This is a genomic window from Prevotella sp. P2-180, assembly GCF_002251435.1.
Taxonomy (GTDB): Bacteria; Bacteroidota; Bacteroidia; order Bacteroidales; family Bacteroidaceae; genus Prevotella.
Map to the genome: position 1 here is coordinate 230,686 of NZ_NPJI01000110.1, position 57,671 is coordinate 288,356.

Annotated in this window: 55 protein-coding genes, 2 tRNA genes and 4 pseudogenes (2 of these 61 only partly in view); 24 read left to right on the forward strand and 37 right to left on the reverse strand. The window is 45.2% G+C overall.

The genetic code is table 11. From position 1 onward, the window contains the following. On the forward strand, positions 1–703 hold the 3' portion of the coding sequence (locus CIK98_RS16155; protein ID WP_094386234.1) for an ATP-binding protein. 644 nt of this gene lie to the left of the window's left edge; 703 of the gene's 1,347 nt are visible here — the last part of the coding sequence; the start codon falls outside the window, past its left edge; its stop codon occupies positions 701–703. A 595-nt stretch (positions 704–1,298) separates the two neighbouring features. Here CIK98_RS16155 and CIK98_RS16160 read toward each other — a convergent pair. The 10 genes from CIK98_RS16160 to CIK98_RS16205 form a co-directional block, all read right to left on the reverse strand. Beyond that, a complete protein-coding gene (locus CIK98_RS16160; protein WP_094386067.1) occupies positions 1,299–2,621 on the reverse strand; it encodes a pyridoxal phosphate-dependent aminotransferase in 1,323 nt (440 codons plus the stop codon). A gap of 1 nt (position 2,622) precedes the next feature. Beyond that, complete coding sequence (locus tag CIK98_RS16165; RefSeq protein ID WP_094386069.1) at positions 2,623–3,927, reverse strand: phenylacetate--CoA ligase family protein; 1,305 nt, start codon at positions 3,925–3,927, stop codon at positions 2,623–2,625. Between the two features lie 41 nt (positions 3,928–3,968). Continuing rightward, the gene (locus tag CIK98_RS16170) at positions 3,969–4,370 is read right to left on the reverse strand and encodes a PaaI family thioesterase (RefSeq protein ID WP_094386071.1); all 402 of its coding nucleotides are present in this window, start codon (positions 4,368–4,370) and stop codon (positions 3,969–3,971) included. Further along, a complete protein-coding gene (locus tag CIK98_RS16175) occupies positions 4,357–5,922 on the reverse strand; it encodes a sodium:solute symporter (RefSeq protein ID WP_094386073.1) in 1,566 nt (521 codons plus the stop codon). The genes CIK98_RS16170 and CIK98_RS16175 overlap by 14 nt, the downstream gene beginning before the upstream one ends. A 47-nt stretch (positions 5,923–5,969) precedes the next feature. Continuing rightward, positions 5,970–7,064 carry a porin gene (locus CIK98_RS16180; RefSeq protein WP_094386075.1) on the reverse strand — a complete coding sequence of 365 codons (1,095 nt, stop codon included), beginning with the start codon at positions 7,062–7,064 and terminating at the stop codon, positions 5,970–5,972. 69 nt (positions 7,065–7,133) lie between these two features. Continuing rightward, positions 7,134–7,559, reverse strand: a complete 426-nt coding sequence (locus CIK98_RS16185; protein ID WP_141210576.1) for an amino acid-binding protein — start codon at positions 7,557–7,559, stop codon at positions 7,134–7,136. A gap of 9 nt (positions 7,560–7,568) precedes the next feature. After that, positions 7,569–8,903 carry a phenylacetate--CoA ligase family protein gene (locus CIK98_RS16190; protein WP_094386079.1) on the reverse strand — a complete coding sequence of 445 codons (1,335 nt, stop codon included), beginning with the start codon at positions 8,901–8,903 and terminating at the stop codon, positions 7,569–7,571. Positions 8,904–8,947: 44 nt separating this feature from the next. Beyond that, on the reverse strand, positions 8,948–9,517 hold the full coding sequence (locus CIK98_RS16195) for an indolepyruvate oxidoreductase subunit beta (protein ID WP_094386081.1): 570 nt from the start codon (positions 9,515–9,517) through the stop codon (positions 8,948–8,950). A gap of 46 nt (positions 9,518–9,563) precedes the next feature. Then, positions 9,564–11,186: a thiamine pyrophosphate-dependent enzyme gene (locus CIK98_RS16200; protein ID WP_094386083.1), complete on the reverse strand. Its 1,623-nt coding sequence runs from the start codon at positions 11,184–11,186 to the stop codon at positions 9,564–9,566. 297 nt (positions 11,187–11,483) lie between these two features. Continuing rightward, complete coding sequence (locus CIK98_RS16205; protein ID WP_094386085.1) at positions 11,484–13,535, reverse strand: HD family phosphohydrolase; 2,052 nt, start codon at positions 13,533–13,535, stop codon at positions 11,484–11,486. Between the two features lie 148 nt (positions 13,536–13,683). Between CIK98_RS16205 and gltX the strand changes: the two genes are divergently transcribed. Beyond that, positions 13,684–15,201: a glutamate--tRNA ligase gene (gene gltX, locus CIK98_RS16210; protein WP_094386087.1), complete on the forward strand. Its 1,518-nt coding sequence runs from the start codon at positions 13,684–13,686 to the stop codon at positions 15,199–15,201. Between the two features lie 7 nt (positions 15,202–15,208). Continuing rightward, entirely contained in the window at positions 15,209–16,429 is a 1,221-nt protein-coding gene (locus CIK98_RS16215) for a 3-deoxy-D-manno-octulosonic acid transferase (protein ID WP_094386235.1), read from the forward strand. 20 nt (positions 16,430–16,449) lie between these two features. Here CIK98_RS16215 and CIK98_RS16220 read toward each other — a convergent pair whose 3' ends face one another. Together CIK98_RS16220 and CIK98_RS16225 are read right to left on the reverse strand one after the other, a co-directional pair. After that, entirely contained in the window at positions 16,450–17,328 is an 879-nt protein-coding gene (locus CIK98_RS16220) for a hypothetical protein (protein ID WP_094386089.1), read from the reverse strand. Positions 17,329–17,332: 4 nt separating this feature from the next. Beyond that, entirely contained in the window at positions 17,333–18,250 is a 918-nt protein-coding gene (locus CIK98_RS16225; RefSeq protein ID WP_094386091.1) for a site-specific tyrosine recombinase, read from the reverse strand. A gap of 55 nt (positions 18,251–18,305) precedes the next feature. Between CIK98_RS16225 and aroQ the strand changes: the two genes are divergently transcribed. The 4 genes from aroQ to CIK98_RS16250 all read left to right on the forward strand — a co-directional run bounded on the left by aroQ (position 18,306) and on the right by CIK98_RS16250 (position 23,215). Further along, positions 18,306–18,734, forward strand: a complete 429-nt coding sequence (gene aroQ, locus CIK98_RS16230) for a type II 3-dehydroquinate dehydratase (protein ID WP_094386093.1) — start codon at positions 18,306–18,308, stop codon at positions 18,732–18,734. 94 nt (positions 18,735–18,828) lie between these two features. Then, positions 18,829–19,464 carry an O-methyltransferase gene (locus CIK98_RS16240; RefSeq protein WP_094386095.1) on the forward strand — a complete coding sequence of 212 codons (636 nt, stop codon included), beginning with the start codon at positions 18,829–18,831 and terminating at the stop codon, positions 19,462–19,464. A gap of 109 nt (positions 19,465–19,573) precedes the next feature. Beyond that, complete coding sequence (locus tag CIK98_RS16245) at positions 19,574–22,378, forward strand: pitrilysin family protein (RefSeq protein ID WP_094386097.1); 2,805 nt, start codon at positions 19,574–19,576, stop codon at positions 22,376–22,378. 90 nt (positions 22,379–22,468) lie between these two features. Then, positions 22,469–23,215: a glycosyltransferase family 32 protein gene (locus tag CIK98_RS16250; protein ID WP_094386099.1), complete on the forward strand. Its 747-nt coding sequence runs from the start codon at positions 22,469–22,471 to the stop codon at positions 23,213–23,215. Here CIK98_RS16250 and CIK98_RS16255 read toward each other — a convergent pair. Next, positions 23,193–24,158 carry a glycosyltransferase family 2 protein gene (locus CIK98_RS16255; protein WP_094386101.1) on the reverse strand — a complete coding sequence of 322 codons (966 nt, stop codon included), beginning with the start codon at positions 24,156–24,158 and terminating at the stop codon, positions 23,193–23,195. The two genes, CIK98_RS16250 and CIK98_RS16255, sit on opposite strands and share 23 nt — an antisense overlap. A 360-nt stretch (positions 24,159–24,518) precedes the next feature. On the opposite strand from CIK98_RS16255, the pseudogene CIK98_RS16260 reads away from it, so the two are divergent. After that, positions 24,519–24,797, forward strand: a pseudogene (locus CIK98_RS16260) (IS1380 family transposase); the annotation flags it as partial. Between the two features lie 447 nt (positions 24,798–25,244). On the opposite strand, the gene CIK98_RS17760 reads toward CIK98_RS16260, so the two are convergent. From CIK98_RS17760 to CIK98_RS16285, 6 genes are all read right to left on the reverse strand, one after another. Next, entirely contained in the window at positions 25,245–25,487 is a 243-nt protein-coding gene (locus CIK98_RS17760; protein ID WP_141210577.1) for a hypothetical protein, read from the reverse strand. Between the two features lie 31 nt (positions 25,488–25,518). After that, entirely contained in the window at positions 25,519–25,707 is a 189-nt protein-coding gene (locus CIK98_RS16265) for a hypothetical protein (RefSeq protein ID WP_094386103.1), read from the reverse strand. A gap of 14 nt (positions 25,708–25,721) precedes the next feature. Then, positions 25,722–25,838: a hypothetical protein gene (locus CIK98_RS16270; protein ID WP_094386105.1), complete on the reverse strand. Its 117-nt coding sequence runs from the start codon at positions 25,836–25,838 to the stop codon at positions 25,722–25,724. A gap of 9 nt (positions 25,839–25,847) precedes the next feature. Continuing rightward, the gene (locus CIK98_RS16275) at positions 25,848–26,168 is read right to left on the reverse strand and encodes a hypothetical protein (protein WP_094386107.1); all 321 of its coding nucleotides are present in this window, start codon (positions 26,166–26,168) and stop codon (positions 25,848–25,850) included. Between the two features lie 202 nt (positions 26,169–26,370). Next, the gene (locus tag CIK98_RS16280; protein ID WP_172410001.1) at positions 26,371–27,849 is read right to left on the reverse strand and encodes a hypothetical protein; all 1,479 of its coding nucleotides are present in this window, start codon (positions 27,847–27,849) and stop codon (positions 26,371–26,373) included. Between the two features lie 215 nt (positions 27,850–28,064). After that, positions 28,065–28,298: a hypothetical protein gene (locus CIK98_RS16285; RefSeq protein ID WP_094386111.1), complete on the reverse strand. Its 234-nt coding sequence runs from the start codon at positions 28,296–28,298 to the stop codon at positions 28,065–28,067. A gap of 186 nt (positions 28,299–28,484) precedes the next feature. Here CIK98_RS16285 and CIK98_RS18785 point away from each other — a divergent pair. From CIK98_RS18785 to CIK98_RS18790, 6 genes and pseudogenes are all read left to right on the forward strand, one after another. Next, a pseudogene (locus CIK98_RS18785) lies at positions 28,485–28,628 on the forward strand (IS1380 family transposase); the annotation flags it as partial. Positions 28,629–28,811: 183 nt separating this feature from the next. Next, positions 28,812–29,015, forward strand: coding sequence for a helix-turn-helix transcriptional regulator (locus tag CIK98_RS16290; RefSeq protein WP_094386113.1), 204 nt, complete (start codon positions 28,812–28,814; stop codon positions 29,013–29,015). Between the two features lie 33 nt (positions 29,016–29,048). Further along, positions 29,049–29,798: an AAA family ATPase gene (locus CIK98_RS16295; protein ID WP_094386115.1), complete on the forward strand. Its 750-nt coding sequence runs from the start codon at positions 29,049–29,051 to the stop codon at positions 29,796–29,798. A 3-nt stretch (positions 29,799–29,801) separates the two neighbouring features. Then, a complete protein-coding gene (locus CIK98_RS16300) occupies positions 29,802–30,692 on the forward strand; it encodes a DUF4435 domain-containing protein (RefSeq protein WP_094386117.1) in 891 nt (296 codons plus the stop codon). Positions 30,693–31,282: 590 nt separating this feature from the next. Continuing rightward, a pseudogene (dinD, locus tag CIK98_RS16305) lies at positions 31,283–31,939 on the forward strand (DNA damage-inducible protein D); the annotation flags it as partial. Positions 31,940–32,110: 171 nt separating this feature from the next. Continuing rightward, positions 32,111–32,272, forward strand: coding sequence for a hypothetical protein (locus CIK98_RS18790; RefSeq protein WP_253249765.1), 162 nt, complete (start codon positions 32,111–32,113; stop codon positions 32,270–32,272). 306 nt (positions 32,273–32,578) lie between these two features. On the opposite strand, the gene CIK98_RS16315 is transcribed toward CIK98_RS18790, so the two are convergent. Genes CIK98_RS16315 through CIK98_RS16325 form a run of 3 tightly spaced genes read right to left on the reverse strand, consistent with a single transcriptional unit; the run spans position 32,579 to position 34,522 of the window. Next, positions 32,579–33,352: a hypothetical protein gene (locus CIK98_RS16315; RefSeq protein WP_094386121.1), complete on the reverse strand. Its 774-nt coding sequence runs from the start codon at positions 33,350–33,352 to the stop codon at positions 32,579–32,581. Further along, positions 33,343–33,822 carry a hypothetical protein gene (locus CIK98_RS16320; protein ID WP_094386123.1) on the reverse strand — a complete coding sequence of 160 codons (480 nt, stop codon included), beginning with the start codon at positions 33,820–33,822 and terminating at the stop codon, positions 33,343–33,345. Before CIK98_RS16320 ends, CIK98_RS16315 begins: the two co-directional genes overlap by 10 nt. Position 33,823: 1 nt before the next feature. Then, positions 33,824–34,522, reverse strand: a complete 699-nt coding sequence (locus CIK98_RS16325) for a hypothetical protein (protein WP_141210578.1) — start codon at positions 34,520–34,522, stop codon at positions 33,824–33,826. An 823-nt stretch (positions 34,523–35,345) separates the two neighbouring features. Here CIK98_RS16325 and CIK98_RS16330 point away from each other — a divergent pair. After that, positions 35,346–35,837 carry a hypothetical protein gene (locus CIK98_RS16330; protein ID WP_094386127.1) on the forward strand — a complete coding sequence of 164 codons (492 nt, stop codon included), beginning with the start codon at positions 35,346–35,348 and terminating at the stop codon, positions 35,835–35,837. Between the two features lie 80 nt (positions 35,838–35,917). On the opposite strand, the gene CIK98_RS16335 is transcribed toward CIK98_RS16330, so the two are convergent. Further along, a complete protein-coding gene (locus CIK98_RS16335) occupies positions 35,918–36,523 on the reverse strand; it encodes a hypothetical protein (RefSeq protein WP_141210579.1) in 606 nt (201 codons plus the stop codon). Between the two features lie 152 nt (positions 36,524–36,675). On the opposite strand from CIK98_RS16335, the pseudogene CIK98_RS18800 reads away from it, so the two are divergent. The 3 genes and pseudogenes from CIK98_RS18800 to CIK98_RS16345 all read left to right on the forward strand — a co-directional run. Beyond that, positions 36,676–36,825: pseudogene (locus CIK98_RS18800) on the forward strand (IS1380 family transposase); the annotation flags it as partial. Between the two features lie 132 nt (positions 36,826–36,957). Then, positions 36,958–37,140 carry a hypothetical protein gene (locus CIK98_RS16340; RefSeq protein ID WP_094386131.1) on the forward strand — a complete coding sequence of 61 codons (183 nt, stop codon included), beginning with the start codon at positions 36,958–36,960 and terminating at the stop codon, positions 37,138–37,140. A gap of 63 nt (positions 37,141–37,203) precedes the next feature. Next, on the forward strand, positions 37,204–37,449 hold the full coding sequence (locus CIK98_RS16345) for a hypothetical protein (protein ID WP_094386133.1): 246 nt from the start codon (positions 37,204–37,206) through the stop codon (positions 37,447–37,449). A gap of 78 nt (positions 37,450–37,527) precedes the next feature. On the opposite strand, the gene CIK98_RS16350 is transcribed toward CIK98_RS16345, so the two are convergent. The 10 genes from CIK98_RS16350 to CIK98_RS16395 form a co-directional block, all read right to left on the reverse strand. Beyond that, complete coding sequence (locus CIK98_RS16350; RefSeq protein ID WP_094386135.1) at positions 37,528–38,001, reverse strand: hypothetical protein; 474 nt, start codon at positions 37,999–38,001, stop codon at positions 37,528–37,530. A 471-nt stretch (positions 38,002–38,472) separates the two neighbouring features. Further along, positions 38,473–39,912, reverse strand: a complete 1,440-nt coding sequence (locus tag CIK98_RS16355; protein ID WP_094386136.1) for a transposase — start codon at positions 39,910–39,912, stop codon at positions 38,473–38,475. A 523-nt stretch (positions 39,913–40,435) separates the two neighbouring features. Further along, the gene (locus CIK98_RS16360; RefSeq protein WP_094386138.1) at positions 40,436–41,011 is read right to left on the reverse strand and encodes a Panacea domain-containing protein; all 576 of its coding nucleotides are present in this window, start codon (positions 41,009–41,011) and stop codon (positions 40,436–40,438) included. Between the two features lie 139 nt (positions 41,012–41,150). Next, complete coding sequence (locus CIK98_RS16365) at positions 41,151–41,945, reverse strand: alpha-1,2-fucosyltransferase (protein ID WP_094386140.1); 795 nt, start codon at positions 41,943–41,945, stop codon at positions 41,151–41,153. Further along, positions 41,920–42,708 carry a glycosyltransferase family 2 protein gene (locus CIK98_RS16370; RefSeq protein WP_094386142.1) on the reverse strand — a complete coding sequence of 263 codons (789 nt, stop codon included), beginning with the start codon at positions 42,706–42,708 and terminating at the stop codon, positions 41,920–41,922. Before CIK98_RS16370 ends, CIK98_RS16365 begins: the two co-directional genes overlap by 26 nt. A gap of 83 nt (positions 42,709–42,791) precedes the next feature. Further along, positions 42,792–43,724, reverse strand: coding sequence for a M14 family metallopeptidase (locus CIK98_RS16375; protein ID WP_094386239.1), 933 nt, complete (start codon positions 43,722–43,724; stop codon positions 42,792–42,794). A 23-nt stretch (positions 43,725–43,747) separates the two neighbouring features. After that, positions 43,748–44,686 (reverse strand): M14 family metallopeptidase, encoded by a 939-nt coding sequence (locus tag CIK98_RS16380; protein ID WP_094386144.1) that lies wholly within the window; start codon positions 44,684–44,686, stop codon positions 43,748–43,750. Next, positions 44,683–45,456 (reverse strand): transglutaminase family protein, encoded by a 774-nt coding sequence (locus CIK98_RS16385; protein WP_094386146.1) that lies wholly within the window; start codon positions 45,454–45,456, stop codon positions 44,683–44,685. The genes CIK98_RS16380 and CIK98_RS16385 overlap by 4 nt, the downstream gene beginning before the upstream one ends. Continuing rightward, positions 45,453–46,151, reverse strand: coding sequence for an alpha-E domain-containing protein (locus CIK98_RS16390; RefSeq protein WP_094386148.1), 699 nt, complete (start codon positions 46,149–46,151; stop codon positions 45,453–45,455). Before CIK98_RS16390 ends, CIK98_RS16385 begins: the two co-directional genes overlap by 4 nt. Positions 46,152–46,175: 24 nt before the next feature. Next, the gene (locus CIK98_RS16395) at positions 46,176–47,510 is read right to left on the reverse strand and encodes a circularly permuted type 2 ATP-grasp protein (RefSeq protein WP_094386150.1); all 1,335 of its coding nucleotides are present in this window, start codon (positions 47,508–47,510) and stop codon (positions 46,176–46,178) included. A 353-nt stretch (positions 47,511–47,863) separates the two neighbouring features. Here CIK98_RS16395 and CIK98_RS16400 point away from each other — a divergent pair, with 353 nt between their 5' ends. The 3 genes from CIK98_RS16400 to CIK98_RS16410 all read left to right on the forward strand — a co-directional run bounded on the left by CIK98_RS16400 (position 47,864) and on the right by CIK98_RS16410 (position 49,892). Then, entirely contained in the window at positions 47,864–48,487 is a 624-nt protein-coding gene (locus CIK98_RS16400; RefSeq protein ID WP_094386152.1) for a flavodoxin family protein, read from the forward strand. Between the two features lie 197 nt (positions 48,488–48,684). After that, positions 48,685–48,915 (forward strand): hypothetical protein, encoded by a 231-nt coding sequence (locus CIK98_RS16405; protein WP_172410002.1) that lies wholly within the window; start codon positions 48,685–48,687, stop codon positions 48,913–48,915. Positions 48,916–49,043: 128 nt separating this feature from the next. Then, on the forward strand, positions 49,044–49,892 hold the full coding sequence (locus CIK98_RS16410; RefSeq protein ID WP_094386156.1) for an OmpA family protein: 849 nt from the start codon (positions 49,044–49,046) through the stop codon (positions 49,890–49,892). Positions 49,893–50,084: 192 nt separating this feature from the next. On the opposite strand, the gene CIK98_RS16415 is transcribed toward CIK98_RS16410, so the two are convergent. From CIK98_RS16415 to CIK98_RS16425, 3 genes are read right to left on the reverse strand one after another with little or no spacing between them, the layout of a single operon-like run. After that, positions 50,085–50,855: a CPBP family intramembrane glutamic endopeptidase gene (locus tag CIK98_RS16415; protein WP_094386158.1), complete on the reverse strand. Its 771-nt coding sequence runs from the start codon at positions 50,853–50,855 to the stop codon at positions 50,085–50,087. After that, positions 50,852–51,790: a bifunctional riboflavin kinase/FAD synthetase gene (locus CIK98_RS16420; RefSeq protein ID WP_094386160.1), complete on the reverse strand. Its 939-nt coding sequence runs from the start codon at positions 51,788–51,790 to the stop codon at positions 50,852–50,854. Before CIK98_RS16420 ends, CIK98_RS16415 begins: the two co-directional genes overlap by 4 nt. Beyond that, a complete protein-coding gene (locus CIK98_RS16425; protein ID WP_094386162.1) occupies positions 51,787–54,342 on the reverse strand; it encodes a calcium-translocating P-type ATPase, PMCA-type in 2,556 nt (851 codons plus the stop codon). Before CIK98_RS16425 ends, CIK98_RS16420 begins: the two co-directional genes overlap by 4 nt. 161 nt (positions 54,343–54,503) lie before the next feature. Between CIK98_RS16425 and CIK98_RS16430 the strand changes: the two genes are divergently transcribed. After that, a tRNA-Ile gene (locus CIK98_RS16430) sits at positions 54,504–54,577 on the forward strand. 107 nt (positions 54,578–54,684) lie between these two features. Here the strand turns inward: CIK98_RS16430 and CIK98_RS16435 are convergent. Further along, positions 54,685–55,335, reverse strand: coding sequence for a hypothetical protein (locus CIK98_RS16435; RefSeq protein ID WP_094386164.1), 651 nt, complete (start codon positions 55,333–55,335; stop codon positions 54,685–54,687). 178 nt (positions 55,336–55,513) lie between these two features. On the opposite strand from CIK98_RS16435, the gene CIK98_RS16440 reads away from it, so the two are divergent. Together CIK98_RS16440 and priA are read left to right on the forward strand one after the other, a co-directional pair. Then, a tRNA-Arg gene (locus CIK98_RS16440) sits at positions 55,514–55,588 on the forward strand. 49 nt (positions 55,589–55,637) lie between these two features. Beyond that, on the forward strand, positions 55,638–57,671 hold the 5' portion of the coding sequence (gene priA / locus CIK98_RS16445; RefSeq protein WP_094386166.1) for a primosomal protein N'. It continues 240 nt past the right edge of the window; 2,034 of the gene's 2,274 nt are visible here — the first part of the coding sequence; the start codon lies at positions 55,638–55,640; its stop codon lies off the right edge, out of view.

Consider the following 57,671-nt stretch of genomic DNA (forward strand, 5'->3'; position numbering starts at 1 on the left):
GAAAGCCATTCTAAGGCTTTACGAGGTGGACATTGCCAAGTACGACCCCAACCGAAAGTTGTATATCCGTGAGATATTCAACCTTATACCGCCTGAGCTGAATGCAAAAAACAAGCGGTTCATACTTAAGAACCTTAACGAGAAAATAAAGTTTTCACGCTACGAAAACAGTTTTATATGGCTGAAGGATGCAGGAGTCGCCTTGCCTACATTTTCTGTGGAGGCACCTACATCGCCTCTTGCCTTGTCGCGTTCGAGAAATCTGTTCAAACTGTTTCAGAGCGACGTGGGCTTGCTGGCAGCGACATACGCCGACGGAATACAGTTACGAATCCTTGACGATGATCCCGACATCAACTTTGGTGCCATTTACGAGAATCTTGTAGCGCAGGAATTGCATTGCCATGGTTTCGACCTTTATTATTTCAACAGCAAGAAACAAGGAGAAGTCGATTTCATTGTGGAGAAATCCGGTTTTGCCTTGCCTATAGAGGTGAAATCCGGCAAATCGTACCAGCGTCACAATGCCTTGTCGAACATCATGTCAGACCAATCGTACAACATCCGTGAGGCGTTGGTCTTGTCGGGAGTCAATCTGAAAGTTATCGACAGAATCAAATATCTGCCGATATACATGCTGATGTTTTTGGAGAAAGACAAACCGATGGAAATCTTTGTCAGAGTGGATTTGCCAACGCTTTAGAAAGTCCCAATACGTCACGGTCGTACCATAGCTGGTGTCACGGTCGTACCATAGCTGGTGTCACGGTCGTACCATAGCTAGTATCACGACCGTTCCACAGTTATGGAACACTCGTTATATCAGTCATGGAACGACCGTCCCAACAGTTATGGAACGACCGTCTCAACAGCGATCCTTATGGATTACCAACAGCGTTCCTTGCTGGTTAATAACTAAGGACGTGTTCGACGTAAAGGTTGTCTGCCCTTGGCATCCTTCGAGGAAGCACATCGCGACGTTCGTCCACAGGTTATTCATCTATTCATAATTTTCCATCGTTTTTGAGCGTTTTTCCTTGAAAATAGTCCCCCAAAACAGCGGAAATGCATAAAAAAGGGCAGAAAAATCACTATCATCATCACCAAGAAGCCCTATAACGATGCGGTCTTAGCCCCTTTTTTAGAACCTCTGTCACCATAAGGAAAAGTCAACATACTGGTAAACAGCAACTTGAGAAAGATAGGTGACAGTGACAGACGTTTTGAAACTTCTTCATGCAAGTTTTATTTGCCAGTTAGCAATAATATGGTAGCTAACTGGCAAATATTTTTTCATTCTATTTACGATGGGTGTGGAACGCCTCTATACGTTCGCGGAAAATGTCACGAAGGCTGTCGGCGAAGAATGAAGTGCAGACGCGCACTCCCTGTTGGGTGGAACCCATAGTGTCGAGGGGATAGACTGCTATGCCGTAGTACATAAGCTCACGGGTGAGCTCAAGGTCGTTCATGCCGGGATATTGAACGGTGAAGTAGAATCCGTCGGCAAGGGGGGAGCCAAGGTCGTTGTCGTATACAAGGTAGAAGCCGTTGGCCAGAAGCACTTCTTTCATGAATTTGGCACGACGGCCGTATTCGCGCACGTCGTCGAGGAAGTTGTAGGTTCCGCTTGTGGCGGCTTCCATCAGGGCTGCCATGGCATGCTGGACACTGTGGGTTGTGCCGCTGGAGAAGGTGTACATGAGGCGGTTGGCAAAGAAATTGCCAAATTCACCCACGCCAAACCGGTTCTGCAGGTTGGGGTAGACGCGGTGGTACAGTTTGTTGCTGATGCAGCATACTCCGATGCGTTGTCCTGCATAGGAGAACGCTTTCGAACCTGATACGGAAAGCATGTAGTTGTCGGTGTATCGTGCCACTGTGGCCTGATATGGCGGCTGGTAGGGATGTGACAGGTCGCGGCGGAAGTCCATAGCGAAATATGCGAGGTCTTCGAGCACAATGAAGTCATACTTGTTGGCTAGTTGGCCGATGCCTTCGAGCTCCTCTTCGTTGAAGCACACCCATGAGGGGTTGTTAGGGTTGGAGTAAACGATGCCGCAGATGTTTTCCTTGCTCACTATCTCTTCCAGTTTTGCGATGAGAGCCTCGCCACGGTAGTCGTGTATGTCGAGACCGATGTGGCGTATGCCGATCACGTCGCACTGTGTGGTCTGTACGGGAAAACCGGGATTGATGAAGAGAACAGTAGGCTCACCTTTTTCGTTTGCGGAGAAAGCATGACGCCAAATGGTGAATGTGGCGAACGTCCCCTGCATGGAGCCTGTGGTAGGGATGCAGCAGAGAGGGTCGATGTCTACACCGATAAATGCTTTCACGAATTCCGATGCCGCATTCTTTATTCGCGGTATTCCTCCGTTGGGAGGATATATGGTGGCGCAGCCGTTGGCCAGGGCTTCCTGTTCGGCCTTCAGTGCTATGTCTGACGGTTTTAGGCCTGGCACGCCCATCTCAAGATGTATTACCGGTTGTCCGGTTCTTTCTTCCAGAAGTCTCGACAGACTTTGTATGTCGCGTATGGTGGCTTCCGAGAAGTCACCGAGGTCCATCTCGTTGATGGCCTCGGTCACTATGTCATAGTCTAATGGTGTATTCATAATATTAGTGGAATTTCCTCTTGTCGTTTACGTGTTTTGCCTTTCCGATGGAGCGCTCTATGGCTCCAGGCTCCTTGATGTGGATGTTTGGCTTGATGCCTACCATTGAGACGATGCGGTCGTAGAGAGGCTTGATGTATGGCATCTGCTTCGACGGGTTGGGCGAGAAGAACTCGCTGCGCAGCTCGACGTCGAGGTCGAAGGTGTCTTCGTTGTTCTTGCGGTCGACGGTAATGAAATACTGGGGTGTGAAGGCGGGGAACTCTGTGAGGCAGGTTTCTATCTGACTTGGGAACACGTTGACACCTCGAATGATCATCATGTCGTCTGAACGGCCGAGTATTCGGCCCATGCGTACTGCCGTTCGTCCGCATTCACACTTGTCGTAGATGAGGCGTGTGAGGTCACGTGTGCGGTAGCGTAATATAGGCATTGCCTCTTTGCAAAGGGATGTGAAGACGAGTTCGCCGAATTCTCCCGGCTCAACGGGTTCGAGTGTGTCGGGATTGATAATCTCGGGATAGAACATGTCTTCCCAGAGGTGAGTGCCGTTCTGGCATTCGCATTCGCCTCCTACGCCAGGCCCGCACATCTCGGTTAGTCCGTAGATGTCGATAGCCTTTATGCCAAGACGCTCTTCGAGTTCCTTGCGCATTCCTTCAGTCCAAGGCTCAGCTCCGAAGAATCCCACTTTGAGTTTCAGGTCTTCCTTTTTCACACTGTCACTTTTCTCTATCACCTCAGCTAAGTGGAGTGCGTAAGACGGTGTGCAGCACAGTACTGTAGAGCCAAAGTCTTTCATGAGCATTATTTGTTTTTCAGAGTTGCCTGCTGAGGTGGGCAGCTGGACGGCGCCGAGAAGTCCTGCCGCGTCGTGTGCTCCCAGTCCGCCGGTGAAGAGGCCGTAACCGTAGCTCACCTGTACGATGTCGCCCTTGGTCACATTGCCTGCTGCCATTACTCGTGCTGCACCCTCTGCCCACATGGCGAGGTCGTTTTTGGTGTAAGTGCCCACCACGGGTTTTCCGGTTGTGCCTGAAGAGGCGTGAATGCGCACGACTTCGCTTTGTGGCACTGCCTGTAGTCCGAACGGATATTCATCGCGCAGGTCGTGTTTGGTAGTGAAAGGTAAACGATGGATGTCGTCGATAGACTTGATGTCTTCCGGTTTGATGCCCATCTTGTCCATCTTCCTGCGGTAGAACGGCACCTTTTCATAACATGTCTTGACGGTTTTGATAAGACGTTCTGTCTGTAATTTGCGCATAGACTCGCGGTCCATGCATTCCATTGCTCTGTTTAGTATCATATTTATTATGTTTTTGATGATTTCTTACTCATCTCACCTCTCTACCTCCACTCTTTTTTCGTCCGATAAGCTGAACCGGTGACCACACACAGCAGGTCGCCGTTTTGGTTGGTAACACGAATCTCGCAGAAAGGGAGGCGGTGATGGTTGAAGGTTTCGGTGGCTTCGGCTATTAGTGTGTCGCCTTCATGTGCTGACTGAAGGAAGGTGATACTGTTTTGAATGCCAAGAGTCACTATGCCGCGACTGTTGGTCACGGCGGCGAAGGCAAGGTCGGCAAGGGTGAAGTATGCTCCACCTTGACATACGCCTGCTGCGTTAAGATGACGATTCTCCACCTTCATTTCCGCGCGGGCGAAACCTTCGCGTACTTCAGTGAGTCGTATGCCGTTGGTGGAGGCATAGCGGTCGCCCTGATTGAGGAAATCCTTAATGTTTTCCATAACAACTGAATATTGAGTTTACCTTGCCAGGCTCAATCTTTGGCGTTACAAGGCTTACGAGGAACACTACGGCAAAACCGCCTACCATGGCCACTGCACCGCAGTCGATGGGATTGAGGATGGCGTTGCCGAGCATCATGTTCAACACAGTGAGTCCGACACCCCATACGAAGCAAGCCCAGACAGATATGCGTGTGACGCCTCGCCAGTATAGTCCGAGGAGGAATGGAGCAAGGAATGCTCCTGCCAATGCTCCCCAAGAGATGCCCATGAGTTGGGCTATAAACTGTGGTGGATTGAGGGCGATCATAAGCGAAAGGGCTATGAAGAACACTATGAGAACACGCATGATAAGCACTTTGCGACGCTCTATTTTTTCGGAAACAGTGTCGTCAATCTCGCCATTCTCCACTTCGCCCGCTAAAGACTTCTTGTCGCGGTAGATGAGGTCGAGGGTCATGGTGGACGATGAGGTGAGCACGAGCGAAGCCAGGGTAGACATTGAGGCTGACAGAACGAGGAGCACGACGAGGGCGATCAGCACGTCGGGCAGAGTCTCGAGCATGGAAGGCACAATGCTGTCATAGGCATATTTGTGTTTGTCGGGGTTGAAGGCCGGTTCTGGAAACAGTCGGCCGAAGCCTCCGAGGAAATAACATCCTCCTGCCACGACGAGTGCGAAGAGGGTGGAGATGATTGTGCCGCGGCGGATGGCCGACTCGTCGGTGATGGAGTAGAACTTGCCGACCATCTGTGGCAGTCCCCAGGTGCCAAGTGAGGTGAGCACCACTACACCGAGAAGGCTCAGAGGGGCAGGGCCAAACCATGAGGCAAAGTCGCCAGAATGAAAATTGGCAAACAGGCCAGACTTGTCTTCAAGGTCGTGGGCTGTGGGCACTGCCTCGCCCATGCGGTGTATGGCTTCAGTCAGTCCGCCTTGGCTGTTCAGCACTACGGCTATGACGGTGGTGATACCGAAGAGCATGATGATGCCCTGTATGAAGTCGTTGATGGCGGTGGCCTTGTATCCACCGAGGATTACGTAGACGGCGGTGAGCAGTGCCATGATGATGGCGCAGTATTCGTATGGAATGCCGAATCCCATTTCAAAAAGTTTTGATATGCCCATGTATACTCCAGCGGTGTAGGGAATGAGGAATATGAAGGCTATGATAGACGCTGCCAATCGCAGTCCCTCGTCGCCATAGCGTGTGCCGAAGAAGTCGGGCATGGTGCGGCTTTGTATGTGTTGTGTCATGAGTTTTGTGCGTTTTCCAAGCACGAGCCATGCCAGCAACGACCCTATGACAGCGTTGCCCACTCCTATCCAAGATGCCGACATGCCGTATTTCCAACCGAACTGTCCGGCATAACCCACAAACACAACGGCGGAGAAATACGAGGTGCCGTAAGCAAATGCCGTGAGCCATGGACCTACGGAACGTCCGCCGAGCACGAAACCGTCGACAGACTTTGCCTGTTTTCGGGAAATTATTCCCACTGCCACTGTTATGCAGAGGAATATTATTGTAAGTAATATCTTTATGAACATGGCAATAATATATTTTTTTAATTTTTAATTTTTAATTCTTTAATTCTTCAAAACGCCACCTGTATCTGTGTCTGGATGATGCTTTGGTTGTTGCCCTGTATGGCTTTCATTGCGTCGCTACGAAGACTGTATGTATATTGCGCCTGTAAGCGGCATTTTTTGAATATCCAGTACTGTAGGCCTGCCATGAGATTGGTTTTCTTCAGACCGTTGTCGGTATTGTAGTTCATATAGTCTGCCATTGCAACGATGTCGAGTCCCTTGTATACAGGAATGGATGTGGCGGCGTATATGCCGAAGCTGTTGCAGTCGCCGTCTTTTCCTCCGAGAATCTCAGAACGCAGTGTGACACAACGGTTTTTGTGGTAGTCGTTGCCGGTGGCCTTTGATTTCCATTCAAATCCTGCTGCATAGCGGTTTTGCTTGTAAGTCTGTCCTTCTACGACAGAGGTGTTATATAAAGAATTGGTTACAGCAGTGCAATATCCAAGTTGTCCTGAAGCTGAAAGCTTAAAGTTTGGCACTGGTTTAATTTCAAGTTTTGCTATTAGGTTTTTCTTGTTGTCGCGGTCGGAGGTGTTTATTGTCCCCCCGTTGACAGCCTCCAGCACGTAATGGATTTTTCCTTTTATGAGGTCGCCATATATCATGAGTCCCATGTCGCGTCCTGACGGGTTGCCTGTCAGCGGGTCGCCACCGCATAGCCATCCCACGCCTTGCGACATTGGCCCGATGCTTTCAAGCACGGTGGGCGAGATGGGATTTTCCATGGAGTATTCGATTTTCGATTGCCCGAATCTTATTCTGAACTCTTTGGACGGCCTGTATTCAAGATAATACTCCTGCATGTCCTTGGTTTTGAATTCGTGCATGAAGAAAGCGTAAAACTCCGGAGTGATGTTGGCTGCAACCATCAGAACGGCACGCTTCATGTCGAACGTGTTTGTCGACTTGCCTTCTTCCGGTATCGTGGCCGTGTAGCCTGCCTGGGCATATCCTGTGACTTTTACCCTTGAAGCCACGGCTTTTGTCCAGTATTTCAAGTCGTTTTCCTCGGTTGTCTCGGGTGGCCTTGTAGTTTTCGCCCATAGTGTGGAGGCGGTGAGCAGTATAACTGCCAAGATTGAGAAAGATTTTCTCATAATAAAAATATTAACCAGTAAATGTTTGCGTTATTTGATAAAATGGGGATAAAGCACATTCAGAGTGCCTTATCCTCTTAGTTCCTCTTCGGTGATATAGTCTAACTTCTCAAGCATTACCACTTCCTCGGCCTTGTCGGTGTTGTCTGCCCGGAAGACAACAATACCGTTGCCGGCAAACATGAATGAGTACATGTATTTTATGCCAACACCCGCCTTGGTGATTTTCTCCACCACTTCAGCGGCGGCTCCCGGGCGATTGTCGGCAAGTCTTATGGCATACACATTAGAGATGGTGACAGAGAGACTCTTGTCGCGAAGTATTCTAAAAGCCTTCTCTGTGTCGCTACATATCAGACGGTAGATGCCGAATCCGTCGGTATCGCCGAGCGTGCTCACTACGATGCTGATGCCGTTGTCGCGCAGCATCTCGAGAATGCGCAGCAGGGCTCCGCTGCGGTTTTCCATGAAAATGGATAATTGTTTTATTGTCATAGGGCCTTATTATTTATAAACCGTTCGTTTGTCAACTACTCTCACAGCTTTGCCGTCGCTTACCGGCAGTGTGCCCTTTGGCACTAGTTTAACAATAGGAGTGAGCAGAATTTCGTCTTTCAATGCTCTTGTTATCGACTTCTGAAGTGCGGTAAGTCGCTGGAAGTCGTCGGTGAAGAGCTGTTCGAGTTCCACCTCCACGGTCATGTTGTCGTTGTTTTCATCGGTAGTGAGAGTTATGAGGTAGTTGTTTGCGAGTTCCTTAAATTGCATGAGAATCTTCTCGATTTGTATTGGGAAGATGTTCACTCCGCGCAGTACCATCATGTCGTCGCTACGTCCGCGCATGCGGTCGAGTCTCACGTGGTTTCGTCCACAAGGGCATGAGCGTCCGAGCACTCTCGTGAGGTCGCGTGTGCGGTAGCGCAGTAGCGGCATGGCCTCGCGGTTAAGGGTGGTAAGCACGAGTTCGCCTATCTCTCCGTCGGGTACTGGTTCGAGTGTTTCCGGGTCTACTATTTCCACTATGTAGTAGTCTTCCCAGAAGTGCAGTCCGTTTTGTTCCTTACATTCAAATCCCACTCCCGGTCCACACATTTCCGACATGCCGAAAGAGTTGTATGCTTTCACTCCCATCATCTGTTCTATTCGTTTCCGTTGTTCCTCTGAGTGTGGCTCTGCTCCTATGGCAAGTACGCGAAGTTTGGTGTCCCTACGAGGGTCGATGCCTTGTTCGGCCATTACCTCATGAAGTCGTGTGACGTAAGAAGGCACGGCATGAACGGCTGTGGTGCCGAAGTCGGTCATGAACTTTATTTGTCGGAGGGAGTTGCCGGCAGCGGCAGGTATGGTGAGCATTCCGAGTCGCTCGGCTCCATATTGAAATCCGAGACCGCCAGTGAACATGCCGTAGCCAGAAGAGTTTTGAAACACGTCGTCGGGACGCAGACCGACCATCCATAGGTTGCGTGCCACTTGGTTGGCCCACTCGTCGAGGTCTTTCTGTGTGTGAAGTATGACGGTGGGATTTCCCGTGGTGCCTGATGAGGAATGCAGTCTTACGCATTCTGTCAGGGGTACTGATGCGAGTCCAAAGGGATAAGTGTCACGTAGGTCTTGTTTTGTCGTGAACGGAAGTCGTCTGACATCGTCGACTTTATTGATGCTTTCAGGAGTCACCCCCGCCTCTTCAAGTCTTTGCTTGTAGACGGGGTTGTTCATGCATTGTCTTACTGTGGAACGCAGTCGTTCCACCTGTAACTTCTCGATCTCTTCCCTTGACATTGTCTCTTGTTCCGGGTCGAGATATTCTGATTTCCAGTCAGGTAATGGTCTTCTATACATAGTATTTTTTTTAAGAGGAGTGTGGAGAGAGAAGTGTATCCTCTTTACTCTTTCCCCATATCAAACGCTTTGAGATTGGCTTCCACTACGGCTTCTCCCTTTCTTGCGAAAATGGTGGCGACGGCATTGCGTAATGCTTCCGTAGAGATGATGCCGATATATTTTGCAGCCATGCCAAGCAGTACGACGTTGGCGGAGCGTGCAGAACCAGCTTCCTTGGCCGCTGCCTCGATGTCGAGCATTACAACCTTGTTTGGCAATGAGTTCAGCTCGTCGAAAAGAGCCTGTTCGTCGGGATAGTTCGGAATGTTGACAAACGGCTTGTTGCTTGTCACTATCACACCGTCCTTGGCGAGATAAGGCAGGTAGCGCAGTGCTTCCATAGGTTCCATGGAAATAATAAGGTCGGCGCCGCCCTTTTGTATCAAGTCGCTGTAGATGGTGTCGGTGGAGAGGCGGAGGTTTGACTGAACGTCACCGCCTCGCTGGCTCATGCCGTGTACCTCAGCCTGCTTGAGATTAATGTTTGCCTTTGTGGCGGCTTCGCCTATGATTGTAGCGACGGAGAGAATGCCTTGTCCTCCCACACCGCAAAGTATAATGTCTTTTTTCATAACTCGTTTTTTTTCGTATTATCTCAACTTTCAGGGAGTTAAGGAGTTATCCTTTCGCCTTTCTTTCCTTTGCGTGTCTTGCCGCAGTCTGTATACATTCGCGGCGAGGGATGATGACCGACACTCCGTTGTATTCTATTTCTTCACGTATGGTGCGTGTGATTTCCTCCATATTTTTTGGAAGAGGCACTACCACTCTTACGTGTTCGGGCTCAACGCCCAGTCCGATGCAGATGGCTTCAAACTTGTTTGTTCCCGCAGAGTCCTGGCCGCCGGTCATACCAGTGGTGAGGTTGTCGGATATGATGACGGTGATGTTCGACTTGTCGTTTACAGCGTCGAGCAGTCCAGTCATGCCCGAGTGTGTGAATGTGGAGTCGCCGATGACTGCAATGGCTGGGAATAGTCCTGCGTCGGCAGCACCCTTTGCCATAGTGATGGACGCTCCCATGTCAACACAGCTTGACAATGCCTTGAAAGGAGGCAGTGCGCCGAGGGTGTAGCAGCCGATGTCGCCGAAGATGCGATGGTCGGGATATTCCTCTGCTACCTTGTTGAGTGCGGCATACACATCGCGGTGTCCGCATCCCATGCAGAGCTGTGGAGGACGAGGCGCAAGGTTTTGTGCTGTGGGCAGTATTTCGGGAACTTCCACTCCAATGGCAGCTGCCACACAGTCTGGTGTGAGCTCTCCGGTGCGTGGCAGGTCGCCAGTGAGTCGTCCTGTCACCTTGTATCCCGTTCCGAGCATACCCTTTACCATTTCTTCCACAACAGGTTGTCCGTCTTCAACGACGAGCAGTTTCGCACTTTCAGCGGCAAGATGCTGTATGCGCTCTTCTGGTATAGGATACTGCGACACCTTTTCTATATTATATAAGGCCTGTTGCTCTTCTGGCAGTTGCGCGAGAGCCTCTTTCACGTAGTTGTAGCCAATGCCGCAAGCCACGATGCCGGTTTTCTTTTCTTTGTTGTCGGATTCGGATATCTCTGTGCGGTTGAAGTCAGACACCTTGCTGGCTTCAATCATGGCGTTCTGCTTTTCTATGAGAACCTCATATTTCCTTCTTGCAATAGCAGGCAGTAGCACCCAAGCGTCAGTAGAGATGTGAATGTCGTTTTGCTTGCGAGGCTCCTTGATGTTCACACCGGCACGAGAGTGGGCGAGGCGTGTAACGACGCGAAGCAAGACAGGTTCCTTTATAGCTTCGGAATAGTCGAAAGCTGCTGCCATCATGTCGTAGGCCTCCTGCTGATTGGAAGGTTCAAACACTGGTATGAGGGCAAACTTGCCATAGAAGCGAGAGTCTTGTTCGTTCTGGCTTGAGTGCATTGAAGGGTCGTCGGCTGCAAGCACCACGAGGCCGCCTTCCACACCAGTTATGGCGCTATTGATGAATGCGTCGGCGCATACGTTCATGCCCACATGTTTCATGCACACAAGAGCACGCTTTCCGGCGTATGACATACCAAGAGCCGCTTCCATTGCGGTTTTTTCGTTTGTACACCAGCGTGAGTGAATACCACGCTCCTTTGCTAAGGGATCATTTTGGATAAACTCAGTGATTTCTGTTGATGGAGTGCCAGGATAAGCATACACGCCGCTAAGTCCGGCATGTATTGCTCCCAAGGCAATCGCTTCATCTCCAAGAAGAAGTTTTTTTACCATTTTGTTGATATTTAGTTTTTATTTTTTTTATTGGTTGCAAAGATACGCTTTTTTCTTTTATCAGCAATAAAAAAACTGTTTTTTTGCAATAATAATATTGTTTTGTCAATAAAATATGTATTTTTATACTAAAAACTACATAAAAACTTCTTTTCTCAGAATAGGTTTTGTCTTGTGTAGGTGCAGGCTATCGTCAGCAATATTTTATCCAGGGCGTCGTTTCGCTTTGCCCTGGACTAAGTTTTATAGGGATTAACTCCTTTAACTTCCCTTTATTACGAAAGTTGAGTAAATAAATTATGCTTTTGCCGTGGGATAACTGACGCGGGCATGATAGATGGTCTTGAGCTTTTCGCACAACACTGTCTTGGCGTAAGTGATATCGCGGAAGGTGATAGGACACTCACGGAAAAATCCTTCGGCCACCATGCCGTCAATAAGTCTGTTTACAAGTTCGCGTATAGACTTCTCAGTGTAGTCGGGCAGCGAACGTGAGGCGGCTTCAGTGGCATCTGCCATCATGAGTATAGCCTGCTCGCGTGTAAAGGGGTTTGGACCGGGATAGGTGAAGAGAAGTTCGTCGACCTCTTCGTCAGGATGTTCGTTTTTATATTTCACATAAAAATACTTTGCCTTGCCCTGTCCATGGTGTGTACAGATGAAATCTTTTATTATGGATGGTAGTCCCGACCGTTCAGCCATTTTCAGTCCTTCGGTGACATGGCTGATGATTATTTGTGCGCTTTCAATATATGACAAGTCCTCATGAGGGTTGATGCCTGACTGGTTTTCGGTGAAATATATAGGGTTGATGGTCTTGCCTATGTCGTGATATAGCGCACCGGTTCTTACCAGTTGTGCCTTTGCGCCTATCTTGTTGGCTATTTCCGAGGCAAGATTGCCCACCTGTATGGAATGCTGGAATGTGCCTGGAGCCACCTCACTCATGCGGCGAAGTAATGGGTTGTTGGAATTTGACAGCTCGATGAGCGTAATGTCGGAGATGAAGCCGAAGGTTTTTTCAAGAAGATAGAGTAGGGGATAGGCAAACAACAGGAGGATGCCATTGATGATGAGATAGTTGTAATAGCTCATGTCAAACTCTGAGAATGCGGACATGCGGATGAGGTCGAAGGCGAAGTTCATGGTCATAGCCACTATGGTGACGATGATGGCGGTCTTGAACAGCTGTGACCTGAATTGCAGGTCTCTGAGACTATATACGGCTGCCATGCCAGCCAATGTTTCCACCACGATAAATTCCATGGGGTGTTGCAGCATAAGGGCACATATGAGAACCATGGCTACGTGGGTGATGATGGCTGTACGAGAGTCCATGAACACACGTGTGAAAATGGGCACCATAGCATAGGGAATGATATACACGTGGGCTATAGTATTGCGCACCATGAGTCCGGTGAGCAGTGAGAAGATGACTATCAGGGAGTAGAGCATGGCCACGTTGCGGGCTTTCTCGAAATAGTCCTTTCGGAATAGGGTGAGGTATATGGTGAAGAAAAGAATTATTACGAAGACATATAGGGCCTTGCCTAAGAGTGTGAGCCGCTGTTGTGTCTCGTCGCTATTGCGTCGTTCGTTTTCTTTTTTGAATGATTCAATGGTCCGGTAAACATTCTCGTCTACAATCTCGCCGCGGTCGATGATTTTCTGTCCTTTTTGTGCTATGCCGCTTGCCAGCGGGACACTGCTTACGAGGTCGCGCATGCTTTCCTCGCTTCTGTCCTTGTCGTAGATGATGTTCGGCACGATATAGTTGTTGAGGTTGCATTTCTGCAACTGGCTGCGGTGCTGTTCGAGAATGTTGTCGAGAAATAGCTGCTCGTATGCTTTCTTGGTAGACAAGAACTGTGCCATAACCATCGACGTGGCGTTTTTGCCGTTGACAATCCTTACCATGCGGGTGGTGTCGGAAGCGAAGGTGCTATAATCCGACGAACTGACAATACCAATCTGATATATGCGGTGGAGACGGTTGGCAATGATGCTGATATAATCGTCTGAAAGTCCGGGTATGCCCTCTGAGTGGTCGGTGACAAACTTCCTTACCATGTTGCCCTCTATGTCCTTGTTGTAATTGAAATACGGTTCGTATTCTTTGAGAAGACTGTCTTTCTCTTTTTTTACTGCCAACTCGGATTTGTAGATAGGAAAGTCGAAAGGAGCGGTGAAGTCAGCATATTTCCATGGCTTCCCCTGCTCTACATAAAAATAGTTTTGGCCGTCCTGAGGCATTAGCCAAACAATGATAGCCACCGTTGCCAAGACGATGGCGCTTCTTGTAAGGATATCATGCCAAGTGACGTCTTCCTTGAAGTTAAAACTGCTCATGTTGATGTGGTTTATTACTTTTCGAGGGCGAAAATACTAAAAAAATAGCAGAAACACAAAGATAAATGGAAAAAAATGTTTAAAAGTGGATTTTATTTATTACTTTTGCAAAAATTATTTTCTGATTACATCGAAATAAGCAACAAAAATGGCAGAAAGAAGAGTAAGGGTGCGCTTTGCACCAAGCCCTACGGGGGCATTGCACATTGGCGGTGTACGTACCGCGCTTTACAACTATCTTTTCGCACGTCAGCATGGCGGCGACATGATTTTCAGAATAGAAGACACAGACTCCAATCGTTTCGTGCCTGGAGCGGAAGAGTATATCATTGAGTCGTTCCGTTGGCTCGGCATCAACTTTGACGAGGGTGTTTCATTTGGCGGCGAGCATGGGCCATACAGGCAAAGCGAGCGACGCGAAATATATAAGAAGTATGTCGGTCAACTTCTTGAGTCTGGCAAGGCTTATATAGCTTTCGACACTCCAGAGGAGCTTGAGGCTAAGCGCGGCGAGATTCAGAATTTCCAGTACGACGCTTCTACGCGACTGTTGATGCGCAACTCTTTGTCGATGCCAAAGGAAGAGGTGGATAGGCTTATCGCAGAGGGACAGCAATATGTGGTGAGGTTTAAAATCGAGCCTGGAGAGGCTGTACATGTAGACGACCTCATAAGAGGCGACGTAAAGATCATGAGCGACATTCTTGACGACAAGGTGCTGTACAAGAGTGCCGACCAACTGCCTACATATCATTTGGCCAACATCGTTGACGACCACCTGATGGAGGTCACCCATGTAATTAGAGGCGAGGAGTGGTTGCCAAGCGCACCGCTTCATGTGCTTCTCTACAAGGCGTTTGGCTGGGAAGACACTATGCCGCGTTTCGCCCACCTTCCGCTGCTGCTCAAGCCAGAAGGAAAGGGAAAACTCAGTAAGCGCGACGGCGACAGACTGGGATTTCCTGTGTTCCCCTTGGAATGGCATGACCCGAAGACGGGAGAGGTGTCGGCGGGATACCGTGAGAGTGGCTACTTCCCAGAGGCGGTCATCAACTTTCTCGCGTTCCTCGGATGGAATCCAGGTACCGAACGAGAGATGTATTCCCTCGACGAACTCGTGCCATTGTTTGACATAACGAAATGCAGCAAGGCAGGTGCCCGTTTTGACTATCAAAAAGGTATTTGGTTCAACCATGAATATATTCTTCAGAAAACACCATCGGAAATTGCCGAGCTCTTCGCTCCCATAGTAAGGGCGAACGGGGTGGAGACATCTATTGAACGTGTGACAAAGGTGGTGGAGATGATGAAAGACCGTGTGAACTTCGTGAAGGAGCTATGGCCTCTATGCTCGTTCTTCTTCGTGGCTCCTACGGAGTATGACGAGAAGACTCGCAAGAAAAGGTGGAAAGAAGACTCGGCCCAGGCTATGGGCGAACTTGCCACGCTGATTGAAGAACTCGACGACTTCTCGGTGGAAGCACAGGAGAAAGCTGTCCATGAGTGGATAGAACAGAAGGGGTATAAGCTTGGCAACATCATGAATGCCTGGAGACTGACGCTTGTAGGCGAAGGCAAGGGACCGGGAATGTTTGATATTTCCGCTTTCCTTGGCAAGGAGGAAACACTTGCCAGAATGAAACGTGCAATAGAATCATTAGGTTGAGAATATGCTGTATAATTTGGCGATATACTTCTATCTGTTGGGTGTGGCCATTGCCAGCATCTTCAGTTCCAAGGTGAAGAAGATGTGGCGCGGCGAACGAAAGGCGTTTGACGTGCTGAAGGCAAAGGTAGACCCTGCAGCGGAGTATATTTGGGTGCATGCCGCGTCGCTTGGAGAATTTGAGCAAGGACGTCCCATAATCGAACGCATTAGGGCTACACATCCAGAGTACAAGATTCTTCTTACGTTTTTCTCGCCTTCAGGATATGAAGTTAGGAAAAACTATGAAGGTGCAGACATCATCTGCTATCTGCCGCTCGACACTCCGATAAATGCACTGCGTTTCCTTCGTCTTATACGCCCTAAGGTGGCATTTTTCATCAAATATGAGTTTTGGTACAACTACCTTCATATTCTCAAGCACCGCAATGTGCCAACATATAGTGTTTCAAGCATCTTCCGGCCTGACCAGATATTCTTCCGTTGGTATGGGCGGCATTATGCAGGAGTGCTGCGTTGCTTCACACACTTCTTCGTGCAGAACGAGCAGAGCCGACAGCTGCTGGAGAAAATCGGCATCACAGAGGTGAGCATAACTGGTGACACGCGTTTTGACCGTGTGCTGCAGATAAAGGAGCAGTCGAAGCATCTGCCCATTGTGGAGTCGTTTGTGAAGGGTGCTACCCACGTGTTTGTGGCAGGAAGCAGTTGGTCGCCCGACGAGGATATCTTTATACCTTATTATAATAATAAGGAAGACTGGCGGATAATAATCGCCCCTCACGTGATAAGCGAGGAACACCTACAGCAGATAGAACAGAAATATGGCGATGGCGTGGTGAGATACACCAAGACCGACGAGCAGAAGGTTTCCGGAGCCCGTTGTCTCATCATCGACTGTTTCGGACTACTTTCGAGCATATATCATTATGGCAATGTGGCTTATGTAGGTGGCGGCTTCGGCGTGGGAATACACAATGTGCTGGAAGCGGCAGTTTGGGACATACCCGTGATATTCGGTCCGAACAATAAGCATTTTCAGGAAGCCCAGGCTTTGATGGCTTGTGGAGGCGGTTTTGAAATTTCTGATGCCAATGCCTTCGGCAAGTTGGTGGACAACTTTGCCGAAGACAAGCATTATCTGAAGTACTGTGGCGACAAGGCTGGCCACTATGTGAAAAGCCAGGCCGGAGCCACGGAAATGATACTCAATGAAGTGAGACTTTAGGGGAGAAAGGTCTTGACTCCTTAACTTTCTATGAAAGTGTCGATGAGCTTTTGGGTCTCGGCACTTTCAAGCTTTTTAAGACCTTCGTCCTCCATGTCTATCCTGTTGGCAAGGAAGAGGATGTTGTCGTAGCTCAGCGGTAATACCGCCTTGTGGATAATCATGGAAAGGATAATGACCATACGGTCGGTCATGAGGAATCTTTCGCATAAGGAAGGGTTGGCTTTCAGATATTCCTCTACAGGCGAAGAAAAGCCCTCGCTCTTAAACCTTATGCGCATCTTGTTGCGCATCATCGCCCGATAGTTACCCCTGTGACAGTTTTCAACAGCCATCTCGCGGAACAGGGATCGCATTGACCACTCGGCGGTCTCAAGCTGAGCAATGAGTCCGTTGAGTATTCTTGACTGAGAGTCATATCCTTCCCAGTCTTTCTTGCATTTGTAGCGCATATCATGTTCCACTTCGTGCCATCCTTCAGAGAAAACGGTGCGTATCTGTATCTCGTATGTACTGTCGATGTATTTAGCAAACTCTTCGGGAAGAGCCTTGCGGAAGTCGTCGATGTATTCCTCTGGCAGGCTTCGGGTGATGTTTAGGCGTTGCGGGCGGAAGGTCGAAGTGTCGAATTCGTCGATGCTTTGTTTCACCACGTCGCCGCAACCGAAGAATGTGGAAAGCACATCAACATCGTCGGGGAAATAAACAACGATGCGCAGTCCGATGATGTCTTGTATCAGGCCTTGGCCGCTAAGATACTGTTCGCCTTTTAATGCCATCTTGTGGCGTATTGACTCAATGGATTTCACTCTCCAGAAAAGCCGGAACATAAGTCCGCTTTTTTCTATTTGCCGCGACAGGTCTTGTTGCAGCTGGTCTGCAATGTCTTTTATTGTCATATTGTTATTTGTTAAAGTTTCTCATGTTGCGAGGATGATGCGCCATCACTTCCTTACGTATTGTCGTATCGTCGAGATGAGTGTAAATCTCGGTAGTGGAGATGTTCTCGTGACCTAACAATGCCTGTATGACACGAAGGTCGGCACCGCCTTTCAGCAGTGCGGTGGCAAAGCTGTGGCGAAGGGTGTGAGGACTGATGGTCCGCAGGATGCCTGCTTCAAGAGCCTGACGTTTTATCATTATGAGAATCATGGTGCGAGTGAGTTGGCCGCCTCTTCGGTTCAGGAACACAAAGTCTTCGCTACCTGGTTTTATTTTCATGTGGCTGCGGTCGACAAACCAGTATTCCAGTTCCTTGATGGCTTTGTCAGAAATAGGGACGAGCCGTTCCTTTGAGCCTTTCCCCGTCACTCTTACATATTGCTCATCAAGGTAAAGGTTAGAGAGCGTAAGAGATACCAGTTCGCTCACTCGCAGTCCGCAGGAGAAGAGCACTTCAATAATGGCCCTATTGCGTTGTCCTTCCCATTTCGTGAGGTCTATGGAGTCTTCCAGTCGGTCAACCTCTTCCGTAGACAGCACCTCAGGCAGGTGTTCGCCAGTCTTTGGCGACTCAAGCAGTTCTGTGGGGTCATCGTCGCGATAGGCGTCGAGCTGCAAGAACCTAAACAGCGACCTTACTCCGCTGAGAACCCTGCATTGTGATATTGCACCAATGCCTATGTCGTGGAGCTGGGCAGCAAACTGTTGAAGGTCGTCGAGAGTCATCGTGATGATGTCAAGACCCTTATCATCGCAATAGATCAGAAGCTTTTCTACATCGTACATATATGCATCAATGGTGTTTGAAGAGAAATTTCTTTCCAATTTTAGGTATCTTTTATACCGTTTGATGATATTTTCTGTTGTTTTCTTGCTCATTTATAGAGTTTTTTGTACTTTTGCGGTGCAAATATAATCATTTTTTTTTGAATATATGAAAATACAGATAATAAATGGGCCAAATCTTAATCTTTTGGGTACCCGCGAGCCAGGAATATATGGTTCAAACACTATGGAGACGTATTTGGAAACACTTCGTGCGCGCTATCCGGATATGGAGATTGACTACTATCAGAGCAATGTTGAAGGCGAACTGATAAACAAGCTGCAGGAAGTGGGATTCAGTTGTGACGGCATAGTTCTGAATGCCGGTGCATATACTCATACAAGCATAGCGCTCCAAGACTGCATACGCTCGCTTAAGGCCCCTGTAATTGAGGTCCATATTTCCAATGTTCATAAGCGTGAAGAATTTCGTCATCATTCTTTTATCTCCTGTGCATGCCTCGGAGTGATTTGCGGATTCGGCATGGACTCCTATCGACTGGCGGTGGAGGCTATAAAAATGAAGAATGAAGAGTGAAGAATGAAGAGTGAAGAATGAAGAGTGAAGAATGAAGAATGAAGAGTGAAGAATGAAGAGTGAAGAATGAAGAATGAAGAGTGAAGAATGAAGAATGAAGAATGAAGAATTGGAGAAATATGTGCTTTCGCATATAGATGCAGAAGGCGACTACCTGTATCGGCTTTACAGGGCGACAAACATACACTTGCTTCATGGACGAATGGCAAGCGGACACCTGCAGGGACGTTTATTGAAAATGCTCGTGGAAATGGTGAAACCGGAGAATATTCTTGAAGTGGGAACGTTTAGCGGATATAGCTCCATATGTCTGGCTGAGGGACTTGCAGAAGGTGGAAAGGTATATACATTCGAGATAAACGACGAACAGGAGGATTTTACCAGGCCATGGATTGAAGGATCGCATGTGGCAGACAAAATTGAGTTCATAATAGGCAACGCCATTACTGAGGCGCCACGGCTCGGTATAACATTCGACATGGCTTTTATTGACGGAGACAAGCGCACATATATCGAGACCTATGAAATGGCATTGAAGGTGATGAGGCCCGGAGGATTCATTGTTGCTGACAACACCCTTTGGGACGGACATGTGGTAGACCCGGCATACGATCACGACCAGCAGACAATAGGCATTAGAAACTTCAACGACCATATTTCACGTGACCCGAGAGTGGAAAAGGTCATACTTCCATTGCGCGACGGACTGACGCTGATAAAAATACTATAACCCACCCAAAGTTCAAAAAACATAAAGAAGTTGAAAAAAACTCAATAGAAGTAACTTTTTATACCGGCGTTTCGTATAATGAATATAATAATATAAAATAATAAAACAAATGAAGAAACTTTTTTTTGTTGTATTGATGATTGCTTCTGCCATCACTTCCTTTGCGCAGATGCCACCGATACCAGTAGACACGGATGTCCGAATAGGTAAACTACCAAATGGACTTACATACTACATCCGTCACAACAACTGGCCCGAAAACAGGGCTGAGTTCTACATTGCACAGCGAGTGGGCTCCATTCAGGAAGAGGACTCACAGCGAGGTCTCGCTCACTTCCTTGAACACATGTGCTTCAATGGTACAAAACATTTTCCCGGCGATGGAATAATACGCTACTGCGAGTCTATCGGCGTGAAGTTTGGTGCCGATCTTAACGCTTACACCGCCATCGACGAGACTGTATACAACATCAGCAATGTGCCTACAAATAATATCAACAACATAGACTCATGCCTGCTCATACTCAGCGACTGGGCTGACGGTCTGTTGCTTGAGACAGAGGAAATAGACAAGGAGCGTGGCGTGATTCACGAGGAATGGCGCTCACGAAACTCAGGAATGCAGCGAATGCTTGAACGCAACCTGCCAGCCATCTATCCCAACAGCAAGTACGGATACCGCATGCCTATCGGCACCATGGAAGTGGTGGACAACTTCAAGCCGCAAGTCCTACGCGACTATTATGAGACTTGGTATCGTCCAGACAACCAAGGCATAATTGTTGTCGGAAATGTTGACGTTGACTATGTAGAGAAAAAGATAAAGGAACTTTTTGGCGGAATTGTCATGCCAGAGAACGCAAAACCAGTAGTGACTGAAAAAGTGCCCGACAACAACGAGCCAATCATCATTCTTGACAAAGACAAGGAGCAGCAGATGACTGCACTTATGATGATGTTCAAGCATGATGCAGTACCAAATGAGGCTAAGGGAACCATTGACTACATGATGCTTAACTATGCCAAGAGCATTGCGGCATACATGCTTAACTCACGTCTTGCAGAGTATGCACAGAAACCTGAAAGCCCATTCGTGGGAGCGGAGGTTGGCGATGGCAACTTCTTGTTTGCCAACACAAAGGGAGCATTCAGCTTGGAAGCAACACCAAAAGACGGACAGATAGAGGCCTCACTTGCTGCAGTTTATCGTGAAGCATTGCGTGCGGCTGAATTCGGATTTACCGCCACGGAATACGAACGTGCAAAGGCAAGCACACTGAGCTCTCTGGAAAAGTCATACAGCAACAAGGACAAGCGTTACAACTCGCAGTTCTGCAATGCCTATAAGGCCCACTTCCTACGCAACGAGCCTATCCCTTCCATCGACTTCCGCTACCAGACTATGAAGCAGGTCATCCCTATGTTGCCGCTTGAAGCAATAAACGAAACTATGAAGGAGATGGTGGTAAAGACCGACTCGAACCTCGTGGTGCTTTGTTTCCAGAACGAGAAGGAGGGCAATGTGTATCCAACACGAGAGAGCATTCTAAAGGCAATTGCCGACGTGCGTGCCGAGAAACTGGAGGCTTTTGTGGACAACGTGAAGAATGAACCCATAATTTCCACATTGCCAAAGAAGGGAAAGATAACAAAAGAGAAAGAAAACACTACCTTCGGCTATAAGGAACTGCAGCTCTCCAACGGTGCACGCGTGATACTGAAGAAGACCGACTACAAGAAAGACGAGGTAATACTCAAGGCCAACGCAGTAGGAGGTACATCTGAGTACGACAGCAAGGATTTTGCAAACATAAAACTCTTCAACGATGTGGTTGAAGCCAGCGGACTCGGCAATTTCACTTCTACAGAACTGCAAAAGGCACTGGCAGGAAAGATTGCGGGAGTGTCGCTTTCAATGTCAAACACAAGAGTAAACATCGGTGGCTCGTCAACACCAAAAGACGTGGAAACCATGTTCCAGCTCCTCTATCTGACATTCACAAAGCTCAACAAGGACCAAGAGGCTTACGACAATCTGATGAAACAGTATGAATTGTATCTGAAGAATATGTCGTTGTCTCCTGATGCAGCGTTCAGCGACTCAGTGTCAGTGACTATGAACTGCCACAACCCGCGCTTTGCCACAATCACCGAGAATGATCTAAAGCAGGTAAGCTATGACCGCATATTGGAAATGGCTGCAAGAGCAACATCAAATGCCGCCGCTTTCACCTTCTTTATCATTGGTAACTACGATGAGGCTACCATTCGTCCGCTCATAGAGCAGTATGTGGCTTCGCTGCCAGTTGCAAAGACAAAGGTGAAGACACGCAACGTGTCAACGCCATTCAAGGGAATTGCCATCAACAACTTCAAGAGAAAGATGGAAACACCAAAGGCCAACTCTGTGATGACATGGAGAGCCGAAAAACAGGCATATTCTTTTGAAAACAGCGTGAGGGCAAGCATGGCTGCACAGGTGCTCAGCATGATCTATCTGAAGAAGATACGTGAGGATGCTGGTGCCGCTTACTCTTGCGGTGCACAGGCAAGCTTCTCTCGAAACGACTTTGGCACACAGACCCAGATTACCGCATATTGTCCTGTTAAACCGGAAAAGGCAGAACTCGCATTAAACATCATGCGCGACGAGATGGAAACTCTGGCTAAGACTTGTGATGCCGACAAGCTCGAAAAGGTGAAAGAGTACATGCTCAAGAGCCTTGATGACCAGTTGAAGACAAACAATTACTGGCTGAATGCAATATTCAACTACGTAAACTATAACCTCGACTTCCATACAAATGCAAAGGCTGTTATCGAGGCTCAGACTCCTGAGACCATCTCCGCTTTTGTGGCTGATGTGCTGAAGCAGGGAAATAGGGCTGAGATACTGATGCTTCCTGAGGAGTAATAAGATAAAAAAGAGTAATACGAGAAAAGGAGTTAAGGGGTTGAGAAATTACTCCTTAACTCCTTAACTCCTTAACTCCTAAAAATAAATATGATTCCAAAGACAATACATTACTGCTGGCTGTCTAACGATCCTTTCCCGCGGAAAATAAGGAAGTGTATGGACACGTGGAAAAAAATTCACCCTGACTACGAGGTGAAGAGATGGAGTACGCAAAACTTCGACATTGACTCCGTGCCATACGTGAAAGAAGCCTGCGAGGCAAAAAAATGGGCGTTCGCTGCCGACTACATTCGCATGTATGCCCTTTACAACGAAGGTGGCATATACCTCGACTCCGACGTGATGTTGCTGAAACCTTTCGACGAGTTCTTATGTAACTCATTTTTCTCGTCTATGGAGTATCACCCGATACAGATTGAGAAATGCGGAACTATGCAGTATATCGATAGCAACGGAAACCGTATTGCCGACAAGTTTATTGAAGGTATACAGATACAGGCCGCAGTGATGGGAGCCGAGAAAGGTTGTGCGTTTGTAGGCGAGGTGCTGGAATGGTATAAGGACAAACACTTTGTAGACAAAGAGGGAAACCTGAAGACCAACGTGCTGTCTCCTTACATCTATGCCAGAGTGGCTGAGAAAATGGGATTTGTGTATAAGGATATTGACCAGTGCCTACCTGGAAACGTGAGGATCTTTCCTTCGGAAATATTTGCCGGAAACAAGCACGAGGTGACTCCAAACAGCTATGCCATACACATGTGTGCCCACAGTTGGCATCTCACTCCTATGGAGAAGATAAAGAAATGGCTTAGTGCTTTTTCACGAAAATAGAGGTGGCGCTATTAAAGCGGATGAAGAACGGAAGATGGTGCTTCAGCAGATATGCCCTCAGACGCTGTTTGGCGTTGAGACGGCTATAGTCTATAGGCATATTACGCAACTCTTCCGACACTTCTTCCACCGACTTCAACTTCTCGGCGTAGGATATAGGTGAGCGGGCAATGTCTTTTGCCACCTTGATGACGCTGTTCACATATATTGCCTTGCACTCTTCCTGACGGTCGGGAAAGAGGTGCTTCTCCTTTATGACCGACATGCGAATGTTTATGGCTTTGTACATCAGCAGGTTGTGGTTCTTGACTGGCTTGTGAAGCAGGCTGTCGGGATTCATCCTGTAGTGGTAGAGCGCACGCGAGAGGTATGCTGTGGTGCGGGCGTTTGATGCCCATGAGAAGAACGTGCCATGATCCTCAAACGACCTCATGTCTGGAAAGAGAGAGATTATTTCGCGCTTGAAGAGCGTAAGCCAAAGGTAGCTCGGCATTTCATTAGTGAAGATTTTCCATAACGTCTCTTCCCGGTTGAGAATGGTGACGCTTCCGTCGTTGTTACCTTTTATCACTGATTTCTTTTCTTCTTCCACTATATGCTCATATACAACCATGTCTGCGTTAGTCTTTTGCATGGTGTCTGCTAAAGAGGCAAGTGCGTCGGGTTCAAGCCAGTCGTCGCTGTCTACAAAGTATACCATATCGCCATTGCATTTTCTGATGGCGTTGTTTTTTGCCATGGCAGTTCCCTGGTTGTTTTGGTGTATCACCTTTATTCTCTTGTCCTTTGCAGCGTATTCGTCGCAGATGGCAGGAGAATTGTCAGGACTGCCGTCGTCTACTATCCACATCTCCCAGTCGTTGAATGTCTGCTGAAGAATGGAGTCTAAACATTGTCTAAGGAATTTCTCTGTCTTATATACTGGTACAATTATGCTAATCATCGTCTTTTTTAATGAGGAGAGAGTAATCCTAAATTCCGCAGCACTTTAGTTTAACTTTTTTATAAGTACCTTAGCAACAAAAAGTTGCTCAGGATTTTGCCATGTCAGATTTTTCACTTACCTTAGTGCTGCAAATCAAGACAAGCAAAAATCATCAATGACATGGCAAAGGTAAGCATAAAATCTGAGAAAATCACTCCTTTTGGGGGAATATTTCACGTGAGGGAGCATTTTTCCCGTTTTGTGGGTCCGGTAATCGACAAAGTCCTGGGACTTCGGTGCATATCGTTCGGCTATCAAAGCGCGAGATTGTGGGTTCTTTGTCAACTGTCTACATCTGTGGCGGCGACTGTGTGGAGGAACAATGGCTTCGGATGGGCAAGGCTGCCAAAGTCCTTCATAGCAGAGAACACTGTGTTCCTGCTGCTGACAGCACTCATACGCAACTTCTACAAGTTCCTCAAGGACAGGATGGACGCAAAAGCCTTCGGACTAAAGAAGACCAGCCGCATCAAAGCCTTCGTATTCAATTTCATCAGCGTACCAGCCAAGTGGATAAGGACGGCAAGGCACTATCAGCTGAATATCTACACGGACAACAAATCATATCAGAACCCTTTTGCATTCACTGACGGCTAAGAAACCGAATTCGTGGGTAAACGGCAGCATAAAGCCCCTGTAATGCTTGACGGGGTAAGGGGAAGCTGGGCATGACCCATGCACAATCACGTCTGTAGTGGCAAGACTATCGTCAGATGGAGAAGCGAACTGCAAAATTAGTCAGCATCAATATTAGTTGCGGATTTTAGGGGCAATATCTATAATCTCCTGCAAAGGTAAGAGTTTAGGAAGTTCTCAATATATTGAGAATAGGAGTGTGGGTGGCTCACCCACACCTCGCCTAAAGAGTAACCTCGCTGTAGGATTGTAGCAGAGAGTCTTTTGAGGCAAGGGGCGTGTGAGTCACCCGCCCTCCTACTTAAAAAGTAGTTTCAATACTATAAAAGAGCGGAATTCGCCTAACTCCTTAACTCCCAAAATATTGATAACTTCCTAAATTTCAATAATTGAGCATTTGCCAATATGTCAGTCCTTCGATATTGTCTCGTTTATATATCTCTTCAGGTAGGCGGACAATGACAAGTCCGCTCCCTTATGTCTCATCACGATATAGGGGATGAGGTTTATCAACACATAAAAGATTACAGATGCTATGCCGAAACATATCTTCATACAGAAAGATAAATCAGCAAATGTGGCACAATAAAGACAAGTTGTCATGGCAATAAAGAAGGCTAAAGCCAACAATATCAGATATTTTCTTCTCATAGTGTTGTCGAATGATTATATATTAAACGACTTATGGAATGATGGATACCTTGTCATCCGGTATCGTCAATACAGCGAGACATTCATCCCCGACTACAAGTCTAAAGCCAATCTTGACCTTACCAATATCCCCATATCCTACACAATTGCCCACAATTCCTGCCATATCGCCTTTCGTAACTATCAGTTGGTCACCTTTATTATACTTTTTGCTACTCATCTCTTTTCGTGCTGCTAATATTCATCTTCTTCGTCGTCTTCCTGCCATCTGTTGCCACAGTCAGGACAAACATAAGACACACCATCGTGGTATGCATCTTCGCAACCGCAATTAGGACATTCTACTACCATAATTAATAATTATTTAAAGGGGTTAATACTTCTGTATTTTGCATACTTGCTATGACCTGTATAAAACGACTCGCCAACTTGGTAGGAATTGCATATTTCACCATAATTCACAAATTGTAAAAAGGACTGCAAATTTGCTTTCCATGCTTTGTCGTATGCCACCTTTGGGATGCCATCAGCCCGGAATAACGAACGTTGACAGGGATTTCTCACTACAGGAGGTTTGTGAAAGAGTACATAACCACCTATCGCTAAAATTGATACACCGGCGACAGCCCCAATGCCGATAAAGATTTTCTTGGCTGTTTTTCTTTTTTCTTTGTTTTCCATATTTTTTTATTTTTTTCTCACCCATGCTTTCATGTCAAACACAGGTTAATTAATAATGAGTTGGAAAAAGAATGGTTATTTCTAAATCCGATGCAAAGGTACAAAATATAAATGAGCACCACAAGAAAAACAATTGACTTGCAATTGACAATTGAATGTGTCAACTGCAAGTCAATCAAGTTATACTAATTGGGTGTATCGATTAATAGTTAAATAAATGCTTTGCGAGTTTTAAAACCTCTGCATTGTCATTGTTCCATTTTTTCATGAAAGAAGACCAATTCTGTTTCGTGCCAAACAATCCTGGAAACTCTTGATTATATTCTGTATAACATTGACCAGGATCCATTATTTTCTTAGCTGCACCTGCTGCTCTCACTATCATCAGTCGAGCCTTGGGTTTAGATTCTCCCTCTACAAGTTTCCGGAGATGCTTATAAAACTCTGCGCCATTTGGGTCTTTTATGAACTCGCGAATCGAAGAGTTTTCGAAGGAATTATCTTCATTACGACCTCCTGTCTTGTCTAAACCTAGTACAACACCAAAATACAATCCTCGTCTTTTATGGTTGTATGGTTGCACACACAAAATTGTAACAGCATCGCCAACATCTACACCTAGACGCTTTGGAGTCAAATAGCCATTAACTATCATAGTTCCTTTCATTCCTACTTCTACTTTACCTTGCCATTTGCCATATACAGCATCAATAGCCTTGCTAAAATACGTATAGTTATTTTTCTTTATGTTATTCTCTACATACTGGGTAATCCTACATCTACAACCTTTGTATTGTGCAAAATCCATAGACAGTTGAATGTCGCAGCAATAAATGTTACCATTTTCATCTTCTTGTATAATACCTTCTTTCGGTTTACGAATGTTGCTTATAATATATTCAAGAAATGAAATGTAATCTTCATATAAACCTATCTGTAATTTCTGGAAATCGCTGGGGCAATAAGGTCCATCGCTATTATTCAAGAAGCGCATGAATATATCCTGTTGTCTCTCAGTTGGCGCGTCGCAGTCAAATTGGCAGGTCAATAGGTCTTTAATATCCAGTATAAAATTATGGTTATTAACCTTGTAGGTCAGTAGATTTTTACCTGAGATGCCGTCGTTTTTTGTTTCCTCCATTAACGATGACTGGATAATCTCGATAATACTCTTTAGATGCTCGCATTTTAAGCATCTTTTTGACATGGTTTCACGTCTTTTCCAATTATCCCATAAAGGTGTAAAGAATGCTTGTCTTGTGGTAGTTTGACTATGCACATTGATTTGATATTTTAATCTTTCAATGCACTCTACTATCTGAGGTATATCTGGGGTTATTTGCAGTTCATGGAAATCCGCATCATATCGGAAAGTATGAGTATAAGCGGACGAAATGTGGCGATCACAAATAAAATACTCAACATTTGGCTGAAGACTTTCAAAGTCTAATCCTTTAGGATGTTCTGCGGCATTGTATTCCAATATTTTACCTGTATCGGCACTTTTCTTGTATGTAGAGAAAGGCTTTGAAGGTCGGAATACACAATTGGCAGGATCCTTTGCGATATACTCTTCTGCATCTTTATTATTCATAGCCAAAGGAACCCATTCATTATCAATAATAATGTACGGATTGTTAACAATGACAGCACGTACTCCCAAATCATCCACATAGTTCATTCGGAAGTCTCTGCCGCTATAATTATATAGATTACCTATAAATAGTGCACTTTCTGGCCATATCTCTGTATTAGGTGATATTTCATGTATGTATGAAACAATCTCCGAGTAGTTGCTTCCAGTGTATCTTATAAAGCGAAAACGTCTGTTTCGCGTTTTCGAGCCTAACTCAAACTTTGTCAGACTAAAGATATTTATTTTTTCATAATCCATAGTCAATCATTATTAATACATAAGTCAAAATCTCCGTCCGAATCATCATCTATCCAAAGATCATATTCTTCGCAAACTCGTTCTATGTCATCTTCAATCCAATCCCAGTCCCATTCTTCATGTATTTCTACAGTAAAAAAAGCACAGGAATTGGAGTATGCCTTATGATAATACACACTACAATTGAAGTTTTCCAGTGCATCATAGATAGCACTTTTTATCTTAATTGGATTCATTGATAATTTCTTTTTTATATATATGAATTAAAGATTTATACATTTAATACACCTAAATTCCGCAGCACTTTAGTTTAACTTTTTAATAAGTTCCTGAGCAACAAAATATTGCCCAGGATTTTGCCATGTCAGATTTTTCACTTACCTTAGTGCTGCAACTCAAGACAAGCAAAAATCATCAATGACATGGCAAAGGTAAGCATAAAATCTGAGAAAATCACTCCTTTTGGAGGAATATTTCACGTGAGGGAGCATTCTCCTCGTTTTGTGGGTTCGGTAATCGACAAAGTCCTGGGACTTCGGTGCACATCGTTCGGCTATAAGCACAGTGCAGCGAGTCAAGAAGGAATTTGTGGCTTGACGAAACAAATAATACCACGATTTTTGTAAATTTTATCTGTATATTGAACTAAAACGCAAAGTAATTTTGATAATTTCTCCACTTTTTAATGATTTTATGCATGTATTTGAAGAAATAAGTGTAATTTTGCAACAAAATAAATCATGTAACTCATGGAAAGTAAAGACTTGAACCGATTGAAGGTTGTTCTGGTGGAGCAAAAGAGAACCGCAAAATGGTTATCAGAGCAGATTGGGAAAGATCCTGCCACAGTCAGCAAGTGGTGTACCAATTCGTCTCAACCCTCATTAGAAACCCTAAACAGAATATCAGAGATTCTTAATGTCAAACTGAGTGACCTCGTCCGTAAGGATTAAGTTTCAATTATTATATAAAAAAGAATTACAACTATGTATATTAGTGAATTTTATATAGAAGGTCTTTGGGGCTCAAAGGCTCTGAAATGGAAAAATATCCGTCAAGATCTAAATATTTTAGTTGGTATCAATGGTGCAGGTAAGACGACTCTGCTCGATGCCATCTACAACTACTATTGCACCAAGGCAAAGCCAAAGCTTTATACCAAGGCTTCGGGCAACGAGATTGATATTCCTGTGATACAGGTTTCTTCCTTTGATGTCCCTGCAGATGCCAAAAAGAAGAACAATAGTCCTTTGCTCAACCGTCTGCTTTCCGTGGTACTCCAGAATCTCGATCAGATGTCATTCTTCAACTACCGAATGATACCTATCAATTATCCTTCCGAGACGAAACGTATCAATGCGCGTATTGAGATGTTCTTCAAACTTGTCAACAGTTTCTTTGGTGAAACAAAGAAGTCTATCGATATAGACAAGACAAAGAATACTATCATTTTCGTGACCAAAAATGGCGAGACCTTGCAATTATCCGACCTGTCTGCTGGCGAAAAACAGTTGCTCTACCTATTGCTGACAGTCTTTCTGATGGATGAAAAGCCATCAATACTGTTGCTCGACGAACCAGAACTCTCACTCCATATCACTTGGCAAGAGAAGCTGTTGGATGCATTGCGAAAGTTGAATCCAGCATGTCAAATCATTATGACAACACACTCACCAAGCATCTTCGTAAATGGTTGGCGTGATCATCTTGTTTTCGTTGATAATCTGATAAAGTAAGCTATGGCAGTAACAAACAGTCAGTTGAATGCTTTCGAAGCAGCGATAGTAAGAAACATCTCCGCAGGGACCATCCTTGCAGGGTATGACATCTGCTTTCGCGTGGAAGATGCTGTGGATATTGCCTTTTGGCAGAAGTTGTTGGAGCCGAAAACAAGGGACAAGAAAGTGAAGTTCTTCCCTTTCGTTCAGTATGGAAGCAAGCGTATTACTGGCAAGTCATACATCATGAAGCATCAAGCGCAAGCAAATGCAAACTACATACTTTGTGTTGACAGCGACCTTGACCGCATTCTTGGTAAGGAGGGCTTTGATGCCGAACATTACATCCTGCAGACTTACGCCTACTCTTGGGAAAACCATCATTGCTGGAGTCAGGCTCTGCAATTGACGTGGATGCAATGGCAGAAGAATGTAGAGTTTGATTTCACGGCATTCTTGTCTGGATTGAGTGCAGTTATCTATGATGCTTTTGTGTTGATGCTCACTAAGAAACGCCTGTTTCACAGAGGATTTACACTTGATACACTCTGTAACTGTATAGATAAAGTACAAGGAAATCAAAAAGAGGCATTACTCCATAATGGAGAAGGTATATTGTCGGCTATAGCGAACAATATATATCTCAAAATGGAGAATGTCGCCTCCGAAACTACAGAAGACATTAGCCTGACTATACAGAGATTGGAAGAACTTGGTATCAGCCAAGCCAATTGTTATCTTTATATGCAAGGACATTCAGTATTCAATCTTGTAAGCCGAATTGGCAAGGCTTTACTTGATGAATCATTTGAATATCAAGTTCTCATTCCTTCGTTCTCCATAGATAATGATTATCAAGAACTTAATTCAATCAAAAAAGATATTGCGAAAGTATTCGTTCAAAGCAATTGATAATCGTTTTTCCTAAGGATGACCTTTATGAATATGGTATCAATAATAGAAATCTCGATCTCTTTAGCATGGATGTCGCTACAACTCTACACTCTACATTATTTGAGGTTAAGTCCCACTGTTTCAATAAGTTGCAGAATGTAGAGTGTGTTCTAACTCTACATTCACCCTACATTCGCCCTACATTATCGCATTTTCGGCGTTTTTTCGGCTTGCATTTTCGATTTTTCGGTGCTTCTTCGACTTGATGTAGGGTGAATGTAGGGATGATGTAGGGCTGGAAGGCACTCTACATTCTCCAACCCACTGATTATCAGCGAGAAATTGCCAAATAATGTAGAGTGTAGAGTGTTAGCGAAGCAGGCTTATATACGAGAGAATTAAGACTTGAATAAGCCAACAAATCCAATCGTCTTCGTCCACTCTGTCACTCTTATGACAGTCGCCTGCCATAGTTACGACAGTCGCCTGTCGTAAGCTGACAGTCGGCGGAACATAAGGTTACGTTAAGAGGTTAAAAGGTTTGAATGGTTTGAAGGGGTTTGAATGGTTTGAAGGGTTTGGGAAGTTTGAGAAGTTCCAATGTAGGACAGAATATATTGGATCATTTTATTGACGTCAATAAGATGATAACTGCAGGAAAAGGTGCTCAGCGAGAAGTGGATGACATTATGCTCACCCGCTATGCTTGCTATCTGGTCGCACAGAATGGCGACCCAAGAAAGCCGCAGATTGCTTTTGCACAGACTTATTTTGCAGTTCAAACCCGTCGTGCAGAACTGATAGAGCAACGTCTTTTGGAAGTAGAGCGAGTTAAAGCACGAGCCAAATTGCAGGAGACAGAACGAAAACTTTCAGGCATCTTGTATGAACGTGGAGTAAATGACCAGACTTTCGCTGTTATCCGTTCCAAAGGGGATCAGGCACTCTTCCGTTTGAGCACAAACATGATGAAACGCAAGTTGGGGATGCCACAAGGCCGTCCTCTTGCCGATTTCCTTCCCACTATAAGCATCAAGGCAAAAGACTTCGCTGCAGAGATGACAAGTGTCAATGTGCAAGCCAAAGACCTTCAAGGTGAAGCATCCATCACACGGGAACATGTTGACAATAATGCCGCAGTACGTAAGATGCTCACAGAGCGAGGTATTATCCCGGAAAATCTTCCTCCTGCAGAGGATGTCAAAAAGGTAGAACGCCGTTTGGTAAGTGAGCAGAAGAAAATGCTGAAGAACAAGAAGAAATAATCTATCTTCTCATTAAGAAAAGAATAACTTATGGATATTCAAAAAAGAAACAACGATAAAGAGATTTACGCTCCTCTAAAGTCTAAATGGCTTGTTATGAAGCCCGAATAGGAAGTCCGACAAAAATATATTTGCCGCTTAGTTGATAGCTATGGCTACTCCCTTGACCGGATGGATCAAGAAATACAAGTATCTAATTCGCAACGTGGTCAGGGTGCGGCGCGAGCCGACATTGTTGTTTGGCGTAGTAAAGTGGATAAGGACGGCAAGGCACTATCAGCTGAATATCTACACGGACAACAAATCATATCAGAACCCTTTTGCATTCACTGACGGCTAAGAACCGAATTCGCGGGTAAACGGCAGCATAAAGCCCCTGTAATGCTTGACGGGGTAAGGGGAAGCTGGGCATGACCCATGCATAATTACGTCTGTAGTGGCAAGACTATAGTCAGAAGGAGAAGCGAACTGCAAAATTAGTCAGCATCAATATTAGTTGCGGATTTTAGGCAATAATGGTTTTCTTCAAGAACAAATACTTTTTTCCCTGCAAGTCCTTCTTGATAATTCATTCCGACCCACGGGTAAAAATGACACATTTGTTGGCTTTGAGCAGCTTCGACAGTTCGTTCATTAGTATTATTCTGGAAATTCGAAATCTATTATCACAACAGTTTCGTAGCGGTACTTAGTAGCAGAATGGAAGTCAGCGCTCAACTTAAAGATTCCTACTGCAGAATATAAATTGAATGCAATATCAAGTGACTTATTTGTCTCTGTAGACATTGAAAAAGATATATGCTGAGTCAGATCATGGTTTCCTCCATTTTCTAATGGATTAAGAGCGTTCAGCATGTTCTTTACAGTTGGGTCAGCAATCAAATTGTATAATTCTGCTTTCTTCTTTGCACGTTGCCAGTCTTCATATGTTATTGATTTTCCTTTTGCTTTACTTTCAAGAACATATTTACTATTGAGTTTGTTTTCCTCCTCTCGTTTTACGGAGGCATCACATTCCATAAATTTACACTTCACTTTTGCAGAAGCGTCCCATTTCCTGGAATTGACTTGTTCAACAGCAAATGCGCCTCTCATCTCTTTTGCGCCGAGATTTCTTGCAATATCAAACAGGCAGGTACATTTCTGCTGAATTACATAATCCTTCAATGCTGAGACACTTACATAAACATTGTGTTCATAAGGACTTCTTACGAACGTATCTCCTGCCGAAGGTGTAGTATCACAAGGATAAAATGAAATGTTGTTCTCTCTAAGAGAGGGCAGATCGTATTCTAAAGAGCAAACATCTATATTGTCGAAGTACTCTGGGGAATAGTCACGGTATCTCTCGGGGTGAAATGCTAATTCGTCATGTTGAAGAACGATAACATCTTTAGGTCGTTTTATATCCATATTATACTTAAAATAAGAATTAGTATGAGGATTGCCGCAAAGGTTATTGCCAATCTCTTGTTAAAACTTTTTTTTTTGAGAGCCTCTTTGTCTGTTTCTGGGATTGTACATCCATACAGTCGGGCTTCATTCGTCAATAAAGAACATTCTTCTTCTTCGTTTGCTGCATTAATTATCAATGCACGGTAACAAATTTTTCTGTCAGATTTGTCGGTTTCTACGAAATGTCCGGAGACAAGTGTAACCCGATCCTTTATCTTTCGAATTCTGCTTTTGTCTTGCGTTAATCTTTTTAGAGTTGGCGTCAGTATCGTGTACCTTTCCAAATCTATAGAAGTAAGATTTGCAAATTCTTTAATGTATTTGCTTGTTCCTGATTGTAGACGTTGTCCATCCAAAGACAGAACTGTTTCAAAGGTTTCAGGAATATTTTGAATCCATAATGTTATCTTAGATAATGATTTTTCCATATCAACTATTAAACATTTTCTTATAGTATACCTTTAATTCGTCCTCATTAGTAAGATTAAGACAAGCATTATTATGAGAAATCTCACAATATGGTTTTGTCTTTATATTGTCAATAATGCGCCTCCATGCTTTTTTCTTATCAGCAAGCTTGTCAGCATAAGAACCCAACAACCAAATGCCACGTTTCTTTCCGTCTGTTTGTTTGCATATAGTCGAATAGACAAATTGCATACGTTGGTTTATATCTCTTTGGTAATCTACATTTTTAAGATATTTAAAAGCGTTGAAGACAAAAATAACCATATTTGATTTTTCGATCATTTCTTCCCATTCGGTTCTTATAAAATCTCCATTACCATTGATATCAAAACCCTTAAACCGGATTTTCTCATCTGATTCATCAAGTTTCACAGCATTCCATACAATGGACGATGCCAAAAACGACAATTCCACTTTTCCATCTGTTTCTTGGTAAACCTTAGAATTTGGCCTGCCTCTAAAAAAGTTCCAAAGTGTAGTTTTACCTGCTTCATTAGGTCCAAGAATAGCCATATTTACAGACTTCACATTCTTAAATGTTTTTGATGCCTTTTCTCCGGAAAAAATAATTAGAGACAATAGCCCCAATATAGCTATAAAAATTGGAGGAAACAACCACCAAGCAGCTTGTTGGGACTGAGAAAAAATGTTCAGTTCCATTATTTTTGAACCCAGTTCAACCGACGTTAGAATAGTAGTTATCATATCATTGTTTTTTTTGTTTACTCTTTTGGCTTTATGTACAAGCAGTTCATTTATTGTATAAACAAACATTTTGTGATACAAATTTACAGATTTCTACTCAGTTTTCAGGCTTATCCAACACTCTTTTATGAATTTTTAACCTTGTTGTTGACTATTTGCAGTCAATAGCCTGTTTGGTGTATTGCATACTGCCAATGTTTGATATTAAACATAATCTGTAAAAACACGAAGTCCTGCCGTGGTACGCATTCAAGGAAGAGGCGTGGCAGGAACTGTTGCTGCAAAGGTAAGACATTTATTTGGATTGTGCAAGGATTTTGGAAGAAAAATGGATAAGGTGAGTGCAAAAAAGCAAGTTTACCCTAAATTCCGCAGCACTTTAGTTTAACTTTTTTACAAGTACCTGAGCAACAAAAAATTGCTCAGGATTTTGTCATGTCAGATTTTTCACTTACCTTAGTGCTGCATTTCAAGACAAGCAAAAATCATCAATGACATTGCAAAGGTAAGCATAAAATCTGAGAAAATCACTCCTTTTGGAGGAATTTTTCATGTGAGGGAGCATTTTTCCCGTTTTGTGGGTCCGGTAATCGACAAGATCCTGAGACTTCGGTGCACATCGTTCGGCTATCAAAGCGCGAGATTGTGGGTTCTTTGTCGGCATGACCCATGCATAATCACGTCTGTAGTGGCAAGACTATCGTCAGATGGAGAAGCGAACTGCAAAATTAGTCAGCATCAATATTAGTTGCGGATTTTAGGGGTTACATGCTTTTGTATGAAGCTAACAAGAAATACTACTTTACTGACGAGCAATACGACCAATGCGAAAGAGAAATGGAGCGTGTTGCTGATAATCAGTACAGCATCGGCTTTGGTCTTCACAGACATTAGTATTAACCATCAAAACAGATATAGACAGCCTATGAACTATTCAAAACCATTGTGGCAGGTTGAGCGAGATCTTGTCAAAGGAGTTCGAAACGCTTTCATACAAGCAGACAACGGTCAGCAGTATGCAAGCATGTTTGACGAACTCGACAAGTCGAATCCCGACATCCATGAGTACATCAACCGCATTCAGAGAGCGACCGGCAACGAACGCTACTTCTGCATGTTGGACTCTTATACTGCCATCACCAGAAGGAGCGCACCAACGCACCTTTGGCGAGGCAATGTCAAGAGTGACAGTCCTGACTATTGCTTCGATACCAACCAACTCGATCAGGCAGAGCCAGAACGAGAGGTTGTGCGTCACTTCCGTAGATAGAGAAAACCGACTGACCTTAGGCTTTACGCTTAAAATCAGTCGGTTTTTTAAAATTCTTTTCTTATCGTTTCATCTATTTGTTAATTCTGGATGGTAGTTAAGATACCATCTTCAAAATACAAGTAGTTATGACCACCATAAACCCATTGTTCGTGGACACCATAAGAACCAGATGTTCTGTTAATATCTTGTGGTCTGCCCCATGCAGCACGGCATTGCTCGGCAGTCATTCCGCGTCTAACCTGTTTATTCATTATCAAGGTTGCAATATCTTCGTCACAACCATACTTTTCCATAATACGCTCAATAGGAGCCATTTTGGCTTTTCTTTCAGCCTCTGCTCTAGCAGCCTCTGCCTTTGTTTTTTTTCTTTCAGCCTCTTGGTCTTTGAGAGCTTGTTCCTGAATTTTTTTAGCAGCTTCAAACTCTGACGATTCAGGATGGTATTGCTTCAAAAGATTAAGGTTGGTCTCAATTTTTGAATACTCTTTGTCCGAATAGTTTTGCTTGATGTCTGCTAATACCTTTGCTGGGCTATGCTTATAGCCATCAAGTTCTTTTTGAAGTTCAACATTAGCCTTTGTAAGGCTATCGACTTTCTCGTTAAGTATCTTTATTTCACCATTATTACATGATGACATAATAGCACTAAGCAACAAGAATGAAACTAAATGTTTTCTTTTCATAGATGTTTTTGATTTACCTAAATTCCGCAGCATTTTAGTTTAATTTTTTTTATAAGCACCTGAGCAATAAAAAGTTGCCCAGGATTTTGCCATGTCAGATTTTTCACTTACCTTAGTGCTGCAAATCAAGACAAGCAAAAATCATCAATGACATGGCAAAGGTACAAATAAAATCTGAGAAAATCACTCCTTTTGGAGGAATATTTCACGTGAGGGAGCAATTTAAACGTTTTGTGGGTCCGGTAATCGACAAAGTCCTGGGACTTCGGTGCACATCGTTCGGCTATCAAAGCGCGAGGTTGTGGGTTCTTTGTCGGCATGACCCATGCATAATCACGTCTGTAGTGGCAAGACTATCGTCAGATGGAGAAGCGAACTGCAAAATTAGTCAGCATCAATATTAGTTGCGGATTTTAGGGGTTACATGCTTTTGCATGAAGCTAACAAGAAATACTACTTTACTGACGAGCAATACGACCAATGCGAAAGAGAAATGGAGCGTGTTGCTGATAATCAGTACAGCATCGGCTTTGGTCTTCACAGACATTAGTATTAACCATCAAAACAGATATAGACAGCCTATGAACTATTCAAAACCATTGTGGCAGGTTGAGTGAGACCTTGTCAAAGAAGTTCGAAACGCTTTCATACAAGCAGACAACGGTCAGCAGTGTGCAAGCATGTTTGACGAACTCGACAAGTCGAATCCCGACATCCATGAGTACATCGACCGCATTCAGCAAGCGTCTGGCAACGACCGCTACTTCTGCATGATGAACTCATACAGTGCCATCACCCAAAGGAGCGCACCAACGCACCTTTGGCGAGGCAATGTCAAGAGTGACAGTCCTGGCTATTGCTTCGATGCCAACCAACTCGATCAGGCTGAGCTTGAACGTGAGGTTGTGCACCACTTCCGTAGATAAAGAGAACCGACTGACCTTAGGCTTAAGCGCTTAAAATCAGTCGGTCTCTTTATGGTTGCAAATCACCAAATTGTTGTGTTATATGCCTTGAGAAGAATCAAGAATGCCATCTCCATTTTTATCAAGTACTTCATTAGACAACTTAAAGTTCATCATGCTTGGGAAAACAACAAGTTCTTTGCTATTATGCCACTGAAAAAGCTTGCCTTGAGGAGTACCCTTAAACTCTTTTCCAGAAAATTCGGCTTTCAGCATCCACTCTTCATCATTATTAGCTTTCTTATCGTAATAGTATGAGAAATTTGGATATGTTCCGATGGTGTTGAAATCTCCACCTGCTATAAAAGAAGAACCTCCTTGAAAACAAACTTTGTTATCATTATATATGGTCATTCCGCAACACTGTCCTTTGGAGATAAAAACACTTACAGCAATGCCACCTTCATGATATTTATAAGTGCCATCTATAACATTTTCTTGATTATCATCGGTATCGGAAGAACAAGCAGAGCAAAAAAGCACTGACAGCAATAATAAAAAATACTTTTTCATTAGAATTTCTTGTTTAATTTCAGACAATAATAATACATCCTAAATTCCGCAGCACTTTAGTTTAACTTTTTTTTTTATAAGTACCTGAGCAACAAAAAGTTGTTCGGGATTTTGCCATGTCAGATTTTTCACTTACCTTAGTGCTGCAAATCAAGACAAGCAAAAATCATCAATGACATGGCAAAGGTACAAATAAAATTTGAGAAAATCACTCCTTTTGGAGGAATATTTCATGTAAGGGAGCATTTTTCCTGTTTTGTGGGTCCGGTAATCGACAAAGTCCTGGGACTTCGGTGCGCATCGTTCGGCTATCAAAGCGCGAGATTGTGGGTTCTTTGTCGGCATGACCCATGCATAATCACGTCTGTAGTGGCAAGACTATCGTCAGATGGAGAAGCGAACTGCAAAATTAGTCAGCATCAATATTAGTTGCGGATTTTAGGTAACTGAACTTTCGCAAGTGAATATATATCAACTTGCTTGTTTATAAATATACATTTTACGTAGCATATGGGCAATAGGATTATTATCGATGAAATCTGTCAGCAACTCCGTTGCATCTATAGAGTAGCGCTCCGCAACTTGCAGAACGAAGTCCAAAATGAGAGCCCATATTTTGTCCGTAACGGACAATTCGAGAGTGTCATTGGTGACCTCAGCAAAGAGGCCGCCGATGGTTTCATACGCTTCAAATCTCTTCACCGAGCACAAAATGTTATACTGCATCATTGTCAAGGTGAGGCTGGCTATTTGAGCGGCAAAATGCACAGACTGACATTTACCAAGGTTCAGCAAGGTCTTACAGTCCTTGTATGCAACTTCGGTTGTCCAGCGTCTGGCGTAAAGACGATATGCTTCGGTGAAGCTAAGAGAAAGGTCTGTAGTCAGCAAGCCGTTCCAATTTCCCTTGCGGCCACGCTTACAAAAGAACAGACGGACTGGCACGCCATCCAGCTTAACGTCCATCGTACAATAACAACAGCGGAGCACTTTGTTGTGTTTGCATGCTTTATCCTTTTGCTGATGCTTGATGATTTGCTTGGCATCAATATTACCATACTTCGTAGCATAGTTGGTTTTGCCCAGCTTGATCATTCCCAACAAGTGACACTTGATATGTCTGCTGGTAATGAGACGAACGAACTTTGTGCTTGTAAACCAGCTATCCACGAGCAGGTAATCGAAGCGGACACCTCGCTTGATGGCATACTTGACCATATCTATGGCCTTGTCTGTCTTCTTCATCAAGTATTCATCCACACGCTCTTTTACAGCCTGTCCCTCGTGGTTCTCGGTATAGCGAGCCTTGCGCTGCTTGGCAGTAAGCCCCTGAACCTTCTGCTTGTCCTTACCCTCCTCGCCATGAAGAGAGAAATCAAGAAAGAGCTGGCTAACGCCATCAGACAACATCATTGTCAGACACTTATAACCAAGGATGCTCTTTTGATGAACATGAGACCAAATCCTTCCTATGAGTTCAGTCTTCATACCGGTCTTGGGTACATCAGTATCATCAATAATCAAACAAACAGGCTTGTCGTGATGAACTGTCGTGCTGCTTGAAATCTTCTTTATCATCTGAAGATTCATAGCATACAGCAAATTGCGCCACTTGACATTACCATCATTCATAAAACGATAGAACATGTCCTTTTCACAATCGAACAGTTTACTCAATGACGAGTTTGAATATCTACTCGCATTCTTGACCACGAAGAACGGGAAGAGCATGAGGAGACTAAGAACCTGCAAAGTTGTGAACTTGCAGTTCTCTTTCTTCTCTACTCCTATATGGCTGGAGCGTATGTTTATATGTTCCATTATACCCATAATGCACTTAATTGCACGATTATCGTCATTTTTTGCGAAAAAGCTTCGCAGATCTGAAATTATTTTTGTATCTTTGCGCACGGCTTTGAAGTTTTATCTTTATTCTTTAGCGATTATAAAGATACTCATTTTCTGTGAGATACAAAAACTTCAGAGCCTTTTTATTCCAAAATTACGTTAAATCCCGCTTGTGAATTTTCACTTGCGAAAGTTCAGTTAGGTAATAAAAAAGCCCAACCCGAAGGTTGAGCTCTATGTTTATGTAGTCGTATGTTATCTTAGTATGCGATCCTTATCTTCATCAGAGATATTTACGCTCAGGTCAATACCTTCACGAATGCGAATCATGTCTGATTCTGGGATTGTACCTCCACCGACTTCTCTATGAATTAGACCTTGTCGTGTTAGATTGCCAAACTCATCTTATGTCAGTTCTACAAACTCATTGCAGTTGACATACGAGTCGCGCATAAGCTTATTTACCGCACTCTTAGAAATTACAGGGTAGGTTCTGTTATCCCAACGACGAATCCTTGCAAGACGGATGGCAGTATCAAGTGACGAAGAACAAGTGTTCAGGAATAAGTAGTTACTTCCATATACCTTAGATGCGATTGTTTTGATAATAGAGATCACGTGCCAAACCTAATGCTTCAGGCTCGTCAGTGAAGAATCCCTTATCATCAGCTTCAGTATCGTCAAAGAAATAATCAACATTAATTGGATAAGAGTTGTTGCACTTCTCATCCTGAATCAAGTCCTTGTAAGCAAGCCACTCTGGAAATTGGTGAGACATAGCAGACAACTCCTGTGCAGTCATATCACCATAAAGAGCAAGCACCTGATTTAATACTTCTCGATCAGAAATGGAGAATACACGTAGGTCAGGATTCTTCATTGCAGTATATCGCTTGCCCTCTGACTTCAGAAATTCGTCTGCATACTCTTTGTTGGTTGTGATAACAGTTGGCTTTCCCTCCAAGATGTTCTTGGCATCGGAAGGTACAGGACCAAACGGCATAGCAAAGTATTTGTCACCAGAGAGGAATCTTCCGCTATGGCGCAACTGATAACGGTCAGCCAACCAAAGGAGTTTGTATGCCTTCATGTTGTCCAACTTGTGATCTGGCTGATTATATGCAAAGAAAGCAAGTGCCTGTATAATCTTCTTTGTATCCATATCTATGAAACTGTTATCTTGCTTGTTCGCAAACTGTTAGTTTGCAAATTTACTACTTTTTCTTCAAAATACGGCAATTTCCACGAACAAATCAATGATTTTACATCGTATTTAACACATTTACAGCCAAAATGCATTTTCAAATGATTCTCTTGAAGAGGTTGTCGAAAGTGTCGAATTTGAGTTCTTCATCGGCTGACATAATCCATGCCAAAGGGCGGTTGTGATACATGGAGGCCACGAGCGAGAAGGTGCTGGGAGCTCCTATTATGTAATCGCATTCTGAGAGCATGCAGAGGTCTTCGGCAGGATTGCCATGAGGAATTATCACTCTTATGTTCGGATCAACCACTGAGCGTATGGAGTCAAGATTGGGGTCGTTGCCGCAAACATATACTTCTACAGGTTTTCCGCTATGGCTGTTGGCAAAGCGTCTTACTACTTCGGCATATTGGGTGTCGCTATACCAGTAGCGTCCGCCATGCCATGTTTTGTAGTCGCCGCGCCTGATGTGAAGCCCCAGTCTCGTTGTGTCAGTCTTTCCCATCATGCTTTTCACCTTATTTGTTATATTAGGGTTGAAGGCAAAAAGATTAATTATCTCTTGCTTGTATTTCAGGAAGAGATCGTAGTATCTTACTTCCCATCCTTCCACTACAATATTATGATGGTTTTCGAGCAGTTGTTGCGCTTCTGGATTGTCGCCCACATTATGGAATCCAGCCACAGGCAACATCCCCATCTTTGCTGCGTATTTTGCCATAGCATAGGTGAGGAAGTTGTGCCATCGTGTGTGGCAGATGTGAAAATACTGGTATTTATATGCAAAACGCATTGACATGCAGGAGCGGTTGTGCTCCCTTGCCCATGCATAAACGTGTCCGAACTGAAGAATGTTGTTACACATTCTACCCTTGTCTCTGACGAATATCATTCCGTTGGTTGTATTCAATAATTTTTGCCACTGTTATAAACTTGTAGAAAGCGTAGAGCACGGAGTTAATAAAACCAGCCTTACCCTTTCTAATGCCCCCTTTGAAGAAATAGCTGCGTATGAAACGCCAAAGAGGCGAAACCAGGAGGGCTGTTGCGCCGTAGTGTTTTCCAAAGCGTTTCTTCACCTCGTTGTCGGTGTAGAGGTCGGTCTTTTTTAGACGCATGCTTATCGTGTCGTCTGCCAAATGGATGAAGGCAAGTTCCTTACGCTCCTTTGGCAGGTAGCCGAGTGGCCCGTTGACTTGAGGAAAGGTGTGGACATAAGGAGGCCAAGTGGTGCCTTCCTTTATGAAAAAGCGGAGCTGGTAGTCGGGATAGTCAAACAGACGTTGCATGAAGTAGTCCTTTCGCGGTATGTAAAGGCCTGCAGGACAGTCTGGCTGCGAGATGCGTGAATAGAGATAGTCTCGAAGCTCGGGTGTAACCAACTCGTCTGCGTCGACAACGAGAACCCAAGGCGACTGGGCTGACTGTATGGCAAAGGTGCGGGCAGGTTCAGCACTTTTGTGGTCGGCCTTTGGAAATGTCACCACCCTTGCTCCATGTTGTTTTGCTATTTCCACCGTGGCGTCGGTACTTTCCATGTCGCACACCACAATCTCGTCAAAGTCCTTCACCGACTCCAACACCCTTTTCAGTAGCCTTTCGGCATTGTATGTATTTATGACAACCGATATCTGTTGCCCGTCATTTTTCTTCATTTGAGACACTTTTGGCTGCAAATGTATGAAAAATAATTGAAATACGCAAATATATGGGGATATTTGTTGTTTTCTTCAGTCGGTCAGTCGTTTTTTTGAATGCGGAATAATATTGAATATTCCAGGGTCAGAGGGCGGTTGTGCATGAAGAATACCGTTCCGTCGACAGGCGATTTTACTTGCTGAATCACGCTGCTATCGTATGGGTCAAGTATTTGTGCCAGTGTCTCACCTTCGTTTACCCTGTCGCCCACGTTGGCCATGCGGTAGAATATACCTGCGCGTTGTGCCTTCACGTTCACCAGTTCAGCCTCGTCAAACACGATAGACTCATAGCCTGCCTTTTGCGGCCGATATTTTACTATGCTTATCTTTTTCATGAATCTCAAGATGGCGTCGATGGTCTGATTACTGGTCTCATGCTCAACATGGTTGGTTTGTCCAGCGTATATGGAGAATGCTTTTGCACCCCATATCTGCCAATTGTAGTTTAACAGTGTAGTGTCGAAGGGCAATGGCTTGCGTTTCGTGACAAACGGAAGACCGAAGAGGCAAGCTGTCTTTACATCCTCATATCCAGTGGTGAGCATGCGGACATGTGGCACGAAGTCGCCCGACATGTAGAAACTGGCAAGCTGGAGTCCGTATTTGAAGTCTTTAATATGTTCAAACAAGGCTGCCGCTATGCGTTGTGTGGTTTCTCCCTTGTCGTAGCCAGGAAACATGCGGTTAATATCGGTTCCGTCCATTGCCCAAAATCGTTTTGAGACGTTCATGGAGAACGGGTTGCAGGAAGGAATGACGAGAATGCTCTTACCTTCTTCGATACAGTCCCTTTGTTCCAGTTCTGTCAGTTTTGCTACCAAACGGGCGCAGATGTATTGTTGCTGTATTTCGTCGCCTCTCATGGCACCGACTATTGCCACTGTCTTTTCGCCTTCGCCAAATCGGAATCCTTCAATGTTGAATGTGCCACGATAAGGCGATTCCATTTTGAATATTATTTCTCTTTTCATAATGTTTAAAGTTTCCTCATTCCTCATTCCTCACTCTTCATTCTAAACACTCTTGCCATAAGCGAGCCTTCGTAAACGATGGGGTAGGCGCGTATGGTAAAAAGGTAACCCTCTATGGGAGAAATTACTCGACTAAGTATTTTTCCTGTGAGCGGTTCCACTATCTGTCCTATTTCTTCTCCTTCAGCCACGACGATACCGCATTTTAGCTCAGTAATGAACACCCCTGAGGTAGCTGCATTGAGAAATTCCACGTTGTCGCCCTTACATAGCAGTGGCTGGCTTATCTGTGTTTTGTTTACATATCCCGACCAGACACCCATGTCGGCCATGAGGTTGAAGATTCCGTCGACGAGTCTATAGCACATTTTGTGGTTGATACGTTGTCCTACACCCAATTCCACTACCACACAGTCGGTGCCTGTTGAGTTTAGCGAGTGGGCGAGGGTGGATTCGAGCACTGTGGCAGCGTCGTGTACCCAGATGAAGTCGATGTTGAGCTTTTGCGCTATTGGCACTAGCCGGTCTTCGTCGAGCACATTTATTCTGGCTTGTGGTGTTTCACGCAGGTAGAGATTGCTTGAGTGAATGTCAATTACGAGGTCGGCTCCCTTTAGGTCTTCTATGATGGCGTATGCCATTTGTTCAGCCACCGATCCCTCCTTGCTTCCGGGAAAGATGCGGTTCATGTCGAGGTCGAAGTTTGGTATTCCCCGTTGTATGGTATCTATGCCGAGAGGGTTCAGTGCCGGGTATATTTCCACTTGCCCGTTAAGTGAGGAAATGGCTTCATTCAGCCTTCTTGCCATCTCGTAGCATACCATTTGTCCTTCGAGTTCGTCGCCGTGTGTTCCTGTGACGATACAAATACGCTTATTTCCCTTCGATCCTTTAATAATGTTTTTCCTTATCGAAAGCGTCTCGTTTATTGGTAGCTCGGTAGATATTACATTACGAATCATATTTCTTTTAGTGTTACATTTATTTGAGTTTGCTGAAGTGCGTTGCCTATGTATACACCTCGGTTGACAGGACAGTCGAACGCATCGCGTCCGTGAGCTATCTTTACGTATCCGTAGCTTATCCGGCAGTTGTTGGTAGGATCGAATCCTATCCAGCTGTATCCGTCGTGTATCTCTACCCATGCATGGGTCTCGCCTGTGCCTTCCATGAATCCGCATACATATCTTGCCGCGATGCCGTTAATCCGGCAGATGGCAATCATCAGGTGTGCATAGTCTTGGCATACACCTTTTTTTAGGCGGTAGACCTCCATTGCTGGAGTGTCTACCGTCGTCGTCAGAGGCATATAATTCATTAGAGCATACACTTCTTTACAGATGTTCATGGCCTCTTCTACCACATTGCCACTATTGTGCTTGTTTTCCCATTCGGCCGCCTGCTCGTTGTCGAGCGAGGTGAGTGGGGTGGGAATGAGGTATATGGGCGAGATGCCGCGTGGAGTTCGTGTCACGTACTGCGACATTTCCACTATGCCTGTGCTTACGTAGGCCAGCGCCGTGTGTTCATCACGTTGTCCGCCATATATAAGGCGGTTGCCGAAAGAGTCTACGTCACGTGAGATGTTGTATCCTGGTGAAACTATAAGGTGTTCCTCGTCAATGCGCATATAACTGCCTGTCATCGGTTGGCAACGGAGCAACAGGTAGTGGTTTATAACCGGCTGACTGAACGTGACGATGGTTTGGTAGTTATACAAGTATCGTTTCATACTCTCACTAATTGATTGACGTATTTGATGAGTTTTGTCTTGTATTCGTCGTTTCCAAGATCATACTTTTCCAACGTGATGAGGCTATCGAGTTGTGAGCTGATATTTTCGTCGAGAGCTCCACTCATGTTCTTGCAGTATCTCTTTAGTGAGTCGTAGGCCAATGCCACTCGTCTGAACGGATAGTTGAACCTTATCTGCATGTCGAGATTCTCGATGTTTCGGCCTATCATCATGATGTCGAGTGCCTTGTGGTTTTGCAGTCGCTGTTCTGCCGAGCCCCAGAATGCGAGGGCCCAATCTATTACAGGTTGCAGGTGGCTGATGTTCACTGTAGCTTCCTGCTTGCATTTCTTAAGCAGGGCGACGCTCATTTCGAGATAACTCAGAGTTTCCGACATGATGTCTTCGCGAAGCAGTATGGCATTGTCCATGGCGAATTTCTGTGCTGAGAGCACCGAGCATGGGTTTGTATCATCGTAGAGCATACCGAAAGTAAACTCCTCGTTTGTTTTGTAAATACCTGTGGCGTCGAGTTTTGACCAGAATTCGGTGTAGTCGTCTGGTTCGCCGTCAATCATTTCATCGAAACACTTGTTCAGTTGGTGCAGTGTAAGATAAACTCTGCATTCGTATCTTCCGAGCCAGTAGAGCCTATTGGCTTTTGTGGCTGATATTATATCACTTTTAACCATAATTCAATCTTCAACTTTCAACTTTCAATTTTCAACTTTCATAACCCATGTATCCTTGAATCCTCCTCCTTGGGAAGAGTTGACCACGAAAGAGTCGGGGTTACGTGAGAAACGTGTGAGTCCGCTTTTCCATACTTTCGTCTCCTTTCCCGTAACCACGAAAGCTCTCAGGTCAGCCTTTCTCCAAACGAGTTCTTCACCCTCGAGTATTTCCAGGTCTTTGAAGTCCACAACTTCCTGTGCAATCCATCTTCTTGGGAATTTCACTATCAGCTGTCGTAACTCCTCAAGTTTCTCCTTCGGGAGTTCCGATCCGAACACCACTCCGTAGCCTCCAGCCTCGCTTACGTCTTTTATCACGAGCTTGTCCAGGTTTTCCATTACATAGTCGTAATCCTGCTTGAAATAAGGCAGGTAAGTGGGCGCGTTTTGCAGAATGGAATCTTCACCGAGGTAGTATTTCACCATTTTGGGCACAAAATAGTAGATGCCTTTGTCGTCGGCTACTCCGTTGCCAATAGCGTTGATGAGTGCCACGTTGCCTGCGCGGTAAGCCTGCATGATATTCGGTACTCCAAGTAGTGATGAGGGTTCGAACGTCATCGGGTCCATGTATTCGTCGCTGATTCGGCGGTATATGCAACCTACACGTATCTTTTCCTTATACATACCACCATAGTACACCTTGTCGTCTTCCACGAAGAGGTCGCCTGGGTAGGCTAATGTTGCTCCAGTCTTCTCTGCGAAGTAAGAATGTTCGAAGAATGCGGAGTTGTAGCGGCCTGGCGTCAGTATGACAGCAATGCCGCGGTGGTCGTTCATGTCGTCCATCATCTCGCGCAACAAGTCGGCATAGTCGCGATTGTCGGCAACATCGTTTGTCGCAAAGGTATTCGGCGACACCTTGCGTGTTATCCTTCTCGCCATCATAGGATAGCTTGCTCCAGAAGGAATACGCAGATTGTCCTCCAGTACATACCATTGTCCGTCCTTTCCTTCCACAAGGTCGATGCCCGAGATGTGCGAATAAACGCGTCCTTTAGGGCTGATGCCCTCGCACACTGGCATATATCCTTTGGAAGAATATACGAATTCCTCTGGCACCACTCCGTCTTTCACTATGCGTTTGTCGTGATAGATGTCCCAAAGAAACATGTTAAGAGCCTCTACACGTTGTTTAAGTCCTCGCTCAAGGTAGTCCCAATCTTTCTTGCTGATGATGCGCGGGACGGAGTCGAACGGGAACAGTTGTTCGTTGAACACTCCTTTTTTGTAAACACCGAAACGTACTCCAAACCTTTCGAGCATCTTGTTTACGGTGTCCCTGCTGTCGGTTAATTCCTTAATTTTTACTGCCATTTTTCCTTTCTCCTTTGTGTTTGCTCTAAATGATTAATATTACCCTGCTTTGACACTATATATTTCTTTTTTCGCTGCAAAGGTAAGCAAAATGTTAATAGTAAGCAAGTATTTCTGGCAAAATGTATCTTGATATTTTAAATTAGTAACATAATGTCTAACTTTGATTTGATATTCTTACAGTCTGTTCATTCTTAGCCTGCCTCTTGTAACAAATAGATACTTATCCTGTTTATCTTCTTTTGTCTGCTATAGAAAGTGCAGTTTATGAAAAAATAACTATAAAGGTTTGGATGATGAAACTATTTGCTGTAACTTTGCACCACAAAAACTAATAAGGAAAGAAAAGAAATATGAAAGTACTATTGGTAAACGGCAGCCAGCATCCCAATGGCTGCACTTATACTGCCCTCGAAGAAGTGGCGCAGGAATTACAGCGACAGGGTATTGAGACAGAGCATTTCTGGTGTGGCAACAAAGCTATAATGGGATGTGTGGGCTGTGGACATTGTAGTAAGGACAAACGTTGTTGGAACGATAACGACACGGTGAACAACTTCCTTGAAAAGGTGGCCGACACCGACGCCTTTGTGTTTGGAACTCCAGTGCACTTTGCTGGTACATCGGGATTCATAAAGCCGTTCATGGATCGTGCGTTCTGTTCAAAAGCCTCAATGTTTTTCAATAAGCCGGCTGCTGCCATCGTAAGTTGTAGAAGAGGTGGCGCACAGGGGGCTTTCGAAGACATGAACCGCTATTTCACCATTGCATGCATGCCAGTGGTTTCGTCGAAATATTGGAACGAGGTGCATGGAAATACTCCTGAAGAGGTAAAGCAAGACTTGGAAGGTATGCAGACCATGAGACAACTGGCCCGCAACATGGCGTGGATGCTGAAGTGTATTGAGGCAGGACGCAATGCCGGTGTACAATTGCCAGAACATGAGACTCCAGTGAAGACTAACTTCATCAGATAGCATCTTTGGAATGTAGAGGTTACAATTTGTCGTATAAACATTAAAGTGTCGTTAAAATATAAAAAATATTTGGCGTTTTTGTTGCAAATAATAAGATAAATGGTTATATTTGCACTGCTTAACACTAAATGTCACTAATAAATAAAGGTACTATGAATTGTAACTTGCAAACTATCCAAAAATGCCTTGATGACTATATGTCAAAGAAAGGCAAAACTTCAATTGGCGATATAGAAGCCAACATGGCGTTGGCCGTTGCCGGAGTAATGAACGACGATCAAGCACACCCAGGACGACCGCTTAGGGAACTGTTGAGAAAGCTGCGCGACACCAATGTTCTTCCACAGAACGTCAAACAACTTTATGGCTCTTGGACAATAAACCATTCAAAGACTATTGCCAAGGTGCTACAGATACTACAGTTCTGAAAACACTTATAAAAGTGTAAAACAACAATAAAAAGGCGGCTTAAACGTTAATTTCGGTTAAGCTGCCTTTACTTATACGAGTTTAATACGTCATATAATCGTTAACATATAGAAAAACAGATATTAATATGAACAAGAGTGTATTTATTATTTCACTGTCAGCTGTTCTTTTTATGAGCAGCTGCGCAAGCAAGAAAGATCTGGAAAACTGCCAGAACGAGAACCGCGAGCTTACCCGTAACTACCAGGACGCAAAAGAGCAACTGGCAGCCAACAAGGCACGAATCTCATCGCTTGAAGACCAGTTGGCACAGCAGAAGAAAGATTATGCCGCACTGCAGAGCTCTCTCGACAAGAGCCTTAGCAACGCCAGTCAGAACAATGTGAGCATCGAGAAGCTCGTAGACCAGATAAACGAGTCGAACCAGTATATCCGTCATCTCGTGGAAGTAAAGAGCAAGAGCGACTCGCTCAATATGGTGCTCACCAACAATCTCACACGCTCGCTGAGTAAGGAGGAAATGAAAGAGGTGGATGTGCAGGTGCTCAAGGGCGTAGTATACATTTCTCTAGCCGACAACATGCTCTATAAGAGTGGTTCATACGAGATTAACGACCGTGCGGCTGAAACTCTCAGCAAGATCGCAAAGATTATTAAGGACTACAAGGACTATGATGTGCTGATAGAGGGTAACACCGATGATGTGCCGGTGAACTCTGCAGCCGCATCGATGAAGAACATTAGAAACAATTGGGATCTCTCCTGCCTTCGTGCTTCAAGCGTGGTACAGGCATTGCAGAACGAGTATGGAGTAGACCCGAAACGTTTAACAGCAGGAGGCCGTGGCGAGTATAATCCGCTTACGAGCAATAATACTGAGGTGGGTAAGCAGCGAAACCGCCGCACTCAGATTATCATCACACCTAAACTCGACCAGTTTATGGACCTTATAGACAAGGCTCCCGATGCTGAGTAATCCAGCCTTGGTATAATAAAGTATCATGTTGTTTTTACATACACTTTTTACATTTTCTCATAATAAAAATATAAACTAATTTAAGCCCGGTATCATCCGTGAGGATGGTACCGGGCCTTTTTTATGCTCGGCATGAGCATTGTAAAGTTATCAAAACAGGAACCGACGTATGCAAAACCGCATGTACGATGATCAATGGCGTTTCAATCGAGCGTTGAGCTGGATAATCGACGGAATGAAGATGCAAAGCGAGAACAGGATGCTCAGTAGCAGCGACTGATTGTTGCCACCGTAGAGGTCTGTGAGCTTCATCTGAGGGTCGGGTAGAATGAGAATAAAGAAATAGGCTATGGTATTGTTAAGCCAATGGAAAACGATGCAAGGTATTGTACTGCCAGCCCTGTAATATATCCATCCGAGTATTATTCCTACCAGAAAGGCTTGGGGCATCTGTGCCGGATTGATATGTATTAAGGCAAAGAGAATGGCTGAAACGACTATTGCAACCCAATGGTATGTTGTTGTGTCGAGCAATCTGCGAAGAATGGCTCCACGAAAAACTATCTCCTCGGCCACTGGTGTGGTAATGGCCAATATGAAATATCCACCTGGAGTGTGAACCATTTTCAATAAAATGTCAGACGTAATGTCGGGCAAGTCTGGCAACTGCTCCTGTAACCACACTGCAGGAATGATCACTCCCGCCGCTGCACCCAAAGTCCATCCTAAGGATGCCATGGGTCTGTCTTTTAAGAAGTTACGTCCTACGTGACCCCAGCGGCGCCAAAGAAATAGCACTATGACAATGAGGTTTGTAAGACCAGACGATACTATTAGAGCCACCGGATGGTCGCCCTTAACTCCAAACAATGGCGCTATGGTGTCAGTTATTCGCGACAATACTATCATCAAGGCCATAAAGACCGCGAGATAGAAAATAATATCATATACTGTTTTTTTCATATTGATGTGTTTATTGTCTTCAATACCTCCTCCTTGTCTTTTTTTAACTGTTCTGCAAGGGCGGAGGCACTATTGAACTTACGTTCGCCGCGAATCTTCGCAAGGAATGCCACGTCGATACTGCGGCCGTAGATGTTTTCAGAGAAGTTGAAGATGTGTGCCTCTATTGTGCGGCGTTTGCCGTTGAATGTAGGACGAGTGCCAATGTTCAACATGGCTGGTCCAATGTATGACACACAGGGAACACTCACTTTCACAGCATATACACCATCAGCCGGCAGCAGCTTGTTGGCATCGTCCACCTCCAAGTTGGCTGTGGGAAATCCTATTGTAGTACCTATATGCTCGCCGTCAACCACATGCCCTCTCAGTGTGTAGTGATAGCCAAGACATCGCGAGGCAAGTCCAACTTCTCCTTCACTCAGAAGTGAACGCACCACCGATGAACTAACGCTAACGCCTTCAAGCACGAATGGGTCGCCACGCCTCACTTCCATGCCCATCTCGCGACCATAGCGTTCATAATCGGCAAAACCCTCGCTACGGTTGTGGCCAAAACGATGGTCGTAGCCAGTAAATAACACCTTTGTCAACAGACTATCTGCAAGTATCGTTTGCATAAATTCACGAGCCGACAGACTGGCCATTTCCTTGTCAAAAGGCAATACTACACAGTTGTTGATACCGGTTTTGTCCAAAAGAAGAAGCTTTTCCTCTTGTGTCGACAGAAGGCAGGGATGGAAGTCGGTAGACACCACTTGGCGCGGATGGCGGTCGAAAGTGACCACGGTAGATTCTAATCCTTGCTGCTCAGCCTCTTTCCTGACTGCTGCTATGAGATGGCGATGGCCAAGATGAACACCGTCGAAAAAGCCTATTGTTGCAACACATGGCTTCAGTCTTGTTATGCCTTCACCGAATACTATTGTCTTCATCGTCTTAGTCTCCTGAATATTTCCCCGAGTATCATTACGGGTGAAGTTCCGGCAATAATCATTATCCAAGTATCAAGGTCGAGGGGCACCGTACGGAACATCTTTCCGCCAAACTCCACTATTAGCCATTGTCCGGCAAGAATCACGGCAAGCACAAAAAGGAGACCTCTGTCGGACATGAACTTGTGGAATGCCGAACGGCGCGAGCCGAATGCTTTGGCGTTGAAGAGGTTCCACCACTGTAGCATGACAAATATTGTGAAGAACACCGTGAGCTCTTCCACCGAAATGCCCTTAACACGCTCAAACCACCAGAGCAGTGCTAACATCACGCCGAAAAACAACAATCCAACGGCACCTATAGCCCATCCCATGCCACGACCGATGATGAATTCGGTCTGTTTTCTTGGTTTTTCTTTCATTACTTCACTTTCTGGCGGGAGCGAAGCAAGGGCCATGGCGGCAAAAGTGTCCATGATGAGGTTCACCCAAAGCATTTGCGTTATGGTGAGTGGCAATTCTGTGCCTATGAAAGAGCCTCCAAGCACGAGGAGCAAGGCGGTGACGTTTACCACGAGTTGGAAGAAAATAAAGCGCTGGATGTTTTTGTAAAGCGAGCGTCCCCACTCGACGGCTTTCACTATGCTACTGAAAGAGTCGTCGATAAGCGTCATGTCTGATGCGTTTTTCGCCACACTCGTGCCCGAGCCCAACGAGAGTCCAACATGAGCGTGGTTGAGTGCCGGCGCATCGTTGGTACCGTCGCCTGTGACAGCCACCACTTCCCCATGTTTCTGCAACATGTTCACCAGTCGCTGCTTGTCAGTAGGGCGTGCGCGGCTCATCACCTTTAATTGTTGTACGCGTAGGAAAGCGTCCTCGTCGCTCAGTGAGGCGAAGTCTGGACCTGTAATCTGTGCTCCGTCGGGTATTCTGTCGTTCCAAATACCAATCTGTCGCGCAATCTCTATGGCAGTGGCAGATGTGTCGCCAGTCACAATCTTTACGTCTATGCCGGCCTTCCTGCATTGCATCACAGCCCCAGGCACTTCCTTTCTCAGAGGGTCGCTGATGGCTGCCACAGCTTGGAGCGTAAGGCTTTGGTCGTTGTCTTGGAGGCGATATTCGGTCACTGACTTGTCAACAACCTTGCAGGCGAATGCAAGAGTACGCATGGCTTTCGTCTGATAGCCAAGCAACTGCCTTTGGAGTTCGCGCAGCCTAGTCTCGTCGAGTTGACAATGGGCAGCTATTATCTCCGGAGCACCTTTTGCGAAGAGGTATCTCTTTCCGTCAACATCTGCGATAGTGGCCATATATTTGTGTTCGGTGGAAAATGGCAACTGCCATACCTTTGAAATAGCCGACCTGAGAGCGAGATAGTCCTCGCCGCTGTCTCTTAGCCAAAGCAGTAGGGCAGCCTCTGTAGGATTGCCAATGGTCTTTTCGCCGTCGAGTTCGGCGGTGGAGTTAACGGCAATGGCAGTCTTCAGTAATTCCATATCGTCTACAGTCGACATCTCGCTCACTTGCATTTTGTTCTCAGTCAGCGTGCCGGTTTTGTCGGTACATATTACTGTCACTGCTCCCATGGTCTCGCAGGCGTGCAGCTTTCTCACAAGATTGTTGGATTTCAGCATCCTGCGCATGTTAAGTGCGAGAGCAAGGGTCACTGCCATCGGAAGTCCCTCAGGTACGGCCATTACTATCAGAGTGACAGCCATCATGAAGTACTTCAGCACCACCTCAGCCATTTTAAGCCACTGGTCGGTATGCCAAAGAGGGTTGGTAAGTATGTCATGGCCTAGGAATCCTACGAAGGCGAGTATCGACACGGCTGAGCCCACCTTACTTATCATTTTGGCCAGTTTGTCAAGTTGAAGGTTCAGGGGAGTCTTCACCTGAGTCATCTCAGTAGACTTTGTAGCCACTTTCCCTATCTCGGTGGAGTCGCCAACGGCTGTCACACGCATCCTGCCCGAACCGTTCATCACCATTGTTGAACGCAGGACAATATTCGACGGATAAGTGGCTCCGTCGTTTCTCACTTCTACAAACTTCGAGATGATGGGTTCGCCTGTGAGCGCCGACTCGTCTATCTGTAAGTCGGTGGCCTCAAACAGTCGCCCGTCGGCAGGTACTTCATCGCCTACACCCAGCAGCACCACATCACCTACCACCACTTCACGCCTTGGAATCTCCACCACCCTGTCGCATCTTAACACTTTTACAGGTTGTTCCTCACCAAGAGCTGTGAGTTCGTCAAACCGTCTTGCAGCGTCTCGTTCGAAGTAGAAGCCAACCGTGGTTGCAAAGAAAATGGCTATAAAGATGCCGATGGCTTCGACATAATCGTTTTCGATGACAGCCAATCCAAGAGATATGGCTGCAGCCACTAATAAGATTTTAATGATGGGATCGTTGTATTTCTCAAGATACAAGCGCCAAAGGGATGTCTTCTTTGGCGGGGTAAGCACGTTTTCTCCATGCTTCTGTCTGCTATCAGCCACATCTTTGTCGCTGAGTCCTCTTGCTGAAAATTTTTCTTTCACTTCAAAATAATAATGGTTTATTGGGTGCAAAATTACTAATAAAATAGGTGAAACGATATTATATTTGATTTTTTTAGTCTTTTTTGCAAAAAATATTTGGTATTTTCAACTATTCTTTGTACCTTTGCACCCGAAATAAAGCCACAAAGGCATTTTTCATCGGGCTTTTAGCTCAGTTGGTTAGAGCAACAGACTCATAATCTGGAGGTCCTAGGTTCAAGCCCTAGATGGCCCACCTTCAAAAGAAAGCAGTTAAGTAATCTCTTAGCTGCTTTCTTTTTTATGCGCAAACAATACCACAATTAGTTGTGAACAGAATAAGGCACTCAGTCCCCGCTGATTCTACCGCATATAATATACCATAATCTCCTCCGCTAGTTGGCAGAGCTGTTCTGGCTTAAGGTTACCATAGGTGTTCCACACTTTCTTGCAATGAGGAAGCAGTGGGTCGTCAGATGATACCGACTGGCGCGATATGAACGGATCGAGATGGAGATAGATGGTGAGCACATGAACCACGGTGGAGGCTGGCTGGTCGATGAGGCGGGCAAGATGAATGACCTCAGGAGTCTCTGGCACCATGGTAAGTGGGGTGAGGCGGAAATATAGGTCGAGAATGAGTACAAGGGCTATGGGCTGGAGACCACTATCGTTGACAGGACGGAAGTCGCGTTCGAAGCTCTCAACGGTCTCCACTCCTTCATAAAACTCATCGGCACTTCCAAAACCTTTCATCGAACGTAGCAACCGTACTGCACGCGATAGTTTGCGGGGATTGTCGCCATACTCGTCCCAAATGCGCTCTATGCGAGGCGTACTCAGGGTCTCAATATCCATCTGGCGTGCCAATATTTCCTTCGGATGAATGTGCAGCTCAAGGCTGAGGTCTACGGCTGCCTTGGCATAAAGAGGTTTTACGCCGGTGGGGCGTCGCATGTAAAGCTGCATGACATAAAGCCAATAGTCGTCGTTCCAATTTGATTTTCTCGCCATACTTTATATTATTAGAGGTTATTTTCTGTTGCAAATATACTACTTTTTTCGATTCAAGTTACCAAAAAATGGGCTTATTTGCAAAAAAACGGTAAAAAAGCTTTCACAAATGCTATATTTATTTTGATTTCTCAACCATTTGTTGTAATTTTGCACCCAAGAAACAGAATTTTCAAGGGTCCTGATAGTTCAATGGATAGAACAACTCTCTCCTAAAGAGTAGATCCGGGTTCGATTCCCGGTCGGGATACCACATCTAACTGTTACATTTTTATTAACCACCTCCCAATGCCATACGGACAATGAGATATGCCGATGTCGTTCTTCCACTACCGTTAGAGGGATTTTTCACTTATTCTATACCAGAGTCTTTCCTGCAGGAAGGACTTGTGGGATGTAGAGTAGTCGTGCCTTTTGGAAAAACAAAGACATATGTAGCTCTTGTGGTCCGAATCCACGACATCACACCTAAGGGATATAAGGTCAAACCCCTTAAGCAGAGGATTGACCAAAGTCCCATTGTCAACGCATTGCAGCTGAATTTATGGACTTGGATTTCCAGTTATTATCTCTCGGCCATGGGCGACATCTACAAGGCTGCCTTGCCTTCAGGCCTCAAGGCTGAAGATGGCTATAAACCTTCTACCGAATTGTATGTGGCACTGGCTCCCGCCTTTCAGAGCGAACCCTCGCTGCATATTGCACTAAATATGCTGAAAAGGGCTACAAAACAACTCGATGCCTTTACCTGCTTCCTGCATCTCTCCCATTGGGACGAGATAGGAGTGGACGTACAGACTGAAAAAATAGTGGAAATAACAAGAGACGAACTGGTGAATGCCTCGGCACAGACACTGAACGTCATAAACGAGCTTGTAAAACGTGGACTGCTTGTTACATACGAAAAGGAGGTTGGACGACTTAACGATGGAGGCGAACCGCATCCGGAACGCGTCAACAAGCTTAATCCGGCACAGCAGAAAGCTATGGACGAGATAAGGCTGAAGATGGAGTCGAAGAACTGTGTGTTGCTACACGGAGTGACGTCGAGCGGAAAAACCGAAATATACATTAACCTCATACAACAGGAGATAGAACACGGGCGACAGGTGCTCTACTTGCTGCCTGAAATAGCACTGACCGTACAGATTATGAGTCGCCTGAAAAAGGTGTTTGGAAGAAGGCTCGGCATTTATCACTCGAAATACTCCGATGCAGAACGTGTGGAGATTTGGCAAAAACAACTCTCCGACGAACCTTACGATGTAATACTCGGGGCAAGGTCGGCAGTGCTGCTCCCGTTTCAAAGGTTGGGATTGGTGATTGTCGATGAGGAACACGAGACAAGCTATAAGCAGCAAGACCCAGCCCCGCGTTATCATGCGCGTAGCGTGGCTCTCGTGCTGGCCCAAATGACAGGGGCGAAAACACTGCTCGGCACAGCCACGCCAAGCATTGAAACATATAGGAATGCCACCACGGGAAAATACGGGCTCGTGAATCTTACAACACGATACAGTGGAGTGGAACTGCCGGAAACAGAGATTGTGGACATTGGCGACCTTAGGCGCAGAAAGATGATGGCAGGTATGTTCTCGCCATTATTATTAGGAAAGATTAGGGAGGCTATCGAACGTGGAGAACAGGCCATCGTGTTCCAGAACAGACGCGGATATGCTCCTCTGATAGAGTGCAAGCAATGTGGATGGGTGCCTCATTGCAACCACTGCGACGTGAGCCTCACACTGCATAAGACCACCAACCAACTGGTGTGTCATTACTGCGGTTTCACCTACCAGGTGCCCGACATTTGTCCTGCATGCGGCTGCAAGGAGCTGCGACCGAAAGGCAGCGGCACAGAACGTATAGAGGATGCCCTGCATGAGGCTTTCCCCGAGGCTAACATTGCCCGAATGGACCTTGACACCACACGAACGCGCAACGCTTACGAGAGAATCATCCGCGACTTCTCGGCCGGCAGGACAAACATTCTCATCGGAACGCAGATGGTCACAAAAGGTCTTGACTTCGACAAGGTGAGCGTGGTGGGAATACTTAATGCCGACAACATGCTCAACTATCCCGACTTCAGGGCTTACGAGCACGCATATATGATGATGGCGCAAGTGGGAGGACGTGCGGGAAGAAGAGGCAAGAGGGGACTTGTGGTGATACAGACCTACTCGCCCAACTTACCTGTCATAAGTCAAGTGACGAGAGGTGACTATCTCGGAATGTACAACGACCAGCTCTCCGAGCGCCTACAATTTCATTATCCGCCTTTCTATCATCTCATATACCTATATATGAAGCATAGCAACGACAAGACAGTAGAA

Excerpts from the sequence above, each read along its gene's own strand:
- CIK98_RS16165 (WP_094386069.1), bottom strand. The coding sequence starts at position 3,927 with ATGATACTAAACAGAGCAATGGAATGCATGGACCGCGAGTCTATGCGC.
- CIK98_RS16170 (WP_094386071.1), bottom strand. The coding sequence starts at position 4,370 with ATGGAAAACATTAAGGATTTCCTCAATCAGGGCGACCGCTATGCCTCC.
- CIK98_RS16175 (WP_094386073.1), bottom strand. The coding sequence starts at position 5,922 with ATGTTCATAAAGATATTACTTACAATAATATTCCTCTGCATAACAGTG.
- CIK98_RS16180 (WP_094386075.1), bottom strand. The coding sequence starts at position 7,064 with ATGAGAAAATCTTTCTCAATCTTGGCAGTTATACTGCTCACCGCCTCC.
- CIK98_RS16185 (WP_141210576.1), bottom strand. The coding sequence starts at position 7,559 with ATGACAATAAAACAATTATCCATTTTCATGGAAAACCGCAGCGGAGCC.
- CIK98_RS16190 (WP_094386079.1), bottom strand. The coding sequence starts at position 8,903 with ATGTATAGAAGACCATTACCTGACTGGAAATCAGAATATCTCGACCCG.
- CIK98_RS16195 (WP_094386081.1), bottom strand. The coding sequence starts at position 9,517 with ATGAAAAAAGACATTATACTTTGCGGTGTGGGAGGACAAGGCATTCTC.
- CIK98_RS16200 (WP_094386083.1), bottom strand. The coding sequence starts at position 11,186 with ATGGTAAAAAAACTTCTTCTTGGAGATGAAGCGATTGCCTTGGGAGCA.
- CIK98_RS16205 (WP_094386085.1), bottom strand. The coding sequence starts at position 13,535 with ATGAGCAGTTTTAACTTCAAGGAAGACGTCACTTGGCATGATATCCTT.
- gltX (WP_094386087.1), top strand. The coding sequence starts at position 13,684 with ATGGCAGAAAGAAGAGTAAGGGTGCGCTTTGCACCAAGCCCTACGGGG.
- CIK98_RS16220 (WP_094386089.1), bottom strand. The coding sequence starts at position 17,328 with ATGACAATAAAAGACATTGCAGACCAGCTGCAACAAGACCTGTCGCGG.
- CIK98_RS16225 (WP_094386091.1), bottom strand. The coding sequence starts at position 18,250 with ATGAGCAAGAAAACAACAGAAAATATCATCAAACGGTATAAAAGATAC.
- aroQ (WP_094386093.1), top strand. The coding sequence starts at position 18,306 with ATGAAAATACAGATAATAAATGGGCCAAATCTTAATCTTTTGGGTACC.
- CIK98_RS16240 (WP_094386095.1), top strand. The coding sequence starts at position 18,829 with ATGAAGAATGAAGAATTGGAGAAATATGTGCTTTCGCATATAGATGCA.
- CIK98_RS16245 (WP_094386097.1), top strand. The coding sequence starts at position 19,574 with ATGAAGAAACTTTTTTTTGTTGTATTGATGATTGCTTCTGCCATCACT.
- CIK98_RS16250 (WP_094386099.1), top strand. The coding sequence starts at position 22,469 with ATGATTCCAAAGACAATACATTACTGCTGGCTGTCTAACGATCCTTTC.
- CIK98_RS16255 (WP_094386101.1), bottom strand. The coding sequence starts at position 24,158 with ATGATTAGCATAATTGTACCAGTATATAAGACAGAGAAATTCCTTAGA.
- CIK98_RS17760 (WP_141210577.1), bottom strand. The coding sequence starts at position 25,487 with ATGAGAAGAAAATATCTGATATTGTTGGCTTTAGCCTTCTTTATTGCC.
- CIK98_RS16265 (WP_094386103.1), bottom strand. The coding sequence starts at position 25,707 with ATGAGTAGCAAAAAGTATAATAAAGGTGACCAACTGATAGTTACGAAA.
- CIK98_RS16270 (WP_094386105.1), bottom strand. The coding sequence starts at position 25,838 with ATGGTAGTAGAATGTCCTAATTGCGGTTGCGAAGATGCATACCACGAT.
- CIK98_RS16275 (WP_094386107.1), bottom strand. The coding sequence starts at position 26,168 with ATGGAAAACAAAGAAAAAAGAAAAACAGCCAAGAAAATCTTTATCGGC.
- CIK98_RS16280 (WP_172410001.1), bottom strand. The coding sequence starts at position 27,849 with ATGAACTATGTGGATGATTTGGGAGTACGTGCTGTCATTGTTAACAAT.
- CIK98_RS16285 (WP_094386111.1), bottom strand. The coding sequence starts at position 28,298 with ATGAATCCAATTAAGATAAAAAGTGCTATCTATGATGCACTGGAAAAC.
- CIK98_RS16290 (WP_094386113.1), top strand. The coding sequence starts at position 28,812 with ATGGAAAGTAAAGACTTGAACCGATTGAAGGTTGTTCTGGTGGAGCAA.
- CIK98_RS16295 (WP_094386115.1), top strand. The coding sequence starts at position 29,049 with ATGTATATTAGTGAATTTTATATAGAAGGTCTTTGGGGCTCAAAGGCT.
- CIK98_RS16300 (WP_094386117.1), top strand. The coding sequence starts at position 29,802 with ATGGCAGTAACAAACAGTCAGTTGAATGCTTTCGAAGCAGCGATAGTA.
- CIK98_RS18790 (WP_253249765.1), top strand. The coding sequence starts at position 32,111 with ATGGATCAAGAAATACAAGTATCTAATTCGCAACGTGGTCAGGGTGCG.
- CIK98_RS16315 (WP_094386121.1), bottom strand. The coding sequence starts at position 33,352 with ATGGATATAAAACGACCTAAAGATGTTATCGTTCTTCAACATGACGAA.
- CIK98_RS16320 (WP_094386123.1), bottom strand. The coding sequence starts at position 33,822 with ATGGAAAAATCATTATCTAAGATAACATTATGGATTCAAAATATTCCT.
- CIK98_RS16325 (WP_141210578.1), bottom strand. The coding sequence starts at position 34,522 with ATGGAACTGAACATTTTTTCTCAGTCCCAACAAGCTGCTTGGTGGTTG.
- CIK98_RS16330 (WP_094386127.1), top strand. The coding sequence starts at position 35,346 with ATGAAGCTAACAAGAAATACTACTTTACTGACGAGCAATACGACCAAT.
- CIK98_RS16335 (WP_141210579.1), bottom strand. The coding sequence starts at position 36,523 with ATGAAAAGAAAACATTTAGTTTCATTCTTGTTGCTTAGTGCTATTATG.
- CIK98_RS16340 (WP_094386131.1), top strand. The coding sequence starts at position 36,958 with ATGAAGCTAACAAGAAATACTACTTTACTGACGAGCAATACGACCAAT.
- CIK98_RS16345 (WP_094386133.1), top strand. The coding sequence starts at position 37,204 with ATGTTTGACGAACTCGACAAGTCGAATCCCGACATCCATGAGTACATC.
- CIK98_RS16350 (WP_094386135.1), bottom strand. The coding sequence starts at position 38,001 with ATGAAAAAGTATTTTTTATTATTGCTGTCAGTGCTTTTTTGCTCTGCT.
- CIK98_RS16360 (WP_094386138.1), bottom strand. The coding sequence starts at position 41,011 with ATGGATACAAAGAAGATTATACAGGCACTTGCTTTCTTTGCATATAAT.
- CIK98_RS16365 (WP_094386140.1), bottom strand. The coding sequence starts at position 41,945 with ATGATATTCGTCAGAGACAAGGGTAGAATGTGTAACAACATTCTTCAG.
- CIK98_RS16370 (WP_094386142.1), bottom strand. The coding sequence starts at position 42,708 with ATGAAGAAAAATGACGGGCAACAGATATCGGTTGTCATAAATACATAC.
- CIK98_RS16375 (WP_094386239.1), bottom strand. The coding sequence starts at position 43,724 with ATGAAAAGAGAAATAATATTCAAAATGGAATCGCCTTATCGTGGCACA.
- CIK98_RS16380 (WP_094386144.1), bottom strand. The coding sequence starts at position 44,686 with ATGATTCGTAATGTAATATCTACCGAGCTACCAATAAACGAGACGCTT.
- CIK98_RS16385 (WP_094386146.1), bottom strand. The coding sequence starts at position 45,456 with ATGAAACGATACTTGTATAACTACCAAACCATCGTCACGTTCAGTCAG.
- CIK98_RS16390 (WP_094386148.1), bottom strand. The coding sequence starts at position 46,151 with ATGGTTAAAAGTGATATAATATCAGCCACAAAAGCCAATAGGCTCTAC.
- CIK98_RS16395 (WP_094386150.1), bottom strand. The coding sequence starts at position 47,510 with ATGGCAGTAAAAATTAAGGAATTAACCGACAGCAGGGACACCGTAAAC.
- CIK98_RS16400 (WP_094386152.1), top strand. The coding sequence starts at position 47,864 with ATGAAAGTACTATTGGTAAACGGCAGCCAGCATCCCAATGGCTGCACT.
- CIK98_RS16405 (WP_172410002.1), top strand. The coding sequence starts at position 48,685 with ATGTCAAAGAAAGGCAAAACTTCAATTGGCGATATAGAAGCCAACATG.
- CIK98_RS16410 (WP_094386156.1), top strand. The coding sequence starts at position 49,044 with ATGAACAAGAGTGTATTTATTATTTCACTGTCAGCTGTTCTTTTTATG.
- CIK98_RS16415 (WP_094386158.1), bottom strand. The coding sequence starts at position 50,855 with ATGAAAAAAACAGTATATGATATTATTTTCTATCTCGCGGTCTTTATG.
- CIK98_RS16420 (WP_094386160.1), bottom strand. The coding sequence starts at position 51,790 with ATGAAGACAATAGTATTCGGTGAAGGCATAACAAGACTGAAGCCATGT.
- CIK98_RS16435 (WP_094386164.1), bottom strand. The coding sequence starts at position 55,335 with ATGGCGAGAAAATCAAATTGGAACGACGACTATTGGCTTTATGTCATG.